Consider the following 42,054-nt stretch of genomic DNA (forward strand, 5'->3'; position numbering starts at 1 on the left):
TGAGCGCTCTTCCATATTTATCCCAAATTTTTCTAAAAACACACCCTTTCCTCCATAAAGAACAACATCCCACACTGTATTCTTATCTTCCAGATATGCCCTTATAAAATCTAACTGCATATGTGCTTTTATAACACTAAAGTTATTTATAAAATTTAATATTTCCATTTTATCTATATTTTTATATATAGTGGCGCTTCCTTTTTTACTACCTCTATTAAGTGATTCTATAAACTCTTTTAAAATATTTAAATTATTATCGTGCAGTTGTGGGTTTTTAGCAAATCTTACTGTTTCTATTAGCTTTCCACTTAAATCCAATGAAATACATTTTTCTTCTGCGTTTTTCATCTTATTTTTGGCTGTAATTTGTAATTGACTGTTTGGATCTTGTCTGACAGCTAGTCCAAAATTATAAGGAGTTAGACCATCTTCCGCCATCTCTTTAAATTTATACATAAGCTCATTTGTAGCCTCAATAATAAATCTAAAATGGGTTTGAATCTCTTCTGGTATATAAATTTTACACAAATCCTCATAACCTTGTCTATACCCGAACCATCTACCCATCTGCATAAGCGTATCATAGAATATGGTATTTCTTATAAAATAACTAACACTGAGTCCTTCTAGGGTAAAGCCACGTGACAGGCTAAGTCCTCCGACTGCAATGACATTTACTCTTTCACCGGTATTGTAATTGAGTGGTTTCTTGCTCTTTTGATGAACCTCTATTACTAGAATACTGGTTGCTATTTCGGATAATTTTTTTGAAATCTCCAACCATGAAAATTCTATATCAAATTTTGTTTTAAAAACATCCTTTAAGTTTAATATCAATCTACTTTGCTCTACACAATTTGGCAGTAAAATAAAAGCATTAATATCATTTTTTAATACTTTTAAATATTCATCTATCAGGCTAGCAATTTTTTCATGCACATCAGAAAAACGACTAATATTAACAAGCATACTATTATGCTTAATTTGACCCCTTAAATCCCTTGTTGCCACATTTAGTATAAATACATTTATAGCCTCGTATAGACTTTGTGGCAATTCGGATATAAGGTGATCTTTTTTATGTCTTAAAGGAATTTTTTCATCATAATCATTAATATCTATTAAATATTTATCAGGATTATCTATAAAAATCTTTTCAGCACCAAAATAATTAGTCGGTGCATCAAGGGCATATATAAAATCTCTTGGAAAAAGATCTTTAGAGATATGCTCATTCATATTTTTAATCTTTACACTTTGCTCATCTTCTATCGTATGATCTATAAAAATATTTGCATAAGGGGTGGCAGTATATGCAACATAGGAGCTTTTTTCAAAAAGTTCCAAAAGAGCCCTTAGCTCTTTATTTATGGTAGTTGGATCGTCTTCCTCTTTTGTGTTTATGGAAGCGTAGTCAGACTCGTCATCTATCAATAACATGGCATGTTTTGAAATTTTATTATTATAATGAGACTTGATCCATCTTATGACATTGGAAAGAGTGCTTGCGTTTTTCTTTATAACCAAAAGTACGGGCGTATTGATATTGTCAAAATTTATACCTTGTGAGTTTTTATGTGCATCTCTTGTATTAAAATCGCTTATTTCCGTAGTCAAGCTAATGGGTTGCATTCTATTTGCATTAAGCAAATCATCAAGTCCAACCCCGACTATTTTTGAGTCATTTTTACCAACAAAAGCCTCATTTATACGAATTTGAGTCTGGTTTCTAAGATTGTTTTTATCTCCAGCAACAATAACTATAAATTTATAACCAATATCGGCAGCCTTACATATCAATGAAGCATAATTTGAAGTTTTGCCAGATTGAACATGCCCTACAACCATACCGTATACGCTAAATTCATTCTCTCTTGGATCTCCAATTTGATTCATTATCATATCAGTATCATCATCTACAGTTTTAATGACTTGCGGAGGCAAGAAGTTTTTATAAAATTTTTCCAATCTATCCCAGTAAAAATTACTATTATTGGCTTTTGTGTTTATGCTATACCAAGACGTATTGCGTCGTTTTTGTTCATCGCCTTTTATTACTAAGCCCGTACTCATCCTTACATTAAAATATTTCTCTAAGTCGTCTTTTAGTTTTTCATAATCATTATCTGAAAAATCGCCGTCTTGGTTAAATATATCAACTTTAATGTCGGACTTAATAAATCTTTTTACTCGAGATATTTCGTTGTCAATATCTTCCTCTTGTAAAACCTCATTCTGTTTAGAGTACTTGTTGGTCAAACTACTTTTTGAAAAATTAAAAACTTCTTCATAAAAACTACATTCCATCCAACGGATCCTTATATTTTTTAAAAATCTCTATTTTTTTAATTTCATCTTCGCTAAGTCCTATATTTTTTAGATATTCCAGTATTTTAACCGCTTCTGTATTTGAAATAATATCCTCTTGCCTAAAATTATGTGGATTTTGCTGGACCTGTACCTGTATAGCTTCTAATGGTATGCATGCCTCAAGTGATTTTAGGTATAGCTGAAATAGTTCTCTTGTTTGCAAATCCAATAAATCTAATAATTTTTGATGCATTGGATTTTCTTTATTTATTGCAAAATAAATTTTGCTATCTTCGCAAACTAAATCCCAAAATCTAGTAACATTTTTGTCATTTATTTTACGACCACGAGTAGAAAAGGGCTTTACCCCATCTTTTATGGAGTATAGAGCAACTCTTTTGAGCTCTTCTTTCAAGCCAGCAACTGGATTTGCGATAGACTTTTTTACATCAATATTCCACAACTCGTCTTGATCGTTTGAAATTTCAATCTTTATGCGAACAAGCTTTGTCGCATCGCTAGATTTTAGAGTTCCCCACCATTTACCATAGACAAGTAATCTGTGGGCTCTATAAAGATAGAAACCTTGAGATTTTATATAGCCACCTCTTCCGCCATATTTTTCCCATTCCGATGAAGTCACTTTTGAATGATGCGGTAAGATAAATGGGGTAATTTTTATTTCTTTTTCGTTGTATTTAATTATTTCTGTAAATTTTATAAAGGTTGCATCATGTGTTGGATTAAACGGATTAAAAGGTATTAACGGATTATTATTGATGGATATTTTTATTTTTCTTGCGCCGTCAGCACCCTCTAAAAATTGATGAAAAACCAAAGACAAATGCTCTCTTAGTATTTCTAAACATTCTGAAATTTGCTCGATTTTGTCCATATCTTCCCATATGACAAGAGTAGAATTATCGTTTTTATAAAAATCTTTAAAAATTTCAAGATTTTTATACTCACTCAACTCAGGCGTCAAAAGTAGCCATTTATCGCTTTTAGAGATATAGTCTAAGTCCCATTGCTTAATATTTATCTGATTACATTTCTTTGATATAACGGTAAGTTTTTTGCATTGAGAAAATGAAGCCGTTTTAAGACCTAAACCAAATTTACCAAGTGCGATATCATCTCTTTTTTCATCTGGATTTTTTGATGATAGCCTCATAGCTTCTATTAATTCATCTTCGTCCATTCCCGCACCATTATCTAGAATGCAAAAAAACGGCTCAGGATGTTGTATGGCATAAATTTTTATATCATTTGCACCAGCAGATATGCTGTTATCAATTATATCTGCAACTGCCACTTCGAAAGTATACCCTATGTCGCGAAGCGATTTGATAAAATTTGCAACATTTGGATTAATTTCTATCGGATCCATCCAACACCGCTACAATCTCTTTTGCAATTTTTTCAACCATTGGCACAACAACAGAATTTCCAGCCTGCTTATACAACTGTGCTCTTGATATATTTGATGGGAGTATAAAGTCTCTTGAAAAGCCTTGTAAATTAAAGCATTCTTTTGGGGTTAATCTTCTTATTACACCATCATCTAATATAATTGGTATATTGTGTCCACCTGCACCCATATTTGCAGTTAGAGTAGGGCACACATTTGATTTATTAGGGCGAACATAATAGCGTCTATACTGATAAACAATATTTTCATCCACTACACTCTCTATCACTTTGCGGTGAATTTTATTATTTTTGTCGTTATAAATATCAGTCAAGGTAACGCACGAGTTATCTAGAAAGAATTTTATACTTTTTGGTTTCTTATTTGTTTCCTTGGGAATTTTAAACTTGCTAGATAGCAGATTGGCTTGTTTCGCTTCTTTTATATTTTCTTTTATAGGTTTTTCAAATAAATAGTCGTCTTCATCCTTAAAGCCTACAATATAAATTCTTTCCCTTCCCTGTGGTATATCTGTATACTTTGCAGCGTTTAATATAAATGGTATAAAAGAATATCCAGCTCTTTTTATCTCATTTCTAATGGTTTTAAAAGTTTCACCGTTATTATGAGAAGCTATGGTTTTAACATTCTCTAAAAAAAAGGCTTTCGGCCTTAACTCTTTTAGTAATCTTGATACTTCAAAAAAAAGCTTACCACGCTCATCTTCAAACCCTCTGCCATGTCCAGCAAGTGAAAAGGGCTGACAAGGAAAACCTGCTGTTAATATATCTATATCACTTAAATTTTTACCGTTTAACTTTTTAACATCTCCTTCAATGAGATTGGTACTGACGTGATTCAATCGGTAAGTTTTACAAGCATCTTTATCAATTTCATTTGCCCATACAACATTACAATTTGAATTTTTAAATGCTTGGCACACACCACCAACTCCAGCAAATAAACTTCCTACTCTGTAAGTCACAAAAAACCTTTTTAATTTTTATGAATTATATAACAATACTTATAAAATATAAAAGCATTTGGTTTTAGGGTAGTTGGTCTCAAATTCAACTTCTTTTCCTTAAGTGCTGTGCCACATGATATTGTTTTGCGTATAGTTTGCATTTTTATCCTTTATTTAATACCTAAAATAATACTAAATAAGATATAATAATAGTCTTAAAACTCATGCTTTAAAATTTACTCCTATTCATTATCATACGATACCATCTCTATTTTAGCCTTTAGTGTGTTTGCATTAATAGGCTTGGCATAAGTGTTTAGTAAAATTTTATACTGCTTTTCATGTCCTACTATCTGGGCTATAAGGTTAGCTTCTACCTCGCGCTGCACTAGATAGTCTATAAAGTAGTGTCTAAAAGAGTAGAAGGTCTTTTTAGAGTCTTTGTCTATAAACTTTCTTTGAATCTGGCTTCTAAAAATTTCAGAGAAGTCCTTGTTGCTTACCTTAAATATATTTCCGTTTTTCTTACTATTAACATATTCTAACAGACCTAGATCTATGAGCTTACTATGAATAGGCACAAATCTAATGCTATTTTTAGTCTTGGTGGTTTTACTATCGTTTGTATTTATATTAAAGCAGTAAATTCCATCTTTTAAGGCTATATCTTCCTTATGAAGCTGTGTGATCTCTTTTATCCTCATGCCACTATATGCAGCTATCATTGTGACATAATATAGCTCACTAGCCTCTATCCTTGTGCTTGGTGATTTGCCGCTTTGCTTGATGCTAGTTACTATATCAAAGATCTTTCTAGCTTCTGATACATCGTATGGAAGCACGGCTCTCTCACTAGGGTCTACATCTATCTTGACGTTCATTTTTGCAGTTATACTTCTGCTTATATAGCCACTATCAAAGCAGTAGTTAAAAAACTGAATAACCCTTATCATGTATTTTTGGATAGTAACTTCAGAGAGCTTGTCGTCTTTTTCGCTTAGCTTAAGTATTTGAGATAAATTTTTATCTTTGTACCTGCTCTTTTGGGCTAGTTTGGTTGGAATTTTATAGAGTAGCTCTCTAAATTCTAGCAAGTTATCCCTAGTTATATTAGCAACTGGTGCATCTTCCTTAAAAAATAAAAGCAGAAGCTTTTTTACACAGCCTACTAGTCTTTGCGTATCTTGCGACCATTTGTCTACCTTTTTGGTATTCGTTTCAAAAGTTTCAAATGCGTCTTTTAGACTCTTTTGATCTTCTAAATTTAAGGCTGTGACTTGGTGGCTAGAGCTATATGACGCTCCTTGCGGCACATGCCTTATCTCATACTCTTCCATCATTTGAACACTAGGGCTGATCATACTAAAACTACTCTCATCATCTAGTTTTATCTTGATATTTTTTGGTGGATTTGGGTCCATTATTATATCTTCTATGCTTCTATCACATCTCTTTGTTTTTACTAGCTTTAAATTTGAAGTTGAGCCATACTTTTGATCTAGTATGGCATAAACCGTTTCGCTAATCCTCTTAGCCATAGCCTTAATCTGCCCATCCGTAATAGGCAAACAGCCACTATCTTCAAGCTCTTTTATATTCTCTTGAAACGAAGCTATATCCTTGGCGTTAAATGAGGTAGGTGTGACTTTAGTATCATTAGAGCCATCTTCAAGGAAAAAGTGCTCACGTTTGTCGTAAAAGAGCACACTGCTCTTTTCAAGCTTTGATACAAGATAGTCAAGTGTTAGTATGTTCTTCTCTAAAAGAGTTTGCCCTATACTCTCCTTATCCTTACTACCAAGAGTGCCAGTAGTATTAGCGATATTACTTATATCCTTAATTAAAGTTTGAGGTAGGTCACCATCTATCAAGCTTTGCTTAAAGTAGTCATTGAGCGCATTTAGAAATTCTACATCTAGTTTCTTATTAAGAAGAGAGTGCTCTTTGATGCTCTTACTAAGCTTTACTTTCATAAACGAATTTACAAAAGATTGGATTATGCTATCACTAAGATTCATGTGAACCGCCCTTTTTATCAGGTAAAGATTATTGTCTAGAATCTTAGCCCTTTTTCTAGCTTTTTCCAAGAGATTTGTGGATGTGGAGAAACAAATTTCTCGCTTTTCGTTAAAAAACTTTCTGATGCTTGGAGTAAGTGTGGCTCTATAATAGTATATGCCGTTTCGTTCCCTTAAGTGGTGTCCCATATTTAATAGTCAACCGGTCAAAAATGGAACAGTTTTATGTAATCACTAAGCAAAAAATCGTCTAAAGTGCGTATTTCAGGCTTTCAGGAGCTTATATAAAAAACCCTCATAAGCCGGAGGTCGGGAGTTCAAGTCTCCCCCGTGACACCATAAATACCTAAACTACGATGTTTCTACAATATTATATTGCAGTCACCTTTCATGAAATATAGCTTAATGTTTGTAGCAAAATAAAATTTTATGTAGCAAATTCTTAAGCTTGCAGTAATTTTAACACGTTTTTGTAAAATTTTTAAAAAACAAGTAAAATTTTTTAACGAATAATCTACTATAATATAATCTGTCACTTTGCCGGGTTAAATTTTTATCATAGTTTAAATAAAATAAGTATAGATGTATAGTAGAAATGGCGTTTGTAGCTATTGAATATTGGCTAAAAAATATTTTTGATGATTATTATACATTCATACCCCTAGCGATAAAACACAAAATAGAGATAGGCTGCATAAGCATCACGAGATCCTGCGTATGTCAAATACTGGCTACCATTTATAAAGATAAAAGAGTCAGAGTATTTAAAGGCAAAATTTGAGAATTTGTTTGGAGAGTATTTGGTGCGCAATTGATGATGATGCAATAATTTTTATTTGGTAATTTTAAGATATTTGTTTCGATTCCTCATATAAATACTAGCATTAAGTAATTCATAAGTATTTTTATGCTATACAATCAATTATAAGCAAAAACCCCTTGATATATCGTGCTTTTTAAAACATAAAATCATTTTTTTATTCTACTTACTATCAAATTCATTGACTCGACTATAAAAAAAGATTATAATGCTCACAATTTTTAAAAATAAAATATTTTTAACCAAAGGAGGTTAAGATGATCAAAATTAGTTAGAAGCAGAGGTTCTGTTTAAGTGTTAGAAAAGAACCTCTACGATAAATTTTAGCGTTTTTATTGTAACCGTTCTCTACTTTTAAACTACTTAAATAAGAACTTCATTAATACCAACCATATTGAGTTTATTGGGCAAACTATAGGTATGTCTATTTTGGTGAGATGGCTATTGCTGTCTTTATAAAATTTTAAAAAGTCATAGGAGAAAAACATGGCTAATAAAAAAATGCTTTTAAATGATTTAAAAGCTATCAGAAAAAATAAAATAAAACAGGAGATTAAACAAGCATGCATTGAAGCCTTGTTTCCACAAAAAGCTACGATCAAAGAGTGCAGGCTAGTAATCGAAGATCGTTTTGGTATCAAGCTATCAAATAATGAGTTTTCCAAATGGAAGAAAGAATATGAGGCAAAAAATGCAAACCAACCCTCTGATGCATGTCATATTCTCGGTTCCAAAGAAGACGAAAAAAACGATGAGGAACTAAGCAATGGCACTAACAATCAAGAGTAGTGATACAGCAGTTGCGGCAAACGCAGTAATTGCTCTACAAGAACATATCGAAATTGGTAATAAGGTTAGTGAAAATATTAGAAATAATATTGAACTTTTTAATCAAGCCGCAGATAGCTTTGATAAAAGCTTTAAAGAAAAAATAGAACTTATAGAGCAAGGAGGTATTGAACTTATAAATGCAACAAAAGAGATTCAAAACAACTTTCAAAATACTCTAAAGAGTGCAGATAAAACTATATCAAAGATTAACTCATCTTTTACCTCTTTGATGAAAAAGATAGCATATGTGTTAATTACCATTGTGTTTATAGAAGCACTCTTCTTTTTTGGCTACTTGTTTTATGATAGCCATAAGACAAATGAAACCAAATCTTCACTACAAAATAGGCTAGATAAAGCACTTTATAACGTGTCTAATCTTCAAGGCTTTATTATCCATATTTACAACCAAGATGGTCAAAAAGCTAGCGAGGATTTTACTAAATGGCTAAACACAAATGGTGACAGCAATGTTCAGTAGCAAGCAAATTTTTCTAATAGCAAGACACATACAATGTATGACACTTCGTTTTCATACCTTGTATAATCTTGCTCTGCCGAGGGCTACAATGCTAGATATAAGAAGCGTTAAAACGCTTCTTCTCGCTATCACATTTTATGAAAGGATATCATATGTCAAAAAATGTCAAGGATAAGGTGCTCTCCGCAAGGATCACTTATCAACAATACGATAAGCTATCTAAAATAGCCCTAGAGTTAGATATGTCAAGATCAGAAATCATTTCCTACCTTATAGATAATGGCACTGTAAATTCTGAATCCATAAAAAAGAAAGAGCTATATCCAGCAATCATTGCAAATTTTGCTAGACCTTTTAATAACATTAATCAAATAGCAAAGAAACTAAATATAGCTTATAAGACCAGTGGTAATATAGCTTTAGAAGTGATACTGCGAGCACAAGAAGATTTGTACAAAATTCAATCAATCCTAACTGAAATTTTAAGCCTAATAAGGAGTAGATATGATAGTTAAGATCTCAAAAGGAGAAAAGGGCATAGCTGATTATCTAAAAACTGGCAAGAAAAGAGATTCAAAGCTAACTAGAGATGAAAAAGATGATAGATTGCCACTGGCTGGGAATTTAGATCTTATCGAGATGTCTGAAAAGCACCAGAGCAATAAAAAGAGTAAAAAATATAACTACTATCACATATCCTTGTCATTTACTTCAGAGGAGTGGAGCAGACTATATGAAAGTGGCAATATAGATGAGCTTATAATGGATTTTTTGAGGCTCACTTTCCCAAATCACGACATAGATGAGCTACTTTTTTATGCTGAAGCTCATCTGCCTATAATCAAAGAAGAGCCATATATTCCTCGTCCAGAAGGGGCACTAGAAAACAGAGTATTAAATAAAAAACATAAAAATGGCGAACCGCTAAAAAGAGAGCCTCATATTCATCTGATAGTCTCTTTTGAAAATATGAAATTTACCCATAGTGTAAAAACCGGTGGAGTTATATATACAAAAGGTGCAGCCAAGCAACAAATAAAAGCTGTTATGGCTAAATCAGCAGAAAAATTTAAAAGAGTGGTTAATGACATCTTATCTAACAAGTATGGTCTAAATAATATAGAGCCTTTAGGTATGGATGAAGACCAACTAAATAAACAATATGAAAGCTTTAAAAGTGCAGCACAAAAGGTTAAGAAAGGCAAAGAAAAAGATACACAGATAAAGATAGAAACAGATGTTGTGATCGAGCCAAAAGCTAATACAAAAGAGCAAAATATAAGTGTTGAAGAGTTACTAGCTGATGCTAAAAATTCTACAGCTGATTATCTATTAAGAATGATAGAAGAAGATGAGAGTTTCAAAAAAGACTATTATGATAGGGCAAAGAGGCTTAACGCAATGGATATAAGAGAATTTTTGCCTATGATCAATGCAAAATTTAACATTACCGCAAAACCTGAAATGGTAAATGACAAATATAAAGTAAGAGTGGATGGTTTTAATGGAACTTATAATCTAACTGACCTAATGTGTAAGATAGTCTATAATGGCAGAAAAGGAGCGTTGTTTCACGTAGTTAATGAGCTAGAGCAAATGCTTATAGAGCTTGAGGCCAATAAAAATGAGCCAAAGATAACATTAAGTGTAAGTAGTGACTTTGGCACGCCAAATAAAGACCCAAAAGCTCAAGTGTTAAATAGCTGGAAAACGATACAAATAGAGCCATACAATCTAAAATCAATACTTAAAAACTATTCAGCTATATCAGTGGCAAGTTTCAAAGATAAAAGTGAAGAAGCTAGCAGTATTGATGGCATAACTCCTACGCTTATATATGATATAGATAACTCTAAATTTACTGCAAATGATGCTCAAAATTTACTACAAAGTAAAGGAATAAAAGGCTTCATACACCCAACCACCTATCAAGCGCCAGACACAAAAGTAGAGAAATTTAAACTCATCATACCCACAACAAAGACTCCAAGCTTAAATGAATATGATGAATACATAAAAGAGATAACAAGAGAGCTTGGGTTATGTAACATAGTAAATAACTCCAGCTTGCATCCTAGTAAATTTCACTACACTCCAGTGCCAGGATCTGAACTTGTAAGCATTAGTGGAAAAACTTTTGATAATACAAGAGCCATTGAAGATGCTGGCTTAAAAACAGATATTAATAATATGGATATTAAAGCCATATATGAAGATTTACAAAATCTAAGAAAATATGAGCTTGGTCATGAAACAAAAGATACCAACTCACATATTAAAAGAACAAGCTACCAAGCTATATCATCAAAGATTCCGATAAAAGAGTTAATAGAATACTTTGAAGAAAACACTATGGTTAAAAAATATGAAGATTGTCAAATACTTTTTAATAATAACAGTAGATATCTATACTTGCCAGAAGAAAACACAGCCTATTCTTTTAACCAAAATAGACACTATACTCCATATATCTACATTAGAGATAAATTTTATGAAGCAGCTAGAAAGATAAAAACTGGATTTTATGATGATGACGATCTCATTAAAAAGCTAGGTATTACACAAAATGAATATGAAGGCTTCGTAAAAGGCATCGATTACCATCTAGATATAAATAGATACTATTTAGCTTTTATAAATAGAACCGAAAACTTTAAAAAATATCTATCAGATATAGTTCGAATTAACTACCAAGGCCTAATTTATAACATAAAAACCTATATGAAAAATTGGCAGGATATGCAAGGTTTTAATAAGCTAAAGGAGCGTTATAAAACAGATAAGATATATCTAACAAATGATCATATATCTTTTGGTTCACTAAAAATAACAAAGCAAGAGCTATACGATCAAGGACTTGATAAGAACTTTGGGATAGAGCAAACAAAACAACCATCAAATATAATAGAGACCAAAGAACAGAATATAAAGTCAGGATATGATAGTTTGGAGAGGTAGACTATTACGAGCTGTTATAGAAGCCAAATTATTAGCCATCTCTCACCCCATAAATCCAAACGGCAATGCAAACATATCATCATCTAGCTTCATAGCCGTATCTCCAGCATAAAAAACTATGCCCTTATCAAATTTATTTTGTAAATTCTCTTTTAAGTGGTAGATATGCTTAAAGTCATCTTTGCTGATAGTTTTTGAGGATTTGACCTCTATGGCTATGAGCTTACCCAATATCTCAAGGATAAAGTCTATCTCTTTTTGATCGCTCGTTCGGTAGTAGTATATATTGGCTCGTTTTTTACTACTAGTATTTGCTTTTAGAAGTTCGTCAAATACAAATGTTTCATATATTGCGCCTTTGTATGGCGAGCTAGCAAGCTCATTTGGTGATGAAATTTGTAGCAGATGCGATAGTACTCCGGTGTCAGTAGCAAAAATTTTAGGTGTTTTTATAAGCCTTTTTAGAGCATTATTAAAATACGGCTGAAGCTTTTGGATCTGGTATGTATGCTCCAGCACGCTAAAATAGCTATCAAATGTCTTATTATCAAGCCCAGACTCCAAGCATAGCTCGTTTTTGTTAAAGATATTGCCACTTCTTAGCATACACAATCGGTACATAGTGATAAATTTATCCATATTTCTTATGTTACCTATCTCTTTGGCGTCTGATTCTATATATGTTCTTATATATGAGCTAAACCAGAGATATTTTGATTTTTCAGAGCTTATCTTTGTGATCTCTGGGTAACCGCCATTTATGATCTTTTCAGATAAGCCGTCGTTGTCATATTTTCTAAACACCAGATGGCCTATATCGCTACTTAAAATATCTATCAGATTTTCATCACTATGACTTAACTCTTTTTGAGAAAGCGGGTAAAGCTCTACTATGCCTATCCTGCCAGCAAGCGAGTCGGATATATCTTTAAAGCCTTTTAAATTTGCAGAGCCAGTTAGTATGAACTGCCCATTTGTTCTATCTTTATCTACAAATTCTTTTATGGCAACAAGCAGTATTGGTACTCTTTGTATCTCATCTATCACGATAGGCTTATTACAGTGCTCTATAAAGCCTTTGGGGTCGTTTCTTGCGGATTCATATATGTTTATATCGTCAAGCGTTACGTAGTTTGGTATCTCTAAATTTAAAGCAAGGGTTGATTTACCAACCTGTCTAGCCCCGCTTATCAAAAGCACTGGAAAGCTTTTCATATACTCTTTTATCTCATTGGCTATGGCTCGTTTTATATACATAGTGCTTTATCCTTAAATATTTAGGAGTATAATACTATAATATATAAAATTTTACAAGGATGGTTTGGTTAAGATAATTGTATATTTAAATTTAATTCGAACTAAAACTGGTAAGATTAAGTCAGCCACTGTTATTTTTTATCACACTGAGTATTTTATTGGTAGGGTTTTAAGCAATATCACCTCAGATCTTAATATTGACAAATGGCAGTTAAATTTTCCCTCAAAAGGAGCAGCGCAATAACCATTTTTGGAATATTGCACAGGCTCTTTTATGCTGCGACCTAACTTACCAATAAATTTTTACCTCATAACTTTATCCAGTAGCGATTTGTAGCTATCTACTACGTCATAGACCACACTATCACTACTTATAGCCTTAAAATGCTCCTTTGCGCAGTGGATTTTAGACTTTTCGACTTGGCGAAGCTGCATAGAGTTCATAGACCCATTGGTCTCTGCAACAAAATAAATATGCTTAATATTGCCCTCATAAAACGCGATCGCCCAGTCGGGGTTGTATTTTCTCACAGGCGTGCTTATATAAAGCCACTTGGAAGCTTAACATAAACCGCAACGTCCTTGCTTGCATCTAGTTCCATTGCAAAATTCTTCTCATTCGTCGAGTCATATACGACATGATCGTAAAGATGTTTTTTTATTTTAACTGCATTTTTTTCAAGCTGACCTTTTATCGTAGGATCCGTAAAAACCGCGGTATCGTATTTTTCATCTAGCGCATTATAAGTAATATGCTGTATAATCGCCGTCGCTTTTTCATCATTCTTAAGAGCAGCTGCTTTTCTTTGAGAATTTTAGATTCTAACGCTAAAATTTGCCTTTGTAAAAGCTCCTTTTGCTCCAACCTAGCTACAGACTCTTTGAGGCTTTCGCCTAAAATCAAATTTTGTAATTTATCGCCAGCTATTTGACGAATAAAATTTTCATAGGCTGTGTCAAGATTTAAGCTTTCTAGCTTTAAATGCAAATCTTGCTTGTTTTGCCAGTCGGTATAGTAGTAAGAATTTACTTTAAAAGCCATATTTCCAGATATAGTGGCCTCTTTGTAGCTAATGCAAACTTTATATCTGTCTTGGTACTCTAAGATAAAACTATATGATATGGCGCCAGCCTATCTATGTGGCGCAATAGCTCACCATCTAGGCTTGGGCTCTTTAAAGATACCTCAAAGACTTCGAACTCTTTTGCGAGATCGCCAGCTGCAAGATTGATAGTTGAGGACGCAATTTTATTGCTCCAAATAATTTTATCTACTTGCCCTATGAATATTTTTTTCAAAGCAGATGATATCTCTAAATTCTAAGTTCTATCTTACATGTTTTATAATCCATATTAGCAAGATTAATTTTAACTTTTTTATCCACAGTGAACAATTCTCTTATTAATTATAAGGTAACTAATAAATCGTGTGGTTTCTAATATACTAAAATAGACTCAAAGGTCGTTATAGCACTCAAAAAAGGATAAAGAATATAGAATAAGTTTTAGAAAATCTGATTAAAATTTTAAAGATCAATAAGATAAATTATCATAGAATAGTGAAATATCGTTTTGGATAAGTTCGAGATGATATTTAATAGGAAACAATATGAAATTTAAAGATTTTAAAGAAAAAAACAGTAGCAACTATGACTTTTTCACAGCTGATGAGATGAGCTATAAAGAATTTGTAAAACTAAGCTTTGAAGAGTTCTTAGCTAACGACAACAGCTCCAAATGGCAGCTTAGTATAGATGACAAGAGGTTTGACTCGTTTCCAAATTTCACCCAAAAACATCAAATTTGCATATCGAATTTAGACTATGAAGATAATGTTTTTCAGTTTAGAATTTGCTCTGAAAATAACGTATCAAGCCTTGGCTACCGCATGTTTACGAGCTTTGATAGCATACATAAAGACTTTGTCACAGACGATATTAAGCACTCTGATGAAGTTATGATGGCCCTAAAGCTTGGCGAGCTTAAAGAGTTTCCTTGCATATCAAAATGCGGCTGGTGGATCAAAGATATCTGGCGAGATATGTATCCTATCTTAGACGAGACTAACAGCGAGGAATTTGTAGCTGGCATTATAAAAAACGAATTTACCAAAAAGATGACCGAGATAAATGAGTGCCTAAAAAACGCTCAAGATGGCTGCAAGCTTGACGAAATTATTGCTAAACTAAAAGATAAAATCAACTAAATTTAGAAATTTCCACCCACAGCACAAGAGCTAGCTGGATATGAAGTAAGTCCGTAGTCAGCCGACTCCACGTTATAAAAGTCCAAATTTGCACTTCGTGAGATGATATATTCAAAGCCTTTTTGATTTAGCTCGATCAAAATTTCAAGCTCCGTATCTCTTTTGCAGACTATGCTTTCAAAAAAGTGAGAGAAGAAAGAAATTTTGGTATTTTCCTTTTGCATTGAGTGATTTAGCATGAGCTCCATGTTGCTAAAAATTTTAAAGATTGTTTGATTTGTCTCAAATTTACCAAATCTAGCATAATAATTTTGCAAATTTGCGTCATTTAGTACGATGTTTTTGGTGCAGTTTTTAGTGATCTGCTCGTAAATAAGACCAAAAAGCTCAATAGAGGCATTTTGATTATCCATCACTCTATTTTCGTGATTTGTGACTACTACAAAGCCATCTTTTATCTCGTATTTTTCATTTTTATAATAAAAGCTAACATTTGCCACCTCTTGCTCAAAGCGCTTTTTATAAGCAAAAGAGAGATAGTTTAAAACGCCCATTTTATCGATAATAGCCGAGCTTCTTACGCCACCATCTAGCTCGTGCTGCATGAAGTATCTTATGAAGCTACCTTGCTCTATATCAAAGCTATTTAAATACTCGATCTTATCAAGATAGATGCAGCGGTAAAGCTTTACAAATTCTGGATTTAGCCTAACATTTATCTCATCTTGTAGCTCGCCATATTTGTCGGTTTGCTCTGCATCTATAAATTCGATTATATTCATCTGCTTTTCGATCTTGTCTTTAACAAAGATCGAAATTTTCACGTCCTGCATCTCATAAAAGCACTTTATCGTATCGGTGGCACTTTTTGTGATATCTGTTTTAAATTTCTTAGCAAGCTCTGCTTTTTTAAGGGTGAGTGAAAAGTCGCCATTTTTTAGTTTATTTTGTGAGTACAAAAGATAGAGTAGCTGCTCATAGACCATGAGATGTGAGTAGGTTAAAAATGTATTATCCACCACGATGACGTAGTAGCAACGCGTTATAGAGTACCTTTTATTATTTTGCAAAAATTCATCATAAATTTTTAATTTGCTTGGGGATTTACATACCTTAAAAACATCATATGATTCTAAAAATATATTTTCCATTACTGCCCCTTTTTACCTTTGCAAAAATATTACATAACTATTCTTTAAGCTAATTTGAATTTACAAACTAACTAATAAAAATAATTCTATAAAAATTAATATTAATTTAATTAAATATAGATTAATTATATAAAATATTTTTGTATAAATCTATTTTTATTTACAAATTTTTATTTTATAAAGTAGAAATTAGCTATAAAAATATATTTTTTAAACTAAATTTAATAAATATAGTTATATTATTTTTCTCAGATAAGCATGCTTAGATTTTAAAATTTACAAATTGGGAGCTCAAAATGGAATTTCTAATTTTGACGCTATTTCTGATCAGTGGTCTTATCTTATATATAAAGCCGCAGATGAAAAAAATAGCAACGTCCTGCTTGGCTTTGGGGTGCGTAATACTGGTTGCACTAGAGTTTTACGTAAATTTATGGGTAGTCTTGCCAATAGGCAACTTTTAGGAGGGCAAGATGCAAACGAAACAAAATGAAATCCCAGCAAACGAACAAGGCTTTTTCAACCTTATGTCACTAGCCATCACCGCTCTTGTGGCACTTCCAGTTGGTATCGCCTGCTTGGTGCTTGGCTTTGGACTAGGTGATAACCCTTGCATAATGTGCTGGGCCGAGAGGATCACGATGATAGCTATCAGCCTAATAGCACTTTTCATCATCAGGTACGGACTAAAGCCTGGCTATCTGGCAGCACTTTTACTAATGGCTTGCTGGGGCATATTTAACGGCTTTATCCACTACAGCCTAGATGGAACATTTGGTGGCTATCTTGACATCAAACAAGGTTTTGGCCTTGAAATTTTAGGTGCCCACACTCAGTTTTGGGTTATGGTTGTTGATTTTTGTGTGATCATATTTTTGGCTCTTATATTTTTGTTTAGCAAAAACTTAGGCCTTATAATGCAAAAAAGCTCAAATGGCGAATACGGCGACTTTCTAAGCTACTTGCCACTTGGCAAATTTGCAAATTTGGTCTTTATCGTGATCATACTTGCAAACTGCGTTCAAGCCTTTATAGCTTCTGGTCCACCACCATATCTAGGATCTAGCACACCACCTAGAATGAGCATCGATCCTTCAAAATGGTTCTGGGAAAAAGACCACTGGGATAGCTCACTTGACTTTAGATTTGACTGGAACCCTGAGCTTCCAGACCTAGTAAAGTAAGGAGTAAAAGATGAGAAAGATAATATTTTTTATCGCATTAGCAAGCCTTGCTTTTGGTTTTAGCTTTGACATGGATAGCAAAAATGGAGCTATCCAAAACATAAAAGAGTTAGGCCTTAAAGATACGCTCACTCTAAATTTGCAAAATGATAATGCAATAACTGGAGCTGACTACGATGAAGGCAAAAAGCAGTTCGCTCTTGTCTCAAACGACAATGAATTTTACATCGCAGATGAGAATTTAAAGCCTCTAAGTTATGCTAAGCACGACCGCCATTTTATAATGGAGATGGAAGCAACAGTCGGAGCTACTTGGTACAAAAAAGAGCTTGGCATGATAAGTTACAACAAGACTTTTGTCTTCTATGAGCCAGCTAGCAACCTTAGTAAAGATGAGCAAAATAGCCAGTGGAGGCACCTATTGGCTGGATATGACGCGTGGAAGCTAAATGACCTTGGTAACAAGGGCAGATTTTCTACCATTAGATCAAAACAGCAGTACATCTTAGGCTGGGACTACCTAGAAAGTGAGAATAAATTTTTCACAGCTAGCGTGCCAAATGACGTTAGAGACTACTGGAGTGTCGCTATATTTGACGGCGACGATAAGATGATCTTAGAAGAATTTGTACCAAAAGCTGGAGCAAATTTACAGCTAAAAGAGGGTAGAAATTTAAACAACTACTACATTACTGGCATTGACGTAGAGCCCGATGCGCTCTATCTTTTAAGCAAAAATTTCTCAACTATTTTAAAGTTAAATTTGACCACCAAAGAGATAGACGAGGCGTTTAGTTTTAGTGGGGTAAATAACCCAAGAGCATTAGCGATCAAAGATAATAAATTTTACATCTTCTCACGAGAAGGCAAAGAGAATAAAGTTTTTATCTTTGAGATGAAATAGCCATCAAATTTAAGGAGAAAACATGCAAAGACGTTCTTTCCTAAAAGGCACCGGAGCAGCTCTAGCAGCAGCTGGAACAGCTCCTAGTCTATTTGGTATGGAGCAATTTGAGGTGGATTTTAACCCAAAATCCTATAAGAACGAGGAAAATGTAGAGTACCACTACCTAACCTGTCCTAGAAACTGCCGTGATGCCTGTTCGATGATCGCTGAGATCAAAGACGGCAAAATGGTAAGCATAAAAGGCGATCCAAAACACCCTCTAACGCAAGGCACAGTCTGCGTCAAGGGTCACACCTACGCCATGCACCTATATAACGCCGACCGTATCATGCACCCTATGAAAAGAGTCGGCAAAAAGGGCGAAGGAAAATGGGAAAAGATAAGCTGGGATCAAGCCCTAAAAGAGATAGCCGCAAAGCTAACTGAGATAAAAGAGAAATTTGGCGGCGAGGCTTTGACTGAGTTTGTCTACTCTGGCAACGAAGGACATATCTCGAAAACTATCGCACCGGGAAATTTCTTTGAAAAATATGGAGCCACAAGGCTTGTTAGAAACCCTTGTGACTGGCCAAGATACGCGGGTACTCCTAGCGTTATAGGTACTGACTTCTCAAAAGATGCACTTGAGATCGATGAGAGTGATATGTACATTAGCTGGGGATCAAACGAAGCTTACACAGCCGTACACTGGATAAGATTTGCTCACCGCGTTAAAAAAAGAGGCGGAAAGATCATCGTTATAAATACGATAAGAATTCCTCTTGCAAACCAAGCTGATATGTTTATCCAGCTAAAACCATCTAGTGACCCTGCATTTTGTCTAGCGGTCTGTAAATTTTTAATAGAAGAAGATCTATATGATCATGAATTTGTAGAAAAATACACAACAGGCTTTGAAGATCTAGTGCACGAGTGCTCACTCTATACCTATGGCGAGCTATCTGAGATGTGCGGAGCAAGTGTGGATCAGATAAAAGTCTTTGCTAGAGAGTACGCTCACGCAAAAGCACCAGCTATCATGCACGGCGACGGCGGACAAAGACACTTTAACGGAGCAAGACTTGTTCGTGCGGTTACATTTTTACCAGTTTTAACTGGCGCCTTGACAAAGCTTGGTGGCGGACTATTTTGGGCATATGTGCATGTAAAAGGCTGCTTTAATTTCGACAACTGTATGCCAGACCTATCTCCAAAAGATAAAGATGGCAAAAAGATAGAAAGACAGCAAGTAAGCTATATAGAATTTGGTAAAGGCATACAAAAAGAAAATCCAACATATCTTGACAAGCCTATAAACACGGTCATTAGAGCATGTATCAACTACAACTCAAATTTAATGGTAACAGCGCCAAATACAAATTTGATCAAAAAACGCATAATGGACGATGACTTCTTCTTAGTTGTCCTTGATCCATATGATATCGATACTTGCGACTATGCTGACTATGTGCTACCTGGTGTTACATTTATGGAGAGTGAGGATATCCAAAACGACCAAATTTCTGGATATGTTTGTTACAACGCTCAAAGTGTAAAACCTCTTGGCGAAGCTAAGACAAATTTAGAGTTCTTCAACGCTCTTGCAAAAGCGATGGGCTATACAGAAGAGTGCTTTAACTGGGATAGCGAAACAGTTTGCAGACGCTTTTTGGATACAGAATTTGCCAAAAAACAAAACATCACCTATGAAAAACTAAAATCAGTCGGCTGGATCAAGCCATTTAGAACGCCTGAAACGATGAAAGATCAGTTCCCGTACTACCCTTATACACCAAAAGACAAACTAATATTTGGTACAAAGAGTGGAAAATGCGAGCTTTACTCACAAACCTTTAAAGACGCAGGATATCATCCAGTAATAGACCTTGAAACTGACTGGGACTACTATGAAAAGAGCAATAAATTTGGAAAAGACTATCTCAAAAAATATCCGCTTTATTTCATGACGCCAGGTACTCAGCTCCAAGACAACTCAAACTGGGGCAATATGCCTTATATCCTAAAAAGGGTTATCGTTAAAGGCAATGCTGAGTTATTTATGACACGTGAAGATATGGAGGCTCGCGGTATCAAAAACGGAGACACAGTTGAGGCAACAAATGAAAAGGGAACAGCCGTCTTTACAGCAGTCGAGACAAATCAAATGAACCCAGGCATAGTCTATGCGTGGAACAACATCTGGGTAAAAGTGACTAAATCAAGAACTGGGGCAAATATACTTTGCTCTGATGGCGTTAGTGACCTAGGAAATGGCTCAACCTATACAGCTAGCTTTTGTGAAGTAAAAAAAGCAGCTAAACAAGAGATGTAAAGGGGTCTAAGATGAAAAGAAAACAAGGTTTTTTATTTGATTATAACTTTTGTATAGGCTGCAAGGCTTGTGAAATTTCATGTCAAGTCTATCACAACCAAGATCCAGATATAAACTGGAGACATGTTGATGGTCTTATGATACATGAAGATGGCATAGAAAAAGAGATCTTTATAACTCACTCTTGCCATCACTGCGACGAGCCAGCCTGTATGGATGTCTGCCCAGTTGGGGCTTATATCAAGCTAGAAAATGGCGTCGTACAGCCACTTCATGATAAGTGCATAGGCTGTGGATACTGCTTGATGGCTTGCCCTTACGGCTCTATCACAAAAGGCAAAGATGGCAAGGCTCAAAAGTGCAATCTCTGCGCTGAAAAACTTGAGCGTGGCGAAGAACCAGCTTGTGTGGCGGGCTGTCCATGTGGAGTACTAAAACTAGTTGATAGCAACGTCAGCGATAGCGCTGGTATGCAAAAAGAGATGCCAGGCTTTAAGCACTTCTTTACCAAGCCAAATATCCGCTTTTATCCAAGAATGAAGCGAAATGAATTCATACACTAAAGAGTAAAAGATGGATAAGGTCAAAGAAAAGCTTAGTGTTAGCCTTAGTGTTGAAGACTTTTTAAGGCGATTTTTCTTAGTGGAGCTTAGAGAGCAAAATTTAGATGAGCTCATAAGCCTAAGCCTTAATTTTAGTGATAAATTTAAAAATCACGACTTCATACTTTGGCTAAATAAGTGTAAAGATGATCTAAATTTGCTAGACGAGCTAAGATATGAATTTAATAGGCTTTTTGTAGGGCCAAGACACCCAAAAGCTGAGCCATATGAGTCGGTTTATTTTGATTATAAAACGATGTTTGGCGAGAAGACTATGCAGGTACGAAGCTTTTATGAAAGCTCTGGACTAAAGCTTAGTAAAGAGCAGTTTGATAAATTTCCAGATGACTTCATCGGATACGAGCTGCAATACCTTTACTTTCTAAGTTTCAATGCCTTACAAGCAGACGAAAAAGAGAAAATGGATGAAATTTTACATAAAAAATATGACTTCATCCGCACTCATCCGTTTGAGTGGTTTTATAAATTTAGCTCTCGCTGTAAGGAAGCTACAAATTTAGAAGCTTATGTGAGCTTTGCTGATTTTTTAAATTTATATCTTGAAAACGAGATAGAGCAATCAAGAGCTCTTCTAACTTTTAAGAGTTAAAGGATAGATAATGGAACAAACAACTTGGGGATGGCTCATAGTCATCTATCTATTTTTGGGCGGTTTAGGCGCCGGGGCATTTTTGTGCTCGGCTTTGGCTTATAAGGGCTTTTTGGGCTCGTTAAACGAGAGATTTTATAAATTCGGCTTTCTGCTAGCACCCGTTGCGGTAATAATAGGAACTGCGCTTTTGCTATTTGACTTGGCACCGAGCGCCGCGATAAATCCTCTTAAAATTTTACAGCTCTATACGCGCCCGGTTTCGATGATGAGCATAGGTACGTATCTACTTACGTTTTTCATCGTAGTCAGCGTTTTGGTGCTTTTGCAGATCAAGAAGAGTGGTAAAATTTGCGATATGATGCTCACGCTCGGAGCTATTTTGGCGCTTGGAGTGATGGGATATACGGGGCTGCTGCTTTACGTCGTAAAGGCGATCCCGCTTTGGGCAAGCGTGTGGCTGCCGATTTTATTTACGATATCCGCGATCTCTACAGGGCTTAGCGCAAATGCCGCCGCTACGCTAAATGCGGGGCACGGGCTAAGCCACTGCGCGCATAAATTTCACGTCGTTTTAGTCGCACTTGAGATTGTTGCGGTGCTAGCGCTATTTGCTAGCGTGAGAAGCGAGGCTGCGGGCATGGCTAGCGTGACTAAGATAGTCAGCGGCTCGCTTGCGCCGATGTTTTGGATAGGCTTTGTCGTGTTTGGGCTTGCTTTGCCGCTGCTAGGCGGAAGCAAATTTATGCTTCGCAGCTGCAGCGTGAATGCGGACGGCAGTGTCTGCGCGCACGGTGGCGAGGAGGTAAAAAGCTGTGTTTATAACGAATACGGCGTGCTTGTGGGCGGCTTTTGCCTAAGAGCATTTATCGTACTCGGCGCGGTATATATATTTTAGTTTCTCCCTTTTTCTGATACTTGGGTCGGATGAAAGTCCGACCTTTTTAAATTTAGCTTTAAAATGCAATTTCAGATGGATTGCTAAAAGCGACGTAGCGTTAAGCGACTCTTGATTTTAAATAGGCCACCTGAAAATTATTGATAAGCTATTTTTATTTATAAATTACTCTAATTTTTTCAGCGAAACTTTCTGATATATGGAACTCACTAGATTTAATATGTTTTAACGCTTGAAATGGCTTACCTGATTTGCCGCAATTATATCCAAGCTCCTGCTCAATATCGTTTACAAGCTCTACAGATAAGCCTAGTTCATTATTTATTTCATCTAAAATTGCTTTGGTTGCAGAATCTGCCGCACCTATTGCTTGCTCTGATTTATTTTCTTGATGATCTTTGTCATATACCGAAACGTATGGAATCTTAAATTTGTTCATTAACTTAATGTATAAAGGAATATTTTGTTTTGAACCACAATCGATAACAGTATAACTATGCTTGAACACTCCCAACTTATCTGCTAATGCAGGAAGAATCACTTTATCAGTTTGTCCTTCAACTAAAATAACTTTTTCAGCAAAAAATAATTCACCTCTATCTGGATTAATCCAATAAGACAAATTCCATTCATTCTTTTGGTTTCCATCAAATAGATCCTCCTCGCATTGAGTTACTTTACTACCATATTGCTCATTTTCTTTCTTAATAATGTAAATAGATTTATATTTATCAATACTAATAAGATTACTCGAATGCGTACATAAGATGACTTGATTTCCACTAGTAGATAATTCAACAAAACTGTCAAATAAAGATCTTTGTGCTTGTGGATGTAGATATAATTCAGGCTCTTCAAAAATAAAATAGCGAGATTTTGAAACTTTTCGATTTGTTGTTTCAGAATCCTGATTAGATTGCAACTGGCGTTTTGCGATTAACTGAATTAACGCAATTGTTACTGCACGTTGTAAACCATGTCCTTTACGAGCAATATCCGTGCGTGTGCCATCATTAATCCATACTGAAGCATTCGATTTTAGAACAGAATCGATATCTGGAATATTCAATTCAATATCAAAATAAGCATTCCAAGATAATAATTCCTTTGATAATTCATTCTCTAAATCAGATAATTGCTTTGGTCTTTCTGTATTCTCAACTCCATTAATGTATTTACTGAATTTAGAGAATAAATTAGCTAATTGTTGTTTTGTTCCTTGCCAATCTTCATTATGCTGAGACATAGTTTCCACGACTTCTCCCAGTAATTTACCGAAAACGCTGGTATCTTTTGATGCGAAGTCATCCGCAGCATTTTTTATTGCAGGCAAGAAATAAACTTCCCCAAAAATCCCTTTTGCAACAGATTTAAGCCCCATAAAATTTGTTTTTTCCAGTTCGTAGCTAAAAGTTAGATTTCTAATATTTGATTGAATATACTTTTGTTGTGCTTCTATTATCTGTTGTTTACTTAATCTTCCAGTAGGTGGTAAATATGGGTAAAAGGGTAAGCTATTAGCGGTTTCACGACTCGTATAATTTCCTGCATTTTCTTCTTTTAAATAATCTTCCAAACAAGTTTGTATCCATCCTTTGTATTCAAAACTTCCTCCTAAATAAGCTACTTTTCTGACTTTAATTGTTTCTTGTTGGGTTACATATTTCTCAAAAGTTTTCTTGTCTTGATCATCAAGCTCAGAAAACTCAATATCCACAAAAAGATCTTCTGCTCCTTGGGAAAAATCTAAGTCTTGATGTTTAATTTCGCCAAAAAAGAATAGAATAGCTGATAATAAATTAGATTTACCATGATTATTTTGTCCAATAATAATCATCAAATCTTGTGCCGTAACTTTAAGCTCTTTAATAGAGCGCCAATTTTTTATTTCAAGTGTTTTAATTTTCATATTTACTCCTCAATTTCAAATTATACAAACACTATCTCCCTCATTATGTCCCACCAACATATCCTATTTTTCTGAATAGCTGGAGGAATGGCAAATTTCCGTCAACTAGCAAACTTTGCTGCGCCCGCTAAATTTAGGCCCCAGAACAATAGCATCTCTTGGGAAAGCTTATTTTGACATCGTCTTTTGGGATTTTTATAGTCTTTTTAACACCTGCTTTTTTGTCCGCGTTTAGCGCTCGGGCAATCTCGCCTGTTTTCATCAGCTCCAAGTTTAGTGGCAGTTTTAGAATTTGTTCTTTCGTTTTGCCTCTTTTGGGTTAAATTTACTGTGACATTATAGCGAATGGGGTCTTAAGAGTTTAGTAAAAAGAAAAACATCAAAAATTGCTTTATAGTTTTTGGTGAGCATGTGAATATAAATTTGACAGAGAGTAAAAATAAAATTTAAGCCGCCAAAGACGGCTTAAATTTCACCTCTCAAAAACGAAAATTTTATTCACTCCGTTTTCTCTCGTCGCGACGTAAAATTTGCCGTCCTTGATAGCTAGCGCATGCGCGTCGTTTGCGCCTTCAAAGCTATAAACCTCTGCGATCTTTCTGCTGCGCGGATCGAGCTTTAGGATGCTTGAGTATTGCTTTGAAAGCAGATAAACAAACTCGCCTTGCGCATCCATACCCGTGACATAGTAGTCGCTTACGTCTCTGCCTTCTTTTACACCGAGGGTCTCGTCAAAGCTAGGCACGAACTCGCTCGAGAGCAGATTATCGGCGTCACTAAAGCTCGCCACGCTCCAGCTTTGCTTGATGTCATCGGGCACGCTCGCGATGAAAAACTCGCCGTAAAAGTCCGAGTGATCCCAGCTTAGGATATACTGCTGTTTGGCACGCACGGTGGAGTAGCGGTCTTTGAAATCAAGCGTGAAATTTTCGTACCCATCGTGCAGATAGCGCCACGCTTTGTTCGCTTCCTCTTTACTTTGATTGGGCGCCGGTTTAAAAAACTCGTAGGTTTTGTTGTAGCTCATCGCGCCGATCGAGCCTTTAAAAAAGCTCGCAGCGACGGTGTCTTCCATCTGGATGATCCAATCGGGCGTGCTTCGCAGATAGCTTTTTACGGTTTTTAGCTCGTCATCCATCTCGTAAAGCTCAAATTTGAGCGTACCGACCAAAAAGCTTTTGCTCGCTTCGTCGTAGTCAAGCCCGGCGACGGGATTATCGTTTTTCAAATTTAGTGTTATCTCGCCGCTTTTACGAAGCGGAGTCAAATTTGTCACGGCGCCGTCCGCGGGACTTAGATTAAACTCGCCGCCCAGCGCCAGTGCAGCGCACAAAAGGGTTAAGGTTAAAATTTTTCTCATATCGCGACCTCACTTCGGTAAATTCGGTAGTTTTGGATTCCAGCTTTCGCGAAAATCAATTTCGGTTTCTTCCCAGTGATCAAGCTCCCAAAACCACTTTGACGGATCGATGCTCATGCGCGAAGGCGTCGCGGAGGCTAGATAGGGCGGAGGGCCTGCCGTGATGAAAGCCTGGACGCAGTTAAAAGCCATGATGATAGCAAAGGCCACCACGGCTATCTTGCCTAGCGCAAATTTGGGTAAAACCGCGCCGTATGCGCCCTCTTCACTTTTTTGCATTATTTTACCTACGTTTTTGCCTAGCAGCAAAATCACACCCAAAAATATAATGACGCAAAAATGTACCACTACGACCCAAAACTGCGTGTGTGCGCCTAAAATTTCAAGCCCGAAGCCCTGCTTGATGTCGAGGTAGCCGCCGCCAGTGCCGTCAAGGCTATAGTGTAAAAAGCCGTCGTAAAGCCCAAGGCACGCTAAAAAGAGGATTGCAGCGAGGTATTTGACCTTAAAGCCGTATCTAACGATAACTAGCGCCATAAACGAGATCGCTACCATGCAAAATCTCTCATGCCAACACATAATGCAGGGACTATCGCCCATACCAAAGCCCAAAACAAGGCATGCGATACCTACCGGCAAAGCGATGAGAGCGAGCGCCGCGAGGGCAAAAAGGTTGAAAAATAGCTTCTCATCATCGCCCCAGCCCGCAGAAATTTCGGTGCTGCGGGTGAAGCTTTGAGACATTTTATCTTGCATACTTTCCATCGCTCGCTCCTAGAAATTTCCCATAGGCACGACGGCAAATTTATTTACCCATGCCATCATGATGACGAGTATCGCGACACCTGCAATACCAAAGCCCATAACCGCGCGCTTTTTCTCAGGCTTGAGCCACAGCAAAAGAGCTGCGACGAAAAACATAAGAACCATTAAAAATTCCATGTTTTCTCCTTTCTTGCTGAAATTTAATATCATAAAATATTAGGCTTTTATTTATTAAATATACATTAAAAAATATATTTTTACAAGTATAAATATATTTTTTTGTTATATTTTTATGCTATTAAAATATATATTACTAATAATTTTTTTATATTAAAGCTTATTTTAAACTTATTTCAGGAGTGTTAATTTGATTTTGCTCTTGTAGGTTTGTGCAATTGAAATTAATAAGAGATTTAACAAACAGTAAGATGAAGTCATAACTAAACGCTTAATTTGTCTTGAGTCAAGGTGATTTTTCCACAATTGCTTTTTATACTAGCAATAGTTTATTGCCAAAGTAGTGCTAGTATAAAAACCCAAACAGCCAAAGTGGAATTTTATTTCCAACCCCGACTTCAATATCGTCAGCTGCTATATACGAATTTGGCATATCTTTTATCTGTTCAAAGCTCTTTTTAGCTCCACCTATTTCAAAGACAAACTCTCCCACTATAAAATCTCCATTTTTACCAGAGTAAATTTCAGTGATATTTCCAAGCTGATTGGCAAAGAAAGTTTCTCTCACATTGCCCATATCGGGATTATTTAGATACATTAAATTTGTATTTTCAAGGTAAATTTTGTCCGCCTTATCCATATTTTTTATAGCTAACTCGTTTTTCATGAGAAGCCTAATAAGCCCGGCACTATCAAGCATAGCAAGGTACTCTTTTAGTGTCCTATCATCTCTTATGTCTACAAGTGATTTTAGGCTTGAGTAATTTGGCTGATACGGGACGTTTGCGCTTATGGCATGAGTTAAGATCTTTAGCTTTCTTGCCGTGTTGCCGTTTAAATTTGGATATATGCTTAAAAGATCGCTATCTATCGTAGCTTCTATACTTTGTTTTAGAGTCTGATAAAAGGCAGTATCATTTGGCATATCGTTATAATATGGATAGTAGCCTACCTTCAGATACTCTCTAAAAAGCTTAATGATTGCTAGATCTTTTTGTTTTAAGGCATTAATAATATCAACAGCTATCTCCTGATGATTTGCGAGTAAATCTGTAAGCTCAACCGCTTCTAAATTTATACCATACCTTAGCCCTAGATACTCCCTAAAGCTCATTCCGCTCATCTTATACACTATTGCTCTTCTACTTAAATCATGAGAGTTTTTTAGTACTTCAAGAGCAGATGAGCCAGTAGCTACTATGTTTAACTCTTTAAAATTATCATAGGCAAATTTTAATACGGCCGATATATCTTTGCTTTTATGAATTTCATCTAGGTATAGATGCTTTCCACCATTTAATACAAACTCTCTTATAATCGAGGTTATATCGTTTGATATCTCTATGTCATCTAGGCTTAAGTAAAGACTATCTTTGTTTTTACTGGCAAGCTGAGCCAATGTAGTTGTTTTGCCTATTCCTCTTTGTCCTAGGATAACGATAAGTCTATGAGATAAATCTTTAGAATCTATAAAATATCTTTTAAATTTATGGTTGTTTAACCTTATAAGGTCATTGCTCTTTAAAAAAAGTTGATCTAGCATGGCTTATCCCTGAATTATGTAATACAATACAATTATAGCATAAAAATATGTGTGATAGACTACAAACATGGTTAATCTTAAAAGCATAAACCCTTTTTTATTGTAAATGACCATATACATTTACAATCAAAAAGCACTCACTCTTCCCCTCCTTGATAAAAATTTACCTCTTCAACTAGATCCTTTAGAATTTTCGGAGTTACTGGCTCGCCATAAGTATTCATAGTGATCTTGTATTGTTGTTCGTGCCCTACAAGGGCAGCTATATGTTCAATCCTCTGGCCACTTTGGATGAGCTTGTTTATGAATGTATGTCTAAATGAGTGAAATGTCCTTGTTTTATCATCATCTTTTATAACTTTAGTATTGATCTTCTTTCTAAAATATTCAGAGAAGTCTTTATTATCACAATTAAATAGCCTAACTGCTTTGCCACTTTGCTTAGCTAGTTTCTTTTTACTCTCTATAAATTCAAACAGCCCAATGCTATTTAGCTTAGAGTGGATAGGAACTATCCTTACAGAGTTTCTAGTCTTTAAAGTCTTACTCTTGCCTGTTTTTACATCTATTTTTGTATTTAAACTAAAGCATACTATGTTGTATTTTTCGACTATGTCATCTGTGTTTAACTGTATTATCTCATTTAGTCTCATGCCAGAGTAAGCTGCTATATGAGTAACGAAAAATAGCTCATCTTTGCTTATTCTTTGACTTTTAGTATCGCCACTTGATCTAATCTTACTAACAATATCCAAAAGTGCATTTACGTCACTATCTTCATAAGGATTTTTATTTGTAACGTCATCTTGGTTTAAATTTATTTGTAGATCCACAGCTGGGTTCTTATCTATATAGTCGCTATCGTAGCAGTATTTAAAAAACTCACTAACTCTAACAATATACTTCTTAATGGTTGATTTAGAAATTTTTGGCTTATCTTTTGCTAAAGCTATGATCTCATCTAAGCTCTTATCTTTATAGAGACTATTTTGAGAGAGTTTGGTTGGTAGTTGTAGTAAGACATTTCTGAAATTTAGCAAGTCATCTCTTTTTATCTTTTTGATATCTAGCCCATCACCAAATTTCATAGACATTAGCCGTCCTACATGTCTAACAAGACCAAATGTGCTATCACTCCAGTTGTTTGAAATACTCGTGTTTGATACATAGTTTTCAAATGCACTCTTTAGCGTGACCATGTCAGCTTTACTGTCGCTTTTAGTAGATGAGACTAGCTGTGATTTAAAGCTTCTAGCTCTATTTGAGAAGAGCTTTTGAAAGAAATTTATAGCTTCATTGAAAGTCATGCCACTAGCATCACTTGTATCATCTATCGCAAGGTCTTTAGCCTCAATGCCACTTAAAACTATGCCCTTATCTTCATATTTATCTGCCTTGTATAGCTTTACCTGACCACCAAAGGTAGGATCATTTAAATTTCCATACCCAAATTTTAGATCACCACTTAGCTCGCTATCTCCATCTGGCATTAGCTCACAGCCAAATATTCTCAATATATCATTGTTTGTTAATGCACCCTTTTGTTTAGCTAGCTCATTTATAGTATCTGTTAGATCACAAATAGAGCGTTTTAGAGATTTTTTAGTAAAAGGTAGCACCAAATTCTGCTTTTTTAAAGTCTCTATGTCGTCTTGATAGCTATCTATGTTAGCCTCTTTAACGCCTTTTGCTATCTCGTCTTTAGTATTATCATCTAAATTTGCACTCTTGCGCTTTTTACCAAGTGGCACAAATGCTTGTTGCTCATCATTTAATAGCTTTTGGTTTTTGCACATCTTATATGATATGTGATTTATGTTATCTATCGTTGCCTCAAGTACTCTTTTGCCAAGAAGCTTTTTGGTGTGAGGATCAGTGCAAGATAGCTTTTTACATATCTCATCAACCTCTTTTGATATGACACTGGGCAAGCTATCTTCTTTTAAACTCTGTTTTAAAAACAAATTTAGTGATAGTAGTCCATCTAAATTTATATATCCGCCAAGCATATCATGCTCTTTGATACTTTTGGCCTCCTTGGCTTTTAAAAGCATAAGCACCAAGTGCTCTATAAGTTCGCTGCTCAAATTCATCTTCCATGCCTTTTTGATCGCGTTAAAAATTATAGAGTAGATCTTAGCACGATTTTTTGCTGTATCAAAGCGTTTTGTGAGGAAGGAGGTTATGTATTCGGTTTTATTACCAAAATAAGGCCTTAGATATAGTGGGATAGCTAATCTAAAGTAGTATATACCATTTCGTTTGACTAGATATTGCATCTTTATTACCTATGCAATATAACTTTGTAGCAAAATGTAGCAGATATTTAGTGTGAAACTGGCTGTGTGCCGTCTTTTTGGTGCTTACACAAGGTTTATTTTTAAACCCTCATAAGCCGGAGGTCGGGAGTTCAAGTCTCCCCCGTGACACCATAACATCCTATTTTAGGCACTAGCAGTGATGCTTTTGTTCTTTCCCTTTCTTTAAAATTTCCTTTAAGAGTGGAACACTTAGTTACTAAAGTGGGACAGCCTCTTAAAAATTCCAATGATTATAAAGTCATCACCTTTTTAATACCATTTTAATACCATAAAATAAATTTGTTTTAAATTTTTGCTTCTAGCTTTTATTTTAGGTCACCTTTAAAATACCCCAAGGAATATCCAGCTACTGCCAATAGTTAAGCTTCAGTAAGCTTAACGGTAAAGATGAAGAGCTTCATAGTAGAGCCTTTGTAAAGAATTTTCTTAAAGGCTTTCAAGAAAACTTTGAGAAAGACTATACCGCACAGCCTTACGTACAAAAAATGAAAGAGGGTATAATGACGAAGAAATAAAAGGTTATACGAGTTTGCAAACCGGCGCCAGCTATATAAATTTCAAAAACATAACCGATACGAAAGATCTGGTAAAGACCATAACTCATGAAAACCAAAGATTGATGGATATACAAGATCATAGGGATATAAATAAAAATAGAGACAATGATACCAAATATGCATCAAATTTCTCAAATTTTGCGAGAAGTAAAGCATTCAATTGGGGCAATATCAAAACAATGGAGAGATTTCTTAAATACAAAATCAATAAATAGGGAAATAAATTATTAAATAATATGATAGAAAATAGTGGAAATATTTTTAGACATACAATTTTTCAAGGAGCAAATTATGAACTTCGCAATACAATAAAAGACAATACTATTGGCGGTAGTGGTAATGAATGATTTTTTTAATGCTTTTTGGCGAGAATTTCAATATAAAATCGTAGATTTAATCGTATATTTAGCCAATCATCACCCATTAGTTGCTTGGATTATCTTATATTTTTTGGGTTTGCTTGTACTATATTTTTGTTTTAAGTTTATTCGCCATTGTTATATAATCTATAATAAATCTAAAAATATAAAAATTTTAAAAATAGGTATATCATTTTTTATTCCTATTGTTATTGTTTTTACTTTCTCGTTAAATTCACAATCTACAAATCAAATGGATATTTAGTTTATTTTTGTATCTTTTCGTGGATTTCTACTATTGGTGTGATTTTTTGGGCTTTGCAACCTGAAAAATTTATATCAGATAAACCACAAAATAGAAACCCTAAAAACAAAAGAAGCAAAAAGCTAAATTTGAAAAAAGTAAGAATTCGTTTAATTTTACAAATGTAAAATTAAAAAATAAACAAAACAGCGGTGATAAATAGAAATTTTAAAAATATCTTTAAAATAGGAATGACTGAAAGAATAAACGAAAAACTATTAGCCAATACACCAAAAGGCGGAAAATTAGGTAGTGATGGTATATTAAGACATAACGGTAAAGAGTATGTAGCTCATAGTATGGATATAACGGGAAATAAAGTGATATATCAACAATTAGGTAAAAATAATAAACCGGTAGAGGTTTATAAAATTACTAACGATAAAGGTTATTTAGTGACAGCCTCTAAACCAAAGCTCTCTGCTTCGGAAAGCAGTCCTAGTACTTTAATAAAAGACGTAACAAAAGATATTAAATTTTTATGATAGCTCAAAAACACCGGGTATAGTAGCAGGCGCCACCATAGGCGTAGGTATAGATATTGGATCGCAGTATATAAATAACGGCTATAGTTTTAAAAATATTGACCATACAGAAGTAGTAATAAATGCATTAGGCGGTGCATATGGCGGAGCTGCTAGCGGTTTATTCTCAGCAATAGCCAGAGGCGCTTTTGTTAACTCATCTACCGAGCTATATTCTCAGCTTAAAGACAGATCAAAAGATGTAGATGCAGAGAGAGTGGTCGGAAAAGGTTTTGCTGGTGGATTTTATGGACTGTTCGGCAGTCTTGCGGGAACAGGTGGTAAAACCATAAAAGTTGGCGATGGAGATTTGCAGACTGCAGCAGAAGTAGGAACAAATTTTCTTACTGCAACAGGACAAGCTATTGCAGATAGTGTAGAAAGCAAAAAAGATAAAGCGAAAAAAGCAGATAAGTAATGAAGAAAAATTGGATTGTATTTTTTGGATCAATAGCATTTTTTATAGTAGGTGCTATTTGTATAATAATCCTAAAACTTCTTTTCGGAGAATATTATATTGATGCTGTAGCCGCATTAATCATACTTACAAATGTATATTTTATGATAAAAAACGGCATAAAAAAGAGTGACTTTTCGAAAAAGAATTTGAAAGAAATGGACGTCACGATAGGCGGCGTCTCTTTGATGCAGGCTATATTTGTATTTATAATGTGGATTGGTTACAATGCCACAAGAGGATAAACATAAAAAAGCAGGCAATTAGGATTTACGGACTGGGGCTGAAGCTGGGGCAAGTATATTTACTGGAATAGTACAGGCAGTTACAGATAATATGAATAGTAAAGATAATAAAAACAACAAAGACGATAAAAAAGAATAAGAACCGATATAAAAGTTTTGTTTAAGAACATTAATTTTAAAATGGGCATCATTTAAATTTTTAGATATAATTACGCAAAAATAATATTATTAAAATCAGGTAAAGGAACTCATGAAAAAAATATTTAAATTTCTATCTTTTTTAGTATTTATGCTATTTCTTACAGGATGTGCAAAAGATCTTATTATAAGCAATATGCCAAATTCAAATTTAAACTATCATGGCGATAATGTTCCTATAACTATCATAGCTTATAAATTAAGAGATGTGGCTAAATTTAAAGAAGCTAGCATTATCGATCTAGCCGAGAAAAATGGTGAAATACTAGGCTATGATAAGATTGACTCTATAAAAACACAAATTCAGCCAAATACAAATAGATACGCTTTTACAAATGTATATCCTGACGAAGTTCCGTATGTTGGCATTTTGGTACTTTATGCTGATCAGAGCAAGACAAATATCAAGGCTTACAAAGCTACAAAAGAGATAAAAGAAAAAAATATAGTTTTTGAAATAACAAAAAATGGCGTAAATGTTTTAGACGCTAGTAGCTCTAAAATACAAGCAAGCAAATAAAATGTCTGAAAAGCTAAAAGTCGTTTGGTATAACGGAATGAACGTTGATAAGGTTCATTTCGAGCAACAAGAAAGATATTTTGAGAGAAATTTAAACCTAAAAACCATCTCTTCTTTTTCAAATTTATACGGTGTTTTAGATTTAGAAATTTCAAGCGATCTTTTGCTTCAAGGCAAAGTAGGGCTAACTAAAATTTCTTGTATCTCTCAAGATGGCACGATTTTCAATGCGCCAGATCAAGATGAATTACCAGAACCGCTTGAGATAAGCCCAAGCGAACTAAACTCAGCCATTATAGTGTTAAAACTACCTATTAGCTCAGGTCTGGTCGATATTAGCCTGCAAAATAATTTACCAAATCTAAAATTTACAGCCAAGCAAGCACTTATTAGCTCAAGAGTGCATGATGAAGCTAGCAACGATATATTAAACGAGCTAGACGATAAAGATGATTTTGAACTATCTTCGGCCTTTACACAAGATAAAGAAAATCTAATCCTAGCAAGCCAAAGATCATCTCTTGGAGTATTTGGCTCAAAGATGCCTTACGAGCTTAGCATACCAATTTGTAAAATAAAAAATATAGACCTAAATAAGCAAATAACACTTGACGAAAAATTTATTCCAACTTGTATTAACATCAGTAAAAATACCTTCATAACAAATTTTATAGAGGAGCTTAGCTTTGCTACAAAGCAACATCAAGAGAGTTATTTTGGGTTGCTAGGAGGTGTTGATCAAGCTAAAAATAGACTTGATTTTTCAACGTATTTAACACTAAATATGCTAAAAAAATGGCATTTGATATTCTCTTATTTACTAAAGAAAGATAAATTTCACCCAGAGTATTTGTATGAAAAATTAGTTGATTTTCAGGCTGATCTGTTGGCACTTAGTCACGATAATAGTTTTAGCGAATTTATAGCCTACGATCACAATAACCTAACTCAAACTTTTGTGCCTTTGATAAATAATCTAAGACTTTTATTCTCACATATCTTATCTCCAAAATATATAATGGCACAGATTGTTAAAAATAATCACGGCTTTTATGACTGTATTTTTGATAATCCAAGCATTATTGAAAACTCAGAAATTTATTTTGCTATTCACAGCGATACGAAAAATGAGTATCTTCTTAAAAATTTCAAAGAGCAATGCAAGATCCATACTCAATCAAATATAAAAGGCATAGTTTCTTCACAGCTAAGAGGTATAAACGTAGAGCAAATTTCTGTTGTTCCTAGTACTTTACCGAAGTTAAACGATTATATCTATTATAAGATAGACAAGAAAGATGAAATTTTTAAAAGCTTTGCAAATCAAAATGTGATTAGCGTTTATATAACGGCAAATTTACCGAATGCTGACATTAAAATGTGGGCTTTATTATAAGGATAAAAATGAACGAAAATCAAAATGAAACCTCAGTTTTAAGTCAAACAAATCTTTTAGGCCTTGGCACAAATCTTGCACTAGATCACGTGTTGCCATTACTTCTTTTGGCAAATAGGGTTTCAAAATTACAAAATTTTTCACAAAGTGAAATGGCAAATTTACGTGAAAAATTGATAAACGATATCTTAAGCACTACTTCAAAGATATCAAATCTAGGCATTTACGAGGAAGACGATATTATTAGGCTTAGATATTGCCTTTGTGTTTTTATAGATGAGAGCTTGCTAAAAAATGAAATTTTTATGAACAGCTTTTGGGCCAATAATACCCTGACAACAAGATTTTTTAATGAAAATCTAGGCGGAAATAAATTCTTTGGCATTATGGATAAGTGGTTTGAAAATGTTGGCAAAAATAAAGATTTCTTAGAATTTATATATGCTTGTTTGGTGCTTGGTTATAAAGGAAAATATGAAACCCAAGAAGATTGCAATGAAAAAATCTCTTATCTTTGTGAAAATATAGCTGCGGCCGTTTCTCCGCTCATAAAGGCCGATGAAAATGTATTTGAAAAGAGTTACTTAAAACAGACAAAGAAAAGCTTTCTTGAGGTATTTTCGCTAAAGCGTTTAAAATTTTATTTCATTTTGCTAGCTATTGCCATGATTGCAGCTGCATTTTTATATAGTACATATTCTATGGATCAAAACAATATCAGAAACGATAGCGTTCTAAATAATAAGATAGAGAATTTTATGGATAACAAGTAAGTGCAAGATAATTTTTGTAATAAATTTAATGAAGATTTTTTAGAGAATGAGCTTTATATTAGTTTAACTGATGAAATGTCAAAGTATAAAACTTTGATGCATGATAGCATAAAGTGGGATTATGTATTTAGCTCATCTTTAAAAGCCTTAAGTGAGTTTAGCCTTGATGCTAAGCTTTTAAATTTTTTAGCGATTTCTGCTATAAATTTAAATGACAAAGAGGCTTTTAAGACACTTATAAAAGCCTTTGCCTTTTTTCTATCTATTTTGAAAAAAGAGCCAAATTTACTTGCAAAAAATGAAAAACAACTACCTGCTAAAAAAAAGATAATAGCTCAAACTATAGAGCTTTTTACGCAAGCTAATGATAAAGCTTTGGATCAAGCTGACGCAAAAGCGTTTAATGACCTTGTGCCTGAGCTTTCGCAAGAGCTTAGTACACGTTTTGATACACTTTATATAGAAGAAAAAAAAGAAGAAATTTTAAAAGCTAAAGAGCCAAAAGTAATTGCTAAAACTGAGCCAACTTACCATCAAAGCGTTTCGTTTAGCAGCAATGATATTAGTACATTTAATGATAGAGAATTTAGAGAATATTTTATAAATTTATCACTAATACTTTTAAAGAGTGATATTAAAAATTTTACCGCTTATGCTTTAATTTTTGAAGCAATGTGGGGCAGGATAAAGGCGCTTCCATCAAGTAGCGATCAAATAACACAGATACGTTATCCTGATGAAAATCTGATTATGCTTTTTAAAAAAAGCAACGGACTAAACCTTGATATTTTAGAAAAATTTATAAGAAATTTAGCACTTAACCCATTTTGGATAGAAGGCATTAAGATATTTTGCGAGTTTTTAAATAGTGCTGGACTTGCAAGGCAAAGTGATCTTATTTGCGATATGGTTTTAAATTTTATTGATAAATTTCCAGATATAAAAAAGCTCAAATTTCAAAGCGGAGAAGCTTTTTTTGGCGAAGATATAAATAAATTTTTTATTAAAAGCAACTCTTTGGAATTTACTTCTAGCAGTGATAGTAAAAAAGATATGAGTTTTGAAGATCTAATAAAAGAACTAGACAAAAGCAAGCATGCTTCAAGTGCTCAAAGTGAGCTTAATTTTATGCTTGAATTATCAAAAATTTTTACTGCACAAGGCATGAATAATAACGCAAAAGCTACCTATGCACAAATAGTTAATTTTATAGAAAATACCGAGCTTAAAGATTATTTATCAGACATATATATAAAGGCAAAAACATTTGTGTGATAAAATATGTTTTTTTAAATCACCTTTAATTTTATTTAAATATAATTCTTAAATCATTTATGAAAAAAGGATGTTACTATGGCAGATAATCTAATCCCACCAAAAGAACGCATAAATATAGTTTATAAAACTAAGACAAATGACCAAGAGGCTGATGTAGAGCTTCCATTAAAACTTATGGTAGTTGCAAATTTAACTGGTGAAAACCAAACTCCACTTGAAGATCGTGAAGTGATTTCTATCAATAAAATAAATTTTGATCAGGTTATGAAAAGCTTAGATATTCATACAAATTTCTCTGTAAAAAATAAGCTAAATTCTAACAATGAAGATTTAAATATTGACCTTGATTTTGAAAGCATCCATGATTTTAATCCAGATAATATTATAAATCAAATTCCTGAGCTAAAAAAACTTTTGCAGCTTAGAAAAGCTTTAGTTGCGCTAAAAGGTCCTATGGGCAATATGCCTGATTTTAGAAAAGCGGTTTTAGAAGCTATAAAAGATGAAGATAGTAGAAAACAACTTCTTTTAGAGATTAAAGACGAACAAGATAAGGAATAAAAATGTCTGAAACTAAAGTTAAAACTCCTATCATTGAAAGCATAATGCAAAGGAGTAAATATTCAAAAGATGACGAGAGTTATAGCGTTGTAAAGCAAGGAGTTGCTGAGTTTATTTCAAATATAATAACAACAAATAATGCTGAAGATAAAATAAATAAGCTCGCACTTGATGAGATGATAGCCCACATCGATACCCTTTTATCTGCTCAAATGGATGAAATTTTACACAATAAATCTTTTCAAGAGCTAGAATCAACTTGGCGTGGAATTAGGTTTTTGGTTGAGAGAACAAATTTTAATGAAAATGTAAAAATTGATCTTTTGGACGCCACAAAAGAAGAAATTTTAGATGATTTTGAAAATAATCTAGATATAACTCAAAGTACACTTTATAAACAAATTTATTCAGCTGAATATGGACAATTTGGTGGTGAGCCAGTTGGTGCGATAGTGGCTGATTATGAGCTAGATAAATCAAATCAAGATATGACTTTTTTAAATAAAATGTCATCAATTGCTGCAATGAGCCATTCACCGCTTCTTACATCTCTTTCTGCTAAATTTTTCGGACTTGATAATTTTGGTGAGCTTGAAAATATAAAAGATCTAAAAAGCATGCTAGAAGGCCCACAATATACAAGATGGAGAACTTTTAGAGAAAATGAAGATGCAAAATACACAGGATGTATGGTAAATAGATTTCTTACAAGATCTCCTTATGTGCCAGAAGATAATCCTATAAAGAGCTTTAATTATAGAGAAACTGTAAATAATCACGATGATATGCTTTGGGGTAATGGGGCCTATGCGTTTGCTACAAGGCTTACAGATAGTTTTGCTGATTATAGATGGTGCGGCAATATTATTGGGCCAAAAGGTGGCGGTGCTGTAAAGGACCTTCCAACTTATACTTATGAAAATTATGGAAGTATCCAAACAAAAATTCCAACCGAAGTTTTGATCACAGATAGAAGAGAATTTGAACTTTCAGAAAATGGATTTATCGCTCTTACCTTAAGAAGAGATAGCAATAACGCTGCATTTTTCTCAGCAAACTCTGCGTTAAAGCCTAAAATTTTCCCAAATACTCCAGAAGGTAAAGCTGCTGAGACAAATTTCAGACTCGGAACTCAACTACCCTATGTATTTTTGATCTCTCGTTTAGCTCATTATCTAAAAGTACTTCAAAGAGAAGAGATAGGTACATGGAAAGAGCGTAGTGATGTTGAGCGCGGCTTAAATGAATGGCTAAGACAATACATCTCGGATCAGGAAAATCCACCAGCAGATGTTAGAAGCAGAAGGCCATTTAGAAGTGCAAAGGTTATCGTTAGCGATATAGCCGGCGAGCCGGGCTGGTACAAAATAGAGCTTTTGGCTAGACCTCACTTTAAATTTATGGGAGCAAATTTCGAGCTTTCTTTGGTCGGAAAACTAGACAAAGAGTAAGCTTACTATGTCGCTGATAGATAAAATTTTATATGAATTTAGTGATGAATCAAAGCTACGTCCATATTTTAAAGATCTAGACAGCGACATAAAAGATCACATTGATACCATTTTAAACTCTAGACTCGGTAACTACGGTCGATTAAATGATAGTATTATCGATCTTTGGTCAATGGGTGTTGAGATAAACGAGCTTGGTCATAAACTTGGTATGGCAATATATGAACTAATCAGCTCAAATGAGAATAGAATAGAAGTAACATCTATCGGATACGATGACTCACTAAAGCCTTGGCGTATTATCTTTAATATAAACTACAAGCATAAAAACGATAATTTCAAAGAGTATTTGCTAAAAGTTATTTTTAAAAACAATAGATATTGTGAGATTTTATAATGGATTATAATGAAAATAATTTAGCTTATTTTCAAAAAGAGATGGCATATCTTGATGAAACAAGAGCCCTTTTTATTAAAAATTTTCCAAAAGTAGCACCCTTTTTAGATACTAAAAGCAAAGATCCTGATGTTGAGAGCATAATAGAAAATATGGCTATTTTAACATCTAGGATCAGGCAAGAACTAGATGAAAATATCCCACTAATCGCTGAGTCTTTAGTAAATATATTAATGCCAAGCTATACAAATCCTTTTCCATCAGTTTGTATGCAAGAATTTACCTTAAGAGATGACTTCTCTGGGGTAAAAGAATTTATACCAAAAGGAAGTATAGTTGAGTCAAAGCAGATCAATGGCATAACGTGTAAATTTCAAACAATCTTTGACATAAATTTGCTTCCATTAAAGATAACAAAAGCTTTTATGTCAAACAATAAGAGTGATTATCTTCTAAATTTAAATATAAGCGTTACAAAGGACGAGCTTAGCACAAAAGAACTTGATATAGACTTTTTAAATTTATATCTTGGAGATAATGTTTACTTCTCTTCTACACTCTTAATGTGGCTAAAAAATTACCTGAAATTTATTACAATAAGTTTTGAAGATAGCGATCAAGAGATAAAGTTAAGCCCTGATAAACTTAGTTTAGATGAGTTTGATGAGCGTTTGATAAAGAGTGATGAGTTTGGATTTGAAGCATTTGAGCTTTTAAAAGAGCTATCATTTTTTCCTTCAAAGTTAAATTTTGTGCGATTAAATGGGCTTAGCTTTCTTAAAAATTTTTCTGCAAAAAGCTTTAATATTAAATTCATATTTTCAAAAGATATGCCAAGTGGATATGTACCAAGGCTAGAGTATTTTTCTCTTTTTGTTACGCCTGCAATAAATTTATTTGCAATGAGTGCCGAGCCTATTTTAAATAACAATAGACGAAGCGAATATAGAATTTTTCTAGATCGCTCAAATATCGATGCTTATGAAATTGTTTCAATCATTAAGGTGGTCGCCCATAGTAGTAATAATGAAAAAAGGATATTAAAAAACTATAAAAGTTTTGAGAGATTTGAATTTTTAAATGATGAGCGAGCAAAAGATTATTATTTTGTCAGCAATAAAACAGATATAAAACTAAACTCTTATAAAGAAATTTCTTTTTTTAAAAGTGACTCTAAAGATCAAACCATCAGCATAGATGCGTTTTGCTGCAATGGTGATTTACCTTGCAATCTAAAGCTTGGCGAGATAGATAGAGTTTTGTCCCACCAAGGTGTAACAACTAAAAATTTAACCATTCCAACTAGCGTAAAGCGAGTAAAAATAGATGGAAATCTTCTTTGGAAACTAGTTAGTATCTTGTCTTTTAGCTATCAAAGTATACTAGAGAAGGGCTCTTTTTTAGCACTTCTTAATACCTTTAGCGCGTCAGATGATGAGTTTTTTAAAAAATTTGCCAACTCGCTTTATGATATAAAAACGAAGCAAATTTATAGAGTTGATCAAGGCTTTGCAAAAAGAGGGTTGCTCTGTATATTTTATATAGATGAAAGTGAATTTGAGAGTATAGGAAATGTCTATGTTTTAGGTATAAATTTGGCTAAATTTTTATCAAAATTTGCATCAATTAATTCATTTTGCGAGCTTAAAATAAAGTGTATAAAGAGTAAAATTTTGCTTAATTATGACTTTTTAGGTGGTACAAAAAAATTAATATGAACAAAGAACTAAATCAAGCTTCTTTTTTTAAATTAATAAAGAACTGCCTGAAGCACCACGATAGAAGAGATATTTTTTTAAAAAATAGCCCAAGTTTTGCCTATCCGATTAATGAGCTTGAGAGCTTAAATAAAGAGGATGCAGTAAAAATTGTCGTAAATTTTATGGGTCTTTTGGGAAGTGCCTCGCATCTTACAAGCTATATTTTAGAAAAGATCTCAAAGAGTAGCGATAATAATTTTGAGAAATTTTTTGACTTTTTTGACAATTACTTGCTTTGGCTTTTCTTTGATAGCATTAGTTTAAAAAATTATGC

General features: G+C 34.1%; 36 protein-coding genes and 2 pseudogenes (1 of these 38 running past the window's edge). 24 read left to right on the top strand and 14 right to left on the bottom strand.

Annotation, left to right across the window (positions count from 1 at the left end):
* The 4 genes from CVS93_RS06955 to CVS93_RS06970 form a co-directional block, all read right to left on the bottom strand.
* Window positions 1-2,310, bottom strand: partial view of a Z1 domain-containing protein gene (locus CVS93_RS06955; RefSeq protein WP_103604119.1) — the 5' portion only. It extends 354 nt beyond the left edge of the window; only the first 2,310 of its 2,664 coding nucleotides appear in the window; the start codon lies at window positions 2,308-2,310; its stop codon lies beyond the left edge, outside the window.
* Entirely contained in the window at window positions 2,300-3,703 is a 1,404-nt protein-coding gene (locus CVS93_RS06960) for an ATP-binding protein (protein ID WP_107687081.1), read from the bottom strand. The genes CVS93_RS06955 and CVS93_RS06960 overlap by 11 nt, the downstream gene beginning before the upstream one ends.
* Window positions 3,684-4,709 carry a DNA cytosine methyltransferase gene (locus CVS93_RS06965; RefSeq protein ID WP_103604117.1) on the bottom strand — a complete coding sequence of 342 codons (1,026 nt, stop codon included), beginning with the start codon at window positions 4,707-4,709 and terminating at the stop codon, window positions 3,684-3,686. The genes CVS93_RS06960 and CVS93_RS06965 overlap by 20 nt, the downstream gene beginning before the upstream one ends.
* A 224-nt stretch (window positions 4,710-4,933) precedes the next feature.
* Complete coding sequence (locus tag CVS93_RS06970) at window positions 4,934-6,709, bottom strand: site-specific integrase (protein WP_107687082.1); 1,776 nt, start codon at window positions 6,707-6,709, stop codon at window positions 4,934-4,936.
* 1,306 nt (window positions 6,710-8,015) lie between these two features.
* On the opposite strand from CVS93_RS06970, the gene CVS93_RS06980 reads away from it, so the two are divergent.
* The 4 genes from CVS93_RS06980 to CVS93_RS06995 all read left to right on the top strand — a co-directional run bounded on the left by CVS93_RS06980 (window position 8,016) and on the right by CVS93_RS06995 (window position 11,799).
* Window positions 8,016-8,318, top strand: coding sequence for a hypothetical protein (locus CVS93_RS06980; RefSeq protein WP_035142770.1), 303 nt, complete (start codon window positions 8,016-8,018; stop codon window positions 8,316-8,318).
* Window positions 8,296-8,841 (top strand): hypothetical protein, encoded by a 546-nt coding sequence (locus CVS93_RS06985; RefSeq protein ID WP_107687083.1) that lies wholly within the window; start codon window positions 8,296-8,298, stop codon window positions 8,839-8,841. Before CVS93_RS06980 ends, CVS93_RS06985 begins: the two co-directional genes overlap by 23 nt.
* Before the next feature lie 152 nt (window positions 8,842-8,993).
* Window positions 8,994-9,356, top strand: coding sequence for a plasmid mobilization relaxosome protein MobC (mobC, locus tag CVS93_RS06990; protein ID WP_107687084.1), 363 nt, complete (start codon window positions 8,994-8,996; stop codon window positions 9,354-9,356).
* The gene (locus tag CVS93_RS06995; protein WP_107687085.1) at window positions 9,346-11,799 is read left to right on the top strand and encodes an aminotransferase; all 2,454 of its coding nucleotides are present in this window, start codon (window positions 9,346-9,348) and stop codon (window positions 11,797-11,799) included. Before mobC ends, CVS93_RS06995 begins: the two co-directional genes overlap by 11 nt.
* Window positions 11,800-11,841: 42 nt before the next feature.
* Here CVS93_RS06995 and CVS93_RS07000 read toward each other — a convergent pair whose 3' ends face one another.
* The 3 genes and pseudogenes from CVS93_RS07000 to CVS93_RS07015 all read right to left on the bottom strand — a co-directional run bounded on the left by CVS93_RS07000 (window position 11,842) and on the right by CVS93_RS07015 (window position 14,355).
* Window positions 11,842-13,056 carry an ATP-binding protein gene (locus CVS93_RS07000; RefSeq protein WP_107687086.1) on the bottom strand — a complete coding sequence of 405 codons (1,215 nt, stop codon included), beginning with the start codon at window positions 13,054-13,056 and terminating at the stop codon, window positions 11,842-11,844.
* A 303-nt stretch (window positions 13,057-13,359) separates the two neighbouring features.
* Window positions 13,360-13,658 (bottom strand): annotated as a pseudogene (locus CVS93_RS07010) (hypothetical protein).
* 131 nt (window positions 13,659-13,789) lie between these two features.
* Window positions 13,790-14,355 (bottom strand): annotated as a pseudogene (locus tag CVS93_RS07015) (DUF4391 domain-containing protein).
* A 310-nt stretch (window positions 14,356-14,665) separates the two neighbouring features.
* Between CVS93_RS07015 and CVS93_RS07025 the strand changes: the two are divergent.
* Complete coding sequence (locus CVS93_RS07025; RefSeq protein WP_107687089.1) at window positions 14,666-15,262, top strand: effector protein; 597 nt, start codon at window positions 14,666-14,668, stop codon at window positions 15,260-15,262.
* A 2-nt stretch (window positions 15,263-15,264) separates the two neighbouring features.
* Here CVS93_RS07025 and CVS93_RS07030 read toward each other — a convergent pair whose 3' ends face one another.
* Window positions 15,265-16,413, bottom strand: a complete 1,149-nt coding sequence (locus tag CVS93_RS07030) for a hypothetical protein (RefSeq protein WP_107687090.1) — start codon at window positions 16,411-16,413, stop codon at window positions 15,265-15,267.
* A gap of 296 nt (window positions 16,414-16,709) precedes the next feature.
* Between CVS93_RS07030 and CVS93_RS09840 the strand changes: the two genes are divergently transcribed.
* The 7 genes from CVS93_RS09840 to nrfD are packed head-to-tail and all read left to right on the top strand — an operon-like array spanning window position 16,710 to window position 22,925.
* Window positions 16,710-16,877, top strand: a complete 168-nt coding sequence (locus tag CVS93_RS09840) for a hypothetical protein (protein ID WP_169748866.1) — start codon at window positions 16,710-16,712, stop codon at window positions 16,875-16,877.
* 9 nt (window positions 16,878-16,886) lie between these two features.
* Window positions 16,887-17,597 (top strand): disulfide bond formation protein B, encoded by a 711-nt coding sequence (locus CVS93_RS07035; protein WP_084110001.1) that lies wholly within the window; start codon window positions 16,887-16,889, stop codon window positions 17,595-17,597.
* Window positions 17,598-17,607: 10 nt separating this feature from the next.
* Entirely contained in the window at window positions 17,608-18,501 is an 894-nt protein-coding gene (locus CVS93_RS07040) for a hypothetical protein (RefSeq protein WP_103628520.1), read from the top strand.
* A gap of 22 nt (window positions 18,502-18,523) precedes the next feature.
* Window positions 18,524-20,815 carry a molybdopterin-dependent oxidoreductase gene (locus tag CVS93_RS07045; protein ID WP_084110003.1) on the top strand — a complete coding sequence of 764 codons (2,292 nt, stop codon included), beginning with the start codon at window positions 18,524-18,526 and terminating at the stop codon, window positions 20,813-20,815.
* Between the two features lie 11 nt (window positions 20,816-20,826).
* Window positions 20,827-21,378, top strand: coding sequence for a 4Fe-4S dicluster domain-containing protein (locus tag CVS93_RS07050; RefSeq protein WP_012140509.1), 552 nt, complete (start codon window positions 20,827-20,829; stop codon window positions 21,376-21,378).
* A 10-nt stretch (window positions 21,379-21,388) separates the two neighbouring features.
* Window positions 21,389-22,027 carry a molecular chaperone gene (locus tag CVS93_RS07055; RefSeq protein ID WP_103631105.1) on the top strand — a complete coding sequence of 213 codons (639 nt, stop codon included), beginning with the start codon at window positions 21,389-21,391 and terminating at the stop codon, window positions 22,025-22,027.
* Between the two features lie 10 nt (window positions 22,028-22,037).
* Complete coding sequence (nrfD, locus tag CVS93_RS07060; RefSeq protein ID WP_107687091.1) at window positions 22,038-22,925, top strand: NrfD/PsrC family molybdoenzyme membrane anchor subunit; 888 nt, start codon at window positions 22,038-22,040, stop codon at window positions 22,923-22,925.
* Window positions 22,926-23,079: 154 nt separating this feature from the next.
* Here the strand turns inward: nrfD and CVS93_RS07065 are convergent, their stop codons facing one another.
* From CVS93_RS07065 to CVS93_RS07085, 6 genes are all read right to left on the bottom strand, one after another.
* On the bottom strand, window positions 23,080-24,834 hold the full coding sequence (locus tag CVS93_RS07065; protein ID WP_107687092.1) for an ATP-dependent nuclease: 1,755 nt from the start codon (window positions 24,832-24,834) through the stop codon (window positions 23,080-23,082).
* Between the two features lie 472 nt (window positions 24,835-25,306).
* On the bottom strand, window positions 25,307-26,194 hold the full coding sequence (locus tag CVS93_RS07070) for a hypothetical protein (RefSeq protein ID WP_107687093.1): 888 nt from the start codon (window positions 26,192-26,194) through the stop codon (window positions 25,307-25,309).
* A 9-nt stretch (window positions 26,195-26,203) separates the two neighbouring features.
* Window positions 26,204-26,959, bottom strand: coding sequence for a disulfide bond formation protein B (locus tag CVS93_RS07075; RefSeq protein WP_084110008.1), 756 nt, complete (start codon window positions 26,957-26,959; stop codon window positions 26,204-26,206).
* Window positions 26,960-26,968: 9 nt separating this feature from the next.
* Entirely contained in the window at window positions 26,969-27,136 is a 168-nt protein-coding gene (locus CVS93_RS09775; RefSeq protein ID WP_155463265.1) for a hypothetical protein, read from the bottom strand.
* A gap of 346 nt (window positions 27,137-27,482) precedes the next feature.
* Window positions 27,483-28,679 carry an ATP-binding protein gene (locus CVS93_RS07080; RefSeq protein WP_107687094.1) on the bottom strand — a complete coding sequence of 399 codons (1,197 nt, stop codon included), beginning with the start codon at window positions 28,677-28,679 and terminating at the stop codon, window positions 27,483-27,485.
* Between the two features lie 137 nt (window positions 28,680-28,816).
* Window positions 28,817-30,958, bottom strand: coding sequence for a site-specific integrase (locus CVS93_RS07085; RefSeq protein WP_107687095.1), 2,142 nt, complete (start codon window positions 30,956-30,958; stop codon window positions 28,817-28,819).
* Window positions 30,959-32,372: 1,414 nt separating this feature from the next.
* On the opposite strand from CVS93_RS07085, the gene CVS93_RS07100 reads away from it, so the two are divergent.
* From CVS93_RS07100 to CVS93_RS07155, 12 genes are all read left to right on the top strand, one after another.
* Window positions 32,373-32,705, top strand: coding sequence for a hypothetical protein (locus tag CVS93_RS07100; protein WP_159071529.1), 333 nt, complete (start codon window positions 32,373-32,375; stop codon window positions 32,703-32,705).
* 256 nt (window positions 32,706-32,961) lie between these two features.
* Complete coding sequence (locus tag CVS93_RS07105) at window positions 32,962-33,162, top strand: hypothetical protein (RefSeq protein ID WP_107687099.1); 201 nt, start codon at window positions 32,962-32,964, stop codon at window positions 33,160-33,162.
* Entirely contained in the window at window positions 33,162-33,446 is a 285-nt protein-coding gene (locus tag CVS93_RS07110; protein ID WP_107687100.1) for a hypothetical protein, read from the top strand. Before CVS93_RS07105 ends, CVS93_RS07110 begins: the two co-directional genes overlap by 1 nt.
* Before the next feature lie 250 nt (window positions 33,447-33,696).
* A complete protein-coding gene (tssJ, locus tag CVS93_RS07115) occupies window positions 33,697-34,164 on the top strand; it encodes a type VI secretion system lipoprotein TssJ (RefSeq protein ID WP_085658356.1) in 468 nt (155 codons plus the stop codon).
* A 1-nt stretch (window position 34,165) separates the two neighbouring features.
* Window positions 34,166-35,560 (top strand): type VI secretion system baseplate subunit TssK, encoded by a 1,395-nt coding sequence (gene tssK, locus CVS93_RS07120; RefSeq protein WP_107687101.1) that lies wholly within the window; start codon window positions 34,166-34,168, stop codon window positions 35,558-35,560.
* Between the two features lie 8 nt (window positions 35,561-35,568).
* Window positions 35,569-36,333, top strand: a complete 765-nt coding sequence (gene icmH / locus CVS93_RS07125; protein WP_085658354.1) for a type IVB secretion system protein IcmH/DotU — start codon at window positions 35,569-35,571, stop codon at window positions 36,331-36,333.
* On the top strand, window positions 36,334-37,608 hold the full coding sequence (locus CVS93_RS07130) for a type VI secretion system domain-containing protein (RefSeq protein WP_107687102.1): 1,275 nt from the start codon (window positions 36,334-36,336) through the stop codon (window positions 37,606-37,608). It abuts the gene before it with no gap.
* A gap of 78 nt (window positions 37,609-37,686) precedes the next feature.
* Window positions 37,687-38,172, top strand: coding sequence for a type VI secretion system contractile sheath small subunit (gene tssB, locus CVS93_RS07135; RefSeq protein WP_054195918.1), 486 nt, complete (start codon window positions 37,687-37,689; stop codon window positions 38,170-38,172).
* A gap of 2 nt (window positions 38,173-38,174) precedes the next feature.
* Window positions 38,175-39,623, top strand: coding sequence for a type VI secretion system contractile sheath large subunit (gene tssC / locus CVS93_RS07140; protein WP_072595333.1), 1,449 nt, complete (start codon window positions 38,175-38,177; stop codon window positions 39,621-39,623).
* A 7-nt stretch (window positions 39,624-39,630) separates the two neighbouring features.
* Entirely contained in the window at window positions 39,631-40,020 is a 390-nt protein-coding gene (locus tag CVS93_RS07145; RefSeq protein WP_054195920.1) for a hypothetical protein, read from the top strand.
* Window positions 40,020-41,738, top strand: a complete 1,719-nt coding sequence (tssF, locus tag CVS93_RS07150) for a type VI secretion system baseplate subunit TssF (protein WP_107687103.1) — start codon at window positions 40,020-40,022, stop codon at window positions 41,736-41,738. Before CVS93_RS07145 ends, tssF begins: the two co-directional genes overlap by 1 nt.
* The coding region (locus CVS93_RS07155) for a type VI secretion system baseplate subunit TssG (RefSeq protein ID WP_199907246.1) at window positions 41,735-42,054 on the top strand (320 nt) is incomplete at its 3' end. The genes tssF and CVS93_RS07155, both read left to right, overlap by 4 nt.

The sequence above is a fragment of the Campylobacter concisus genome (genome assembly GCF_003048535.1).
GTDB classification, from domain to species: Bacteria; Campylobacterota; Campylobacteria; order Campylobacterales; family Campylobacteraceae; genus Campylobacter_A; species Campylobacter_A concisus_S.

Coding starts and splice junctions, on each gene's coding strand:
- CVS93_RS06985 (WP_107687083.1), top strand. CDS start 8,296: ATGGCACTAACAATCAAGAGTAGTGATACAGCAGTTGCGGCAAACGCA.
- CVS93_RS07050 (WP_012140509.1), top strand. CDS start 20,827: ATGAAAAGAAAACAAGGTTTTTTATTTGATTATAACTTTTGTATAGGC.
- CVS93_RS07030 (WP_107687090.1), bottom strand. CDS start 16,413: ATGGAAAATATATTTTTAGAATCATATGATGTTTTTAAGGTATGTAAA.
- icmH (WP_085658354.1), top strand. CDS start 35,569: ATGAACGAAAATCAAAATGAAACCTCAGTTTTAAGTCAAACAAATCTT.
- mobC (WP_107687084.1), top strand. CDS start 8,994: ATGTCAAAAAATGTCAAGGATAAGGTGCTCTCCGCAAGGATCACTTAT.
- CVS93_RS07045 (WP_084110003.1), top strand. CDS start 18,524: ATGCAAAGACGTTCTTTCCTAAAAGGCACCGGAGCAGCTCTAGCAGCA.
- CVS93_RS07040 (WP_103628520.1), top strand. CDS start 17,608: ATGAGAAAGATAATATTTTTTATCGCATTAGCAAGCCTTGCTTTTGGT.
- CVS93_RS07035 (WP_084110001.1), top strand. CDS start 16,887: ATGCAAACGAAACAAAATGAAATCCCAGCAAACGAACAAGGCTTTTTC.
- tssC (WP_072595333.1), top strand. CDS start 38,175: ATGTCTGAAACTAAAGTTAAAACTCCTATCATTGAAAGCATAATGCAA.
- CVS93_RS07075 (WP_084110008.1), bottom strand. CDS start 26,959: ATGGAAAGTATGCAAGATAAAATGTCTCAAAGCTTCACCCGCAGCACC.
- nrfD (WP_107687091.1), top strand. CDS start 22,038: ATGGAACAAACAACTTGGGGATGGCTCATAGTCATCTATCTATTTTTG.
- CVS93_RS07085 (WP_107687095.1), bottom strand. CDS start 30,958: ATGCAATATCTAGTCAAACGAAATGGTATATACTACTTTAGATTAGCT.
- tssJ (WP_085658356.1), top strand. CDS start 33,697: ATGAAAAAAATATTTAAATTTCTATCTTTTTTAGTATTTATGCTATTT.
- tssF (WP_107687103.1), top strand. CDS start 40,020: ATGGATTATAATGAAAATAATTTAGCTTATTTTCAAAAAGAGATGGCA.
- CVS93_RS09775 (WP_155463265.1), bottom strand. CDS start 27,136: ATGGAATTTTTAATGGTTCTTATGTTTTTCGTCGCAGCTCTTTTGCTG.
- CVS93_RS07070 (WP_107687093.1), bottom strand. CDS start 26,194: ATGAGAAAAATTTTAACCTTAACCCTTTTGTGCGCTGCACTGGCGCTG.
- tssB (WP_054195918.1), top strand. CDS start 37,687: ATGGCAGATAATCTAATCCCACCAAAAGAACGCATAAATATAGTTTAT.
- CVS93_RS07025 (WP_107687089.1), top strand. CDS start 14,666: ATGAAATTTAAAGATTTTAAAGAAAAAAACAGTAGCAACTATGACTTT.
- tssK (WP_107687101.1), top strand. CDS start 34,166: ATGTCTGAAAAGCTAAAAGTCGTTTGGTATAACGGAATGAACGTTGAT.
- CVS93_RS09840 (WP_169748866.1), top strand. CDS start 16,710: ATGGAATTTCTAATTTTGACGCTATTTCTGATCAGTGGTCTTATCTTA.
- CVS93_RS07065 (WP_107687092.1), bottom strand. CDS start 24,834: ATGAAAATTAAAACACTTGAAATAAAAAATTGGCGCTCTATTAAAGAG.
- CVS93_RS06960 (WP_107687081.1), bottom strand. CDS start 3,703: ATGGATCCGATAGAAATTAATCCAAATGTTGCAAATTTTATCAAATCG.
- CVS93_RS07145 (WP_054195920.1), top strand. CDS start 39,631: ATGTCGCTGATAGATAAAATTTTATATGAATTTAGTGATGAATCAAAG.
- CVS93_RS06995 (WP_107687085.1), top strand. CDS start 9,346: ATGATAGTTAAGATCTCAAAAGGAGAAAAGGGCATAGCTGATTATCTA.
- CVS93_RS07080 (WP_107687094.1), bottom strand. CDS start 28,679: ATGCTAGATCAACTTTTTTTAAAGAGCAATGACCTTATAAGGTTAAAC.
- CVS93_RS06970 (WP_107687082.1), bottom strand. CDS start 6,709: ATGAATCTTAGTGATAGCATAATCCAATCTTTTGTAAATTCGTTTATG.
- CVS93_RS06980 (WP_035142770.1), top strand. CDS start 8,016: ATGGCTAATAAAAAAATGCTTTTAAATGATTTAAAAGCTATCAGAAAA.
- CVS93_RS07000 (WP_107687086.1), bottom strand. CDS start 13,056: ATGTATATAAAACGAGCCATAGCCAATGAGATAAAAGAGTATATGAAA.
- CVS93_RS07055 (WP_103631105.1), top strand. CDS start 21,389: ATGGATAAGGTCAAAGAAAAGCTTAGTGTTAGCCTTAGTGTTGAAGAC.
- CVS93_RS07110 (WP_107687100.1), top strand. CDS start 33,162: ATGAAGAAAAATTGGATTGTATTTTTTGGATCAATAGCATTTTTTATA.